This window comes from Actinoplanes sp. G11-F43 (assembly GCF_050589265.1).
Taxonomy (GTDB): Bacteria; Actinomycetota; Actinomycetes; order Mycobacteriales; family Micromonosporaceae; genus Actinoplanes.
Genome location: NZ_JBNZCE010000012.1, coordinates 192645 through 250315 on the forward strand (window position 1 = coordinate 192645; position 57671 = coordinate 250315).

Below are 57671 nucleotides of genomic sequence, written 5' to 3' on the forward strand. Positions count from 1 at the left end.
CGACGACGCGGTCAGCGGCGGGCGGTGGTGGTGACGCTGAGAGCCTCGGCAGCCTGGGACGGGGGCATCGGGCGGTGGAAGTGGTAGCCCTGGCCGATGCCGCAGCCCATCTCGGCCAGCGTGCGGGCCTGCTCGGCGGTCTCGATGCCCTCGGCCACCACGTGCAGGTCGAAGGCCAGCCCCAGCCGTACGATCGCGTCGGCGATCCGCCACGCCCGCTGGTCGTCGACCACGTCCCGAATGTAGGAGCGGTCGATCTTGAGAATGGTGACCGGCAGCTGCTGGAGGTAGCTGAGGGCCGAGTAGCCGGTGCCGAAGTCGTCGACGGCCAGCTGGATGCCCATGTCACGCAGGGCCTGGAGCCGGGCGATGGTGGCCTCGTCGGGTTCCAGCACCACCGACTCGGTGATCTCCAGGACCAGGTGGTCGGCGGCGAATCCGGTGTCGGCGAGGATGCCGGTGACCACGTCCACCAGGTCGGCCTGTTTCACCTGCAACGGTGACAGGTTGACGCTGAGCATCACCTGTTCGGCGCCGGCCACGGTGGAACGCCATTCGGCGACCTGCCGGCAGGCTTCGCGCAGCACCCACTGGCCGAGCGGCACCACCGCCCCGGTCTCCTCGGCGAGTTCGATGAACGCCCCGGGCATCAGCAGCCCGCGTTCCGGATGGTTCCAGCGGACCAGGGCTTCCACGCCGAGGATCTCCGGCCGGCCGTGCAGGGAGACGGCCGGCTGGTAGTGCAGGACGAGTTCGTCGTCGGCGATGGCCTGCCGGAGCCGGGCGTCGCGGGTGCCGGCGTCCAGGTCGGGGGTGTAGAGCTGGTAGCGGGAGCGGCCGGAGCGTTTCGCCGCGTACATCGCCAGGTCGGCCTGCCGCAGCAGGTGGTCGCCGTCGACCTCGCTGCTGTCCGGGCCGAGCACGGCCACCCCGATGCTGGCCTCGACCGACAGCACCAGGTCGCCGAGGACGACGGGGGTTCGCAGGGCTTCGACCAGCCGCTGGGCGACCCGTTCGGCGGCGACCACGTCGGGCAGGTCGCGCAGGATGACGGCGAACTCGTCGCCGCCGAGCCGTCCGGCGGTGTCACCGCCGCGGATCACCGACCGGAGCGCGACCCCGGCGGCTTGCAGGACGGCGTCGCCGGCTTCGTGGCCGTACGTGTCGTTGATGGGTTTGAACCGGTCCAGGTCGATCAGCAGCACGGCGCTCAGCCGGCCGGGGCGTACCGGCGCGGCGGTCAGATCGGCGACCCGGTCGTTGATACGGGTCCGGTTGGCGAGCCCGGTGAGCGGGTCGGTGACGGCCAGGTCGTGGTTCTCGCGGAGCACGTACATCTGCCGGGTGATCACCAGCGCGGTCAGCAGGATGGCCCCGAGGATCATCCCGCCGAGCGGGTAGATGCCCTGCTCCCGGGCCATGTAACCGAGGACTCCGTAGGCCAGGGCGATGGCGCCGTACGGCAGCCAGTTGACCGTGGCCCGCCGTTTGGCCGGGTCGGGCGGGTTGTAGTTCAGCCGGTACGTCCGGTGCGCGGCCAGCACCAGCAGGTATCCGCCACCGAGCCAGAACAGGTCGGGCCAGCGCCCACCGGAGAACCCGGAGTGCATCTGGATGTACCCGTACGCGATGTCGGCGATCACGAACAGGGTGACCGCCGCGACCAGCATGGTCAGCGCCTGGTCGACCACTCCGGAGCGGCGCATCAGCAGCATCGCCAGGGCGAGCACGAGCAGCAGGTCACCGACCGGCAGGGCGGCCGAATAGACGCTCTGGTAGAGCGGCACCCCGTCGTTGACGACGAGCGGCCCGAGCAGCAGATACCACAGCACGATGAAGGTGCCGACCGCGACGATCAGCGCGTCCAGGGTCAGTTTGATCCGGTCGATGCGGGAGCGCCGGTCGGCGGGCATCATCAGCAGGCCGACGAACATGAACGGGACGAAGGCGATGAACCAGTGGTCGGCGAAGGCCGGGAAGCGGGCCTCACGCAGGATCGAGTCCTCGATGAACCAGGAGATCTGGGCGATCAGCCGGCAGAAGAACGCCGCGGTGATGAACCCCCAGGCCCGGCTCATGCCGGCGGTCTGCCGGCCGCGGAGGACGATACTCAGACCGAGGAGTGTGTACGTCAGGGCGATCGGAATGTGCACCAGGTTGGTGAGGAACCGGCGTTCCTCCTCGCTGCCCCAATGCCCCAGGTAGAACACCAGGAACGCGGCGAGCAGCACGCCCGTCGCGCCCACCGCCGCGTCCGCGGTCCGGTCCGCGACCCTGTTCTCGGCCATCGCCCCCACATTCGGCACGACCGGGAACCGGCTTAGCCGAGTGGGGCGTACCAGTGGGCGCCGGTGACCAGGATCCGGGTGGCCTGCTTCCGGTTCCAGGTGACGCTCATGCCGTGCCCACGCAGCACCGGGAACACCACGTCGTCCAGCATCCGCTCCAGGTCGGCCTGGTAGGCGGCCTGCTTGTCGTTCTCGTCCAGCGCCTCGTAGGCGTCCTCGTCGAAGTCCTCCGGCGGGTAGACGCCGTACCCGAGATAGACCGACCCGTCCGGGCTGGAGATCAGCGACTCGGTGTCCTGCTGGTGGTACCAGAGATAGCCGAGCCAGTGCCGGGAGTCGTCGCGCTCGTCGTGGATCTCGGCCGAGGCGCAGGTGCCGCAGCAGGCGAAGTTCTCCCGGGCGAGCACCCCGAGCCGGTTCAGTTCGTCGAAGGCGAGGGTGAGGTTGCTGCGCACATGACCCCAGTCCCGCTGTTGGTCCCAGCGGACTTCGAGAGCTTTCCGGTACGCCGTGGCGAGCTCCTCGTCGGTGAGCCCGTGGCGCTCCTCCTCGTCGTCGAGGTAGTCGACGAACTCGTCCGGGTCGTCGTCGCCCCGAACGACCCAGGCCCAGATCTCGTCCTCGATCGCCGCCGTCGCGGTGTCGTCCCGCTCGGGCAGGAACCGCGCGCCGGCCGGCCGCTCGTTGTAACTCCACGTGTTCACGCGCGCGATCATGTCACGCCCCCGGCCCGCCCGCTCGCCCCGGCCCAGCCCGGCGACCACGCGATATTCTCCGCGAGCGATCTACTACACCGAGTGACGAAGATGGCTCACGGCCCAGTCCGCCAACGAGGTCACCGGGATTCCCCGCCCAAGCGTCCGCTTCCTTGCGGCCGAGAGGCCATCCGCCACCACAGCCCTGTCACCCCCGACCGATCTTGGCGGATTCACCACCAGAAAGAGCCCTCTTCTCGGCCGTCGGCCCACTCGCGGTCAATTCTCCGCGCGAGTGTCCGCCTTCCGGCCCCGCCTTGGCCGATCTTGGTGGATTTGACACCGTTTCCGGTGGTAAATCCGCCAAGATCTCGGCTGGACGGGTCACCCGCGCGAGGGATTGACCGCAAGTGATCAGGCAGCCGAGCACAAGGCTCGAAATGGTGGTAAAGCCGCCAAGATCTCCGCTTGACGAGTCGCTCGCGGGACGGATTGACCGCGAGTGATCAGGCGGTCGAGAAGAAGGCGGTTGAGTTTCCCTCTTGAAGGGCTGGGGGTTGCGCAGGTCCTCGGCCGGGGACTCGGCTCCGCCCCCGTGCGGGCGCACCGCGACCCGCCGAGCGGTATCCCGCGACCACCGCATCCGGCCCGGAACCCGCCGGACGGTCCGGACTCACACCGATCTCGCGCGGACGAAACGGAACGACCCGATTGCCGGGGACCCGACGGGCGTACCGAAAAGGATCACCGCGAAACCGGGACCGCCCGGACCGCCCGGAACCGGGGATGCACCAGCACGAACACCCAGACCGCCGCCATGATCACTGCCCCGGTGATCACCGGCAGCACCGGCCCCGCGCTGTACAAGGCGGTCCCCGCGGTAGGCGCCAGCACGAACGTCAACCCCGCCGTCGCCCCACTGAGCCCCGCCATCCCACCCTGCTCCTCCCGGCTGAGCAGCAGTGTAGGACCAGCGGTATACCCAGGCATGGCGGTCCCGAGTCCGAGACCGATCAGCCCGATGGCGACCACCAGCAGCACCATCCCGGCATTCGGAATCAACAGCACGAACCCACCGAGCGCCACCGCCCCACCAGCCCGCAGCAGGGTTGCCGGACTCCATCCACTGCGCGGCACGATCACCGCCTGGGCGAGCACCATTCCCACACCGGCCGTGAGCAGCGCACCCCCGGTGTACAGCCCGGTGCGCTCGGCACTGAGCCCGAGCCGGTCCTGAATCAGGAACCCGGTGACCACCTGGATGAACCCCAGTGCCGTGAACATCCCGAACCCGGCGACCAGAAACGGCCACACCCGGCTGTCGAACGGGCTGATCCGGGCCGGCTTCTCGATCAGCTCATGCCGCGACTCCCGCCGCAGCCGCACCGAGATCAACGCCAGCCCGGCAGCCAGCAGCACGGGCACGGCGACCAGCGGAACCAGCATGCCGAAAGCGGACAGCACCCCACCGACGATCGACCCACCGACCATCGCGATCCCCTGGGCCGCACCGACCCCCGCCATCCCCTTGACCCGGGTCTCCTCATCGGTGGTGACGTCCGCGATGTACGCCTGCGCGGTCGGGACGACCGCCGAGATGGCCGCACCGAACCCGATCCCCCGCAACACCACGAACAGCACGAACAGGGTGGTCCCGGTGACCACCCCGGCCATCCCCAGCGCGGCCAGCCCGGCGAACAACACCATGGTCACCGTGGCCAGCGCGAACGCCGCGACAAGCACCGGCTTTCGCCCCAGCGACTGCGACCGCCGCCCCCAGGACTGACTGGTCAGCACCACCATGATCGCCGCGACACTGATCGTCACACCGATCTGCCACTCCGCCAGACCGACCTCACGGGCGAGCGGGGCGATGATCGGGTTCAGAGTCATCTGTCCGAGATAGACCAGGAACACCGCGCCGAGAAGCAGCGATATCTGCGGTTTCACGATCAAGATCCTTCCGATTGCGTACGAGGGGAGAGCTCGCGATCGATTCCGGCCAGGACGACGCGTAGCTTGCCGCGGAACCAGTCCACCGGGTCGGCGCGGATGGCCCGCAGCATCTCGGCCCGGATCGAGCCGAGGTCGGGGTCACCGGCCGGTTCGGCCCATTGGGCGGCGATGTGCTCGCGCATGGCGGCCGATCCGGTCTCGGCGGCCAGGGCCAGGTCGTCGACACCGCGCCGGTTGTCGACGGCGAGGTCGAAGACCAGGTCGACGGCGAGGACGGCGTCGGCGGCCCGGAACCCGTTGCGGATCAGCATGGCGCCGAGCCGGTCGGAGAGTTCCAGCACCGTCGGCGGCACCACCCCGCGGGTCATCTCGGCGGCCGAGCCGGGGTGGCGCGCGTAGGCGTGCCAGGCGGCCATCGCCCACTGTTCGAGCACGTCGCCCCAGGGCCCGTCCAGGCCGGGCCAGTCGACCCGCCGGACGGCCAGGTCGAGTCCGAGCCGGACGAGTTCGTTGCGGTTGGCGGCGTGCCGGTAGAGGGTGGCCTGCCCGATCCGCAGGTGGGCGGCGACCGCGGTGAAGGTGAGGTCCCGGAACCCGATGTCGAGGACCGCCGCGGCGATCTCCGCGGTGTCCACCTGGGCGGGCCGGCCCGGTTTTCGCCCCTTGCGCTCTGTCACGAAGGGTACCCTAACAAAATTTTGAGAGTGCACTATCGTAATACGGTGAGTGTCACAGTGTTGTCATATGACCGGGGTGCGATCGCCACGCCCGCCGACCAGACTTCGCCGTCGACACCGCCGGCAGTTCGGAGACCAAACGTGTGGCCCCAGCCCTTCGACGACGCCTGGCAGGACCGCGCGCCCCGGCCCGCCGCCGCCCCCGACGTCCAGCTCACCTGTCAGGTCAACGAACGGATCCTCACCGACCCCCGGCTGACCCGGGAACGGATCACCGTCGAGGTGCAGAACCGGGTGGTCAACCTGATCGGCACGGTCGGCTCCCTGCACGCCCGGGTCACCGCGGCCGAGGTGGCCCGCTCCACCCCCGGCGTCACCGACATCTGCAACCGGCTCGAACTGTCCCGCGTCGCCGACGTCACCGCCACCCTGCCGGAGCTGCGGCCGGACCCGTTCGAGGAACTGATCGCCCACTGGGACGACACCCCGTCGCCCCGCCGCACCCCGCTGCTGAAGGGCATCGCGGTGCTGATCGCGACGGTCGCCGTGCTGCTCTGCCTGGCCCTGTGGCCTCACCTGGGCGGGCTCGGCGCGACCCTGGTCGCGGTGCCGTGGCTGGCGGTCGCCACCGCGCTCACCGTCCAGTCAGCTCTCTGAACAGCTGGTGTGGCACGGTGCGGCTCGATTCGAGCCGCACCGTGCCACACGTGTTCGTCAGCTCTCCAGCACCGCCGGGACCGGCGCGGCGGGCAGAGTGAACCAGATCGAGGTGCCCTCCTCGACATCGAGGTCCAGCCAGATCCGGCCACCGTGGTACTCGACGATCTTCTTGACGATGGCCAGGCCGATGCCGGTCCCCTCGTACGCGTCCCTCGGGTGCAACCGCTGGAAGATCACGAACACCTTGTCGGCGAACTCGCGCTCGATCCCGATACCGTTGTCCCGGACGTTGACTTTCCAGAAGTCGCCGTCCCGCTCGGTGCTCACCCGGATCACCGGCGGCACCTCCGGCCGGCGGAACTTCAGCGAGTTGCCGATCAGGTTCACGAACAGGGTGGTCAGCAGCGGCTCCTCACCCTCCACCGCGGGCAGCTCACCCCAGCCGATCTCGGCCTCCGCCCCGGCCCGGGCCTCCAGCTGCGACCTCACCTCGGGCAGCACCCGGTCCAGATCCACGGTCTTGAACCCGGAGGTGATCCGGCCGATCCGGGAGAACGCCAGCAGGTCGTTGATCAGCCGCTGCATCCGCTGGGCGCCGTCCACCGCGAAGTTGATGTACTGCTCGCCCCGGTCGTCGAGCTGGTTGCCGTACCGGCGCTGCAGCAGTTGACAGAAACTCGCCACCTTGCGCAGCGGCTCCTGCAGGTCGTGCGAGGCGACGTAGGCGAACTGCTCCAGATCCCGGTTGGACCGGGTCAGCTCCTCGGCCTTCGCCTCCAGCTCCCGGTTCACCGCCTCGACCTGCGCACGGGCGTCACGCACCACGGTCAGCTCGGCGGCGATCTGCCGGCGCATGCCGTCCACGTCGGCCGCCAGCACCCGCAACTCCGGCGACCCGGAACTGGTGATCTCCCGCTCGTAGTCGCCGGCCGCCACCTGCCGCACCTGCTTCGCCAGGTCGGTCACCGGCCGGTTGATCAGCCGGTCGATCAGCACCAGCAGCACCGCACCGGCCACCAGACTGATCACCGCCGCGACGATCTGCAACACCACCAGCACCGACCCGGTCTGCCGGGCCGCCGCGACCGCCTCGTTACGCAACGCCAGGATGTCGACCTGAAGATCGTTCACCGACACCCGCAGCGCGTCGAACTGCCCGGTGCCGATCGTCACATCGGACGGCTCCCCGGCCCGCACCGACGCGATCACCGGATCGGCGACCACCCGGCGCCACTCCGCCGCCCGCTCCCGCACCAGCCGCACGTCGTCGCGGATCGCGGCGTTGCCGCTGGTCGCGTTCAGGCTCTCGATCTGGGCGAGCAGGTCCCGCTCGGCCCGTTCACCCTCCCGGTACGGTTCCAGGTTCGCGGTCTCACCACTGAGCGCGTAGCCGCGGATCCCGGTCTCCTGGTCCAGGTAGGCGGCGTAGAGGTCCTGCCCGGCCAGCCGCATCGGCCCGGTCTTCTCAAGGATGACGTCGAGGTTCCGGTTGCTGTCCACAGCGGTCAGCGCGGCCAGCACACTGATCCCGGAGAGCAGGATCCCGGCGACGGCCAGCAGCACCGCCACCCGCCTGCGCAGCGTCCAGGAACTCAGCCGAACCCGGCTCATCAACTCTCCTCGCCTGACACCGACACCACCCCACCGACCGGCGGGACACCGAAGTATGTCGCACCCCTCGGACCAGGGCGACACACCCCACCGCCCCACCCGGCAAAGCGGCGCCGCACCACCCCACCCGGCAAAGCGGCGCCGCACCCCATTGCCGCACCCGGCAAGTAGCGCGGCACCCCACCGCCTCACCCCGCCGGCGGCGCCGCACCCGCGGCGGCTCAGCCCTCCAGAACCGTCCGCAACCGCCGGGCCTCGCGCACCAACCGGCTCCCGCCCGCTCTCCCGGCCACCTGGGCCAGCCCGGGAACATTACCTCGGGCACCGACCTGCGCGGCCGCCACTGTGGCGAGTTCCAGCAGATCGGGAAGCCCGCGCGGCACCTCCGGCAGAAGCACCGGCAGGGCCGCCGCCAGCACCTGCCACACCGCGCACCCGGCCCCGGCCCGCTGAGCACCGGCCAGTCCGGGCAGCACCCGGGACAGTTTCAGGGTGCCGTCCGCACAGAGGTCACCGATCACCGCCCCGAGCCCACCCGCGAACCACCCCTCCCCACGACAGTCCCCACGCCGCCGTGCCCCGCGACGCCCTCTCGCGCGGCCGGAACGGGAAACACCTCCACCGCCGCCAGCCGATCCGCGACGCCCTCTCGCGCGGCCGGAACGGGAAACACGTCCACCGCCGCCAGCCGATCCGCGACGTCCTCTCGCCCGGCCAGGATGAGGAACGCGTCCACCGCCGCCAGCCGATCCGCCTCGTCGCGTGCGCCCAGCACGTAGGCGAGGGCCAGTGCCATCGCCGGGCCGATCGGGCCGGACGCCTCGGCGAGCAACGGCAGCAACCGGCCCGCACCACGCTGATCCAGGTCGGCGAGAGCGGCCAGGGACGGCAGCGCCCAGGCCGCGACCACCTCCCGATGATGGGGCAGCGCCGCGACGGCGATGTCGGCCGGCCCGACGGACTCCCGCGAGTAGTAGCTCGCCACGTCTCCACACGCCAGCGTGAAAAGACCCTCCGCCAGCACCGACGACGACCACCCACCATCCCGCACGGCCTCATCGGTGGCCCCGGCAGCCGCACCGCCCACGGCAGACGCGGCGGCGATGGACGGGGCCGGATCGAGCCGCACCACCACCCGGCGCTGAAACCGGGCCGCTCCCCCATACCAAGGAGCGCCGCTTTGCTCCACCCGCGTGCTGACCGGCCCGGCCGCCCCGCCCTCTCGCAGCCACGCCGCGAACCGGCGCCCGCACTCCGACGTCAACTCCGCGGCCCGGCGGGTCACCTCGTGATCGGCAGCCGGTGACATCCGCAGCAGGGCCTGCTCGAAGTCGACCGGCCACGGTGTCCAGCCGTCGGCCTCGGCCCGGACCAGGCGTTCCAGCAGGTCCGCCGCGTCCAGGGTGCCGTCCACCCGGGTCGGCGTGGCGAGCAGCAGCGGAACCGGCCGCCGCCCGATCCGGTCGGTCAACTCACGCAGGCGGAACACCAGGGCACCCGCGGCGCCACCACGCAGCGGCGACTCGGCGCGGGTGTCGAACGACCATTCGTGACGCTCGGCCGGCAGGACGATCGCCTTGATCACGTCACCGAGCACGCCGGTTGCGGTGGACTGCCCGAACCGGTACCGGTAGCCGGGATCGTATTCGTACCGCTCCAGGATCGGCCCCAACGGCTCGGCGAGATCCGGCAGCGACACCAGACCAGCGATCACCCGCTCCCAGGTCACCGACGTCTCGCCGTGCATCAGGGCGGCGATCTCACCGGCCAGCTCGGCACCGCTCGTGATCGGCGGCGGCATCACGGCGGCCGGCGCGGGTGGGGCGAGCCGCGGCGTGGCGGCGGGTGCCTCGACCACCCCGAGCAGCTCGGCGGCCCGGATCGGCAGATCCCCGGCGAGGACCGAGGCGGCGTCGGCGATCCGGGCCACGGTCGCCGCGTCGAGATCACCGGCCCGCCGCCCGATCAGGCCGAGCGCCTGCTCCTGCACGTCCAGCGCCGGATGCCCGAACGCGACCGCGACCGTCTCCATGACCGCACCGACCCGCCCGGCGTCGCGCCGAGCCACCCGGTCCAGCCAGGACAGCTGCGCTTTGACCAGGCCTTTCTCGCCGCGTTGCAGGGCGGCCGCACCAGCGTCCACCAGCACGTCGAACTCCAGCAGCCCGGCGTCGTCGACGGCCCGCAACGCCCGCTGGGCCAGCGCGGCGACCGGCCCCGGCCCACCGGCGAGCAACGAGGAATAGTCACCGACGGCCGGCACCAGCTCGGCCACGGCCGGGGCCAGCCCCTCATGGATCGCGGTGAACGGCCGCAGCCAGGCCGGCCGGTCCCCGCGCACGAGGCGGTCCCGGACCGCGGCGAGGATCACCGCCCGGTCCAGGCGGCCTTCGGCGATCAGCAGCAGCACCGCCTCAGGGACGGCGGCCTGCGGGTTCCAGCTGGTGGTCCCCCAGTATCCGTCGTTGAGCGCAGCGCCGACCCCGTCGATCTCGAACACCGCGGGAAGCAGCACGTCCAGGAACGGGCTGGCCCGCGGATCGTCGACGAACGGGGTGCGGCGACCGCCCCGGTCGTACAGCGCGGAGATCCATGCCCGGACGAACCCCGCGGTGCGTGGGGCCAGCTCGGGAGTGGACTCCAGCATCGCGGCGACGAACCGCCAGTCCCGTGCCCGGGTCTGCCGGGGCAGTCCGGCGGGCCAGCTGCTCCACGGTGGCCCACGTGAGGTTCATGCCGGGACCCCGCTCAGCACGCCGAGCAGCCGCCGCGCCTCCCGGGCCACCCGTGACCCTCCCGGCCGGGCCGCCGCTTCGGCCAGGCCGGGCAGGCTGTCGTGCGCACCGGTGCGCCCGGCGGTCAGGGTGGCGAGTTCCAGCAGGTCGGGCAGCCCGCGCGGGGCGGCCGGCAGCAGGACCGGCAGGGCCGTCCGCAGCACCTGCCAGACCGCGGCGGAGGCGCCGACCCGGTGTGCTTCGGCCAGGCCGGGCAGCACCCGGGTCAGTTTGAGGGTGCCGTCGGCGCACAGGTCACCGATCTCGGCGCCGAGGGCGGGCGCGAACGGTTCCGGCCGGGCGGCCAGGATCAGGAACGCGTCGACGGCGGCGAGCCGGTCGGCGTCACCGCGGGCGCCGAGCCCGTAGGCCAGGGCCAGGGTCATCGCCGGGCCGGTCGGGCCGCTGCTCTCGGCGAGCAGGGGCAGCACCCGGCCGGTGCCGCGCTGGTCCAGGTCGGCGAGTGCGGCCACGGCCGGCAGGGCCCACGCGGCGGTCACTTCCCGGTGGTGGGGCAGGACGGCGGTGACCACGTCCGGCGCGGAGAGGGTGGCGGTGTGGTAACTGGCCGTCGCGCCCTGGACGAGCGTGAACAGCCCTTCGGCGAGGACGAGGTGATGGTCGACCGGGTCGAGCTGGACGACGACCCGGCGCTGGAACGGGGGTGTCCCGCCGTACCGGTAACGCCCGTCTCCTCCGCTCTGGACCCAGCGGCTGCTGACCGGGTCGGGCATGCCACCGTCCTTGAGCCAGGTGGCGAACCGGCGGCCGGCGGGCGATGTCAGCTCGGCGGCACGCCTGGTCACGTCGACGTCGGTGTCGCGGGGCAGCCGCAGCAGTGCCTGCTCCAGGTCGACCGGCCAGGGGGTCCAGCCCTCGGTCTCGGCCCGGAGCAGCCGCTCCAGCAGGGTCGCGGCGTCCAGGCTGCCGTCCACCCGGGTCGGGGTGGCCAGCAGCAGCGGGACCGGCTCGGTGGTGATCCGCCCGGCCATCTCCCGCAGGCGCAGCACGAGGACGCCGGTGGGGCCGCCGGTCAGCCCCCGGTTCTTGCGCCAGCTGTCGTACTCGGACGGGTCGACGATCGTCTTGATCACGTAGTAGAGGTCGGAGCGCCTGCCGATCCAGCTCTCCCGGGTGAGCAGGGGCGCCAGGGTCTCGGTGAGATCGGGCACCGTGACCAGGGCGGCCATCACCCGCTCCCACGCGACGGCGGTCTCATGGTGCAGCAGGGCGACGATCTCGCCGGCCAGCTCGGCGGCGCCGGTGATCGGCGGTGGCATGGCGGCGGGCGGCACGGGTGGGACGAGCTCCGGCGGGCAGGACGGCGCCTCGACCGCGCCGAACAGCTCGGCGGCCCGTGCGGGCAGATCTCCGGCGAGGGCACCGGCGGCGTCGGCGATCCGGGCGACGGTGGCCGGGTCCAGGCCGGCGACCCGTTTGCCGATCAGGGTGAGCGCCCGCTCCTGCACGTCGAGCCCGGGATGCCCGAACGCCACCGCGATCGTCTCCATGACCTCGCCGGCCCGGCCGGGCTCCCGCCTGGCCACCTTGTCCAGCCAGGTCAACTGCGCTTTGACCAGACCCTTCTCGGTACGTTGCAGTGCCGCGACACTGGCGTCCATCAACGTGCCGAACTCCAGCAGACCCGCGTCGTCGATCGCGCGCAGCGCCCGCTGGGCCAGCCCGGCGACCGGCCCCGGCCCACCGGACAGCAGCGAGCAGTAGTCACCGGTGGCCGGAGTCAGCTCGGCAAGGGCCGGGGCCAGCCCTTCGTGCATCTCGGTGAACGGCCGCAGCCAGGCCGGACGGTCCCCGCGCACGAGTCGGTCGCGGACCGCGGCGAGGATCACCGCCCGGTCCAGGCGGCCCTCGGTGACCAGCTGGACGACGGCCGGCGCGAAACCGTCAGCCGGATCCCAGCCCTCCGGCCCGAGATGGCCGACAGGCAGGGCGCCGCCGAGCCCGTCGATCTCGAACACCGCCGGGAGCAGCACGTCCAGGAACGGACTGGCCCGCAGGTTGTCGGCGAACGGCCGGTTTCGCGAATCGGCGTCGGCGAGCCGGTCGAGCCAGCCGCGGACGAACCCCTCGGTGCGCGGCGCCGCCTCCGGGATGTGCCGCAGCATGGTGGCGACGAACTGCCAGTCACGCGCCCAGGTGTCCCGGGCGGGCAGCCGGGCGGCGAGGCGGACCCCCAGGTCGGTCTGCCAGGTCAGCTCGCGCTCCGCGACGATCCGCGCCCACCAGTGCTCCGGCACGGCGCCCCACCCGTCGCGCATCCCGCTGCGGGTGAGCAGGGCGGCGGCCCGGGCCGCGGACGGCATGCAGGCGATCACGGCGAGGGCGAAGGCGGGCGCCGGGTCCCGGCCGCGGCCCCACCAGTCCTCGCCGCGGGTGGCGCGGACGCCTTGCTCCACGTCGGCGCCGAAGGCCAGCCGCTCCGGCTCGGACATCGCCAGCAGCCGCTCGGTGAGCGGCCCCAGCGACTGCTGACGTGCCAGCCGGTCGACCTCGGCCCAGGTGAGACTCATGGGCGAGAATCTAGGGGCTGGGTACGACATTTTCGCTCGACGATCCGACCAGATAGTCGTCGGCCGTCTGGTTCCATTCCAGCCCGACCGCGCCGACCGCCGCCGCGGCCTTGCAGAACTGCAGGAAGCTGCGGTAGCCGAGCTTCTTCTCGCTGAACCCGGGCGCCACCTTGCGCAGCTGGTTCTTCAGCCCGGACAGCGCCACCGGCCCGTCCTGGACCACCGAGGCGAGCAGGGCGAAGGCGGTCTCCCGGTCACCGCGCTCGGGCAGGGTGATCTCCGGGTCGCCCTTGGCCGCCCGGTCGGCCAGCTCGATCACCGACTTGCCGGCCAGGTGGCGCAGCAGCTCGCCGAACGCGCGGAAGCCGAAGTCGGCCTCGTTGAACGTCGGGTCCTTGCGCAGCAGGGTGCGCTTGAGCACCGAGGCGGTGACCGTGCCGCTGCTCTGCTGCAGGCCGGCGACGGTCTGCGCGACCAGCGTCTCCAGGTCGCGGGGAGCGGGCTGCGGCGCCGGTTCCGGGGTCTCCGGCTCGGGCCGGGCCGCCGGGGCGGACGGGATCTCCACCCCTTCCAGGCGGTCGTAGAACAGGAACTCGTCGCAGGCCGGCGGCAGCAGCGCCGAGGTGGTCCGTTCGACGCCGACCCCGATCACCTTCTTGTTGAGTTCGCGCAACTTGTGCACGAGTGGGGTGAAGTCGCTATCGCCGGTGCACAGCACGAACGTGGTGACGTACTCCCGCTCGAAGGCCAGCACCAGCGCGTCGACGGCCATCTTGATGTCGGCGGCGTTCTTGCGGGAGGCGCCCATCTTCTGCGGGATGTCGATCAGCTCGACGTGCGACCGGGTGAGCATGCGGCGGTCCTCGTCGAAGTAGGACCAGTCGGCGTACGCCCGGCGTACCACCACCCGGCCCCGCTCGGCCAGGGCGTCGGTGACCGGGCGCAGGTCGAACCGCATGCCACCGAGATGGTCGCGGGCGCCAATCGCCAGGTTCTCGTAGTCCAGGAACAGGGCGATGCGTTCTTCGAGATCCACGACGCCACGGTACGCCCGATCTACTTGATCATGGGCCGCCGGAGTGCCGCTTCCGCCACTTCGGGGTGCGGATGGCGGCGCAGGTGGTTCATCTCCTCGACCCACGGCCCGGTCCAGCGGCTGTACTTTCCACCGGCGGCGACCAGGCCGAGCGCGAGCAGGCCGCCGGCCAGGTCACCCCGGTCGGCCAGCTGCCGGGCGGCGGCGGGGGCGGTGTCCGGCTGCCTGCCGGTGATCCCCGCGGCGACCTCGGTGGTCAGTACCGGATGGCCGGACAGCAGGTCGGCGACCTCGGCGGTCGGCCCGTCCAGCGCGATCAGCAGTGTGGCGGCGTCGCCCCGGAAGCCGGGGTGGGTGGTGAGGTGCCGGGCCAGCCGGCGGGCCGGCTCCCGGTCGGCGTCCGGATGCGCGCGGGCCCACAGGGCGACGGCGCCGAGGATCTCGCTCATCCGGCGCCGGGCCAGGCGGTCCCGTTCACCGGTGGACGGTCCGGTGTCCGCGGCGTCCCGGGCCGCGTACTCGTCCAGCAATGGTTCCAGCATCCCGGCTCCGGGACCGTCCAGCAGCGCCCCGACCAGGGACAGTGGAAGCCCGTACAGGCCGCGGGGTTCCGGGTCGGCGAGCGCCGCGACCGCGAGGCCGGGGGCCTCCGGCGACCACCGCAGCCACGTCCCGAGCCGGTCGTGTGCCCGCCGGCGGACCTCGGCGTCCGGGTCGGCGCACGCCGCCGTCACGAGTGCCGCGATCCGCCGCCGGCCGGGCTCGTCGATGTCGTCCCGCTCGCCGGCGTACAGCAGATCGAGCAGGGCCAGGGTCTCCGCGGGCGTTCCGGGCCCGGCGGCCTCCGGGTAGATCTCCCACGCCGCCGGGGACAGCCGGGGCATGGCCGCGACGACGCCGGCCCGCACGTCCGGAGGGGTGCCGGGGGTCCGCCACAGTTCGGTGAGGGTGCGCGGGAACTCCGCCGGACCGTACCGGGCGAGCAGCCGCACCGCGGCCTTCCGGCTGGTCACCTTGGCCGCCGGGTCGAACAGCACCCCGCGCAACTGGGCGAGCAGGTCGGCGGGCCCGACGAAACGCACCGCCCGGGCCGCGGCGGGCAGCGCCACCCGGGCCCGGTCGCCGCCGGCGTACCCGAGCAGCACCGGCAGTGCCCCGGCGGGCCGGTCGGTCCAGGACAGCGCGATCAGCGCGGCCTCCACCAGCGGCACCTCGGGCACGTCGAGGAACCGGGTGAGCAGCTCCCGGCCGGTCACCGGCACCCGGGCGAGATGTTTCACCGCCACGGTACGGGCCCGCCGCGTCCGCCGGTCGTCGGCGGCCACCGCGGCGACCGTCTCGGCGTAGACGCGCTGCTGCCGGGGCGTCCACCGCCGGACGTGCGACGGCGGCCCGCCCAGGGACGGGTCGAGCAGGGTGGTGCTGTAGCCGGTGACCTCGCGCCACACCGGGGCGAGCAGCCCGGCCGCCGGATCCTCCCGGAGCAGCACGGCGGCCCGTTCGGCGCGGGTCGCCGGATCGTCGAGCCACATCGTGGCGGCCTTCTCCCGCACGTCGGCCGGGGTGGTCGGCGAGGTGGCCCGGCGCAGCAGCTCCTGGATCTGCGGCACGTGCCGGGCCCGGGTCTCCAGCAGCTCGGCGAGGGCGAACAGCTCCTGCACGTCGGCGCTGATCCGGGCGGACAGCGCCGCGGTGACCAGGTGTTCCTGCCCGGCGCGCAGTCGGGTCTCCAGGAACCACGGGAAGGGCAGCCGGGCGATCATGCCGAGCGCCCAGCCGGTCAGATCCCGGCCGCGCACCACGGCCAGGGCCTTCCAGGCCAGCTCGGCCAGATGACGCTGATTGTCGGATGAGATGTCCGGGACGTCGATCGCCGCGTCGGTGATCGCGGTCAGCGTGGGCACGATCTCCGGGGTGAGGTGCGGGATCAGTCCGTGCAGCTCCTCCAGCATCCGCTCGCGGACCTTCTCGCGCTCGTTGCGGGTCCGCAGCAGCCGGTCCAGCACGTCCGGAAGCACGGCCGGCTCCCGGACGGCCACGTCGACCATCGCCGCGTACGCGCGACCGCGTGTGGACGGATCCCGGTCGCGGGCCTTCTCGTCGATCGCCGGCAGCGCCTCGGCGGCCGGGAGGCACCGGCGCCACAGCTCGGTGGCCTGTTCGTCACCGGCGACCAGGGCCAGCACCCGGCGTACCTCCCGGGTCCGCAGCGGCTCGGGCAGCAGCGCGACATGCCCCTCCCAGGGGATGTCCCCGGCGGGCGCGGCCAGATAGACCTCGGCGCGCCGCTCCGGCGGCAGCAGCTCCAGGAACTCGAAGTTCAGCTTGTGCAGCCCCACCAGCCGGTCCGTGCCCAGACCGGTCAGGTGCCGCAGCACCGGGAGGCCACGCTGGTGGAAGCTGGTGCCGTCCTCACCGCGAGAGATCAGCAGCGCCGCCACCCGATCCGGGAACCGTCTCGCCGCCGGCTGCGGATCGATGTCCGGCAGGACCTTCGGCGCGTGCCGTTCCAGCAGGTCGAGGACCAGGCCCGGCTGGGCGCCGGCGCATGCCTGGACGGCGGCCAGCACCCGGGACCAGTCCTCGCCGGCGGTCAGCCGGTCGTCCGCCCAGGCCAGGATCACGCCACTGTGCCCGCGGGCGAGACCTTTCCAGGCGACGACCCGATCGAGGTACGGCAGCAGGCGCGCCACCGTGGCCGCGGTGCACGCCGGAAGCAGTGCCGCCGCCTCCTGATCGCCATGGCGCTCGCGGACGGCGTCGATCAGCGGGTCACCGGAACCGGGCCGCCGCCGCACCTCCCGCACGATCAGCCGGCGCAGCACCGGCGCCGCGTCCACGAGCAGCTCACCGGCATCTGCCCAGCCCCGGCGCAGAGCCTGCCGGACGGCCTCCGACCGTACCGAATGATCGGCGTCCCGCAGTGCCTCGACCACGACGTGCGGCGACCCGGACGCGGCCGCCGCGACCACCGCCAGATAGCGGTCGTAGGGCCCGCCCGCTGCCATCTCGGCGATCCGCCCGGCCGGGTCGTCCTGTGCCCGCAGCAGGTTCAGCAGCGTGGGGATCCGGTCCGGATAGGGCACATGATCGAGTTCGTCGGACAGCATCCGGGCATTCTGCCGCACCGTCAGTCGTAGTAGCGGTCCAGGTCGTCGACGGGCGCCGCCGGCTTCTCCGGGTAGTCGACCGCGAACTCGGCGAACCAGACGTGCGCCAGCAGTTCGGCGTGATGGAAGTGGACCGCCTCCGATCGGGGTGTCGCGAAGGTGCGGTCCTCGGCCAGGTGCCTGCGGGCCTGGGCCAGATAGCGCAGCGCCCGCTTCTCGTGGTCCGGGAACCGTTCCAGGCGGCTCACGTCGGTGGCGGCGACCGTCCTCACGGCACGACCGACACGATCCCGGACCCCTTGCACGTACGCGGTGAGGTCGGGCCGCTCCTCGCCGGCTTCACCGCCGGCCACCCCAGAGCTCTCCAGCATCCGGGCGGCCGCGTTGACGGCGGTCACCGTGCCGTCCCGTCCCACCGTGAACAGGCACACCCCGATCTCCGCGGCGGTCTCGGTCGCGGCCCGGGTGTAGCCGGACGTGGCGTAGAACAGGTGGTGGGCGGCGAGCGGGCGGGCACCCCGCAGCTGTTGGACGGCCGGGCCGCCGACCGGCAGGGCCAGCATCTTCACCTGGGCCACACCGGACGCCGCGGGCACGTCGATGCCGCTGTCCCGGCCGCCGCCGGTCAGCCGGGCGTCGGGGAAACCGATGGCCCGCATGTGCTCCCGGGCGATCTCCTCGACGGTCCGCCAGTCCGCGGGCAGGACGACGTTCCCGGTGGTCGTCTCGGACCGGGGCCGAGCGCCGACATCGGGCAGCGGCGGAACCGCTGCGGATTCCGGGAGCCGCCTGATGTACGGCCCGGCGCCCTCGGTGATCAGCCGGATGTCGTCGTTGCCGTGGGATACGCCGTCGATCACACCGCTGTCGTCGAGGAACAGCCGCACGCCGAGGTCCCGGCCGTCCTCGGTGAGCAGCCGGGTGGCCACCCCCGAGTCCGGCCACGGATCGGTCGCCGGGTCGGTGGGGACGATCCCCCGGCTGCCCGGCCCCGGCACGGTGGTGACCGTCGCGGTGCCGCGGTCGATGAAGTACCAGCCGGACAGGGTCCGCACGGCCACGGCCGGCGCGCCCGCCCGCCGCCGGATGTTGTTCATGAACACGGCACTGCGCCCCGGCTCGATCGCGGCGTCGAAGATCGCCTCCACGTGCCGGTCGCCGATCAGGTCGAGGATCCGCGCCGCGATGCCGTCGTCGATCGCACCGGGGTCACGCTGGGAGGTGAATCTCCGGTACGCCCACAGCGTCCGCGAGTCCCGGCCGAGCGGCGACAAGTTCGTGGTCATCGCGGGATTCTGCATGATCGGCAGATATTCAAGATCATTTTGGGTGTGGGTGGCTCCTCCGACAAATGGCTATAGTTCCGGGCATGTTCGACTTCGAGGGTGAGACCCGGGAGAACGACCCGCCATCCTCACCCTGGGCCAGGATCGCCGCCGCCTCCGGCACGTTCATGGCGATGATCGGCCTGGCGGTGGTGGCCCTGGGCGCCGCCGGCTTCGCCATCGTCTGGCTGGTCGGCACCATCCGAAGCTGACCTCACCCCGGCAGGTTCCGGCCCGGCGCTGCCCGGCTCCGGGCTGCGGCCACCGGCCCTCGGCGAACGCGTGCGGTGTCACCCCCATGACCCGGCGAAAATCGGCGGTCATGTGCGACTGATCGAAATACCCGACCTCGACGGCCGACTCCGGCAGACGGCGACCGCGCCCACCCGGCTCCGGCAGACGGCGACCGGAACCAGCCGACTCGGGCGAACGAGTACCGGAGTCAGCTGACTCCGGCGAACGGCTACCGGAACCAGCCGACACCGGCGAACGGTGATCGAGCCCGGCCAGCACCCGCCGAACCCGGTCGATCCGGACGAAATGACTGGATGGCAGCCCGAGGACTTCGGTGAAGACGTTCCGCAGATGCCGTTCACTGACGCCGAGCCGGTCCGCCACCGCCCTCACCCGCGAGCGCCGCAACAGGACCGCCGCCCTCGCCACCAGGGGATCGCCCGTCACATCCGGTAGCGCCCGAGCCAGCGCAGCACTCCCCCGGGCCGGACTGCCCTGCGCCGGACTGCCCCGCGCCGGACTGCCGGACGAACTCCCGGAATCGTGGACTCTCCAGATCCGCGGCCCGCATCGCCCGCCCGGTGACCGGCATCCCCGGGAGATCGGCGGCCCGACCGAAACCGCAGCTGAAGACAACCCGGCCCGGGACGATACCGGGCGGCATCGCCGCCGTCGCCGTAGCCGCCCTGACCGATCCCGTTCACTCCGGCCGGACGTACACGGTGACCGGCCCGGAGCTGTTGAGCGTCCCCGATCAGGCGCACATCCTGCCCGGGGTGCTGAACCGCGAGATCCGCGCCGTCGACACTCCACCGCCGCCGGGCGTCCCGGCAGCCGTTGTGGCGTGGGCGAGGGCGGGCCACAACGAGGTGGTCACCGAGGACGTGCGCCGCGTCCTGTCCCGGCCCCCGGCGAGTTTTCCGCACCTGGGCGCTGCGCAACCGCGAGGCGTTCGGCACGGCGCGGAGTGCCTCACCCCGGTAGGCACACATCCCGCACAGCCGACCGTGCGTTCGGCGCCGAGACCGGCGCGCGGGGTGGTGCGCCCGCCCCACCCCGCGACATCGGGCATCCCTTGACCGAGTCACGCCACGACCGGGTCGCGGTCAGGTGAGGTCCCGGCGCATCGGCAGGACCACCGCGATCGCCGCCGCCGCCAGCGCGTAGCCGATCAGCACCAGCGCCCCGGCCAGCGGTGGCAGCAGGGTGATCGGGGCGCTTCCGATCTCCTGTGACATGGCGTCGGCGAGGTAGGTGAAATCGGTCAGTGCCGCGGTGGCGCCGCCCGGAAGGACCGGGTAGAGCGCGTTGACTCCGGGAATCAGCATGAGCAGGGTCTCGCCCATGTACAGATATCCGATCACCACGCACAGGGCGGTCACCTGATTGCGGAGCAACGCGCCCACCCCCGCACCGATCAAGAGGTAGACGACCATGGCGAGACCGATCCGGGCGATCAGCATGAGCACGGTGCCGTCCGGTAGGCCCAGGGTGATCCCGCGCAGGGCGGTGACCGTGAACAGGGCCGCGGCGGCGGTGCCGGCGAGGATCAGCCCGTAGGCCAGGCCGGCGACGGCGTAGGTGGCCAGTTTCGCCGCCAGCACCCGGCCACGGCGCGGCGCGAACAGAAACGTGACGGCAGCCGTGCCGTGCCGGTACTCGGACGTGACCGCCAGGGCCCCGGCCGCCGCGGGCAGGAACGCGGTGTAACCCAGCAGTCCCAGCAGGGCGCGGACGCCGGCCTCGGTGTCCAGTCCGGGCATGGGTGGATCGAAGTTCTCCGGACCGGCGAGCGTCAGCATGCCGGTCAGGCCGCCGCCGATCACCGCCGCCGCCAGCAGCAGCCCGACCCACATCCGGGTGGCGGCCAGACGGCGGAACTCGGCTCTGATCAGGTCTCTCATGGCCTGTCCGCCTTGTCCGCCCGATCGGCGCCGTCGGTGTCGTCCGTGGTCAGACGCAGGAAGAGGTCCTCGAGGCTGGAGGCTTCGGTGACCAGTTCGTACACCCGGAGCCGGTGCGCGGTGGCGAGGTCGGCGACCTCCGGCGCGCTGACGCCGGTCACCCGCAGCCGGCCGTCGCCGATGACGTCCACCCGCACGTGATCACGAGGCGACCGGCCACCGTCGACGGGGCCGGCTGGACGGGCCGGGCCGACGCCATCGACCGGGTGGCCGCTGCCGGCTGGCGCGGCGGTCCGCAGGACCTCGGCCAGGCGGGTGGCGTCCGGGGAGGACACCAGCACCGCGGGTGGGCCGGACAGCCGGGACCACGGGCCGGCCGCCATCAGTGCGCCCCGCCGGATCACCACCACGTCGTCGACCAGCTGCTGGATCTCGCTGAGCACGTGGCTGGAGATCAGGACGGTGCGGCCCTCCCCGGCCAGGTGGCGAAGGAAGCCGCGTAACCAGCGCATGCCCTCCGGGTCGAGGCCGTTGCTCGGTTCGTCCAGCATCAGCACCCGGGGATCGCCGAGCAGGGCGGTCGCCAGGGTGAGCCGCTGACGCATGCCGGTGGAGAACTCCCTGGTCCGCCGGTCGGCGGCCTCGGTCAACCCGAGCATGTCGAGCACCTCGCCGGTGCGGTGGTCGGGGTGGCCGCCCATCGCCGCGTAGACCCTCAGGTGGTTGCGGGCGGTGTGGCCGGGATGGAACGCGCCGGCGTCGAACACCGCACCGACCGTCCGGGACGGGTGCGGGAGATCGCGGTACGCCCGGCCGCCGATCGTGGCGGTGCCCGATGTCGGCGACACCAGGCCGGTCAGCATGCGCATGGTGGTGGTCTTGCCGGCGCCGTTCGGGCCCAGGAAGCCGGTGACCACTCCGGGTCCGACGGTGAAACTCAGGTCGTGGACGGCGGTGACCGGGCCGAACCGCTTCGTCAGGTTCTGCACCTCGACAACGGTCATGTGGAGATCACGATCTCGTCGAACTCGCCGCCGGTGACCGTGCGGTCCAGGATCAGGTGCACGCCGGGCTCACCCCGGCGGGCGGCGACCAGCTGGCGGGGGCCACCGAACAGGCCCCAGACGCCGATCTTGAGGAAGCCGGACACGGCGATCCCGCGCCGGGCGCCGCGGGCCAGCCGCAGCGGTTCGGCCACCTCGGACATCCGCCGCACCCCGGCGGCCGGAACGGTCAGGTGGTCCCGGCCGGTCCAGAACCGCTCCCAGCCGGTGAACCGGATGTCGACGACATCATCGGTGCGGGTGATCGTTGCCATCACTCACTTCCTTCCTCCGCGCCGGGCACGTCGACCGGCAGCAGGATGGTGGCCATCAGACGGGGCACCCGGTCCGCGCGGGGCGCGTGGCCGAGCAGTGGTGCGATCAGACGGTTGAGATCGGTGGCGAACGCCGCCAGCTCGGCGTCGCTCAGGTGCAGCAGGATCTGCTGGTAGCCGGCGCCGTCGGCGGCGAAGTCGACGTGGTCACGGGCGATATAACGGGAGAAGTCGGACAGCAGGCTGGACACGAACGCGGTGAAGTATCGCGAGTGGTCCTCGGGTGTCGCGGCGGCCAGCGCCTCCGGCGACAGGGTCGCGCCGTGGGCGGGCAGCCGGTAGACCCGCTCGACCGCGCCGCGCACCCGGCGCTCCTCGGCCACCTCGATCAGACCGGCTTTGACCAGGGTGGCGACCTGCCGGTAGAGCGTGGCGTGCGGCACGTCCGGCAGCAGGGCCACCAGGTCGTGCGTGGTCAGCCGGGAGCCCGCCACGGCTCGCAGGATCCGGAAGCGCACCGGATGCAGCGCCAGTTCGGCCCAGCGGTCACTCGTCATGTCCACATCGGAACTGTATCACTATCGATAGTGATACAGGTAGGCCAAAAACGTGTGCCGACTTGCGGCTCGATTCGAGCCGCAAGTCGGCACACGAAATGACGGTGACCGTCGCATTCGCCCGGCGGTCGCCGGGCGGCCCGGCGGGGACGCCCAGCTCGCGTGGACGACATCCAGCGACCCGATCTCCGTGGAGCCGACGGGCGTACCGGCAGAAGGGTTTGATCTATGCCAGTTGGGTGGCGGCCAGGCCGGCGGTGATCAGCAGGCCCAGGCCGTTGGTGGCCCAGTGCAGGCCGACGGCGGCCAGGAGGCTGCCGCTGCGGCGGCGCAACTCGCAGAGCAGGAGGCCGGCGAGCGCGGTGAAGGCGACGGCGGCGGTGACCGCCAGGATCTGGCCGGTCAGGCCGGTGCCGACGGTGGCGCCGACCGCACCGTTGACGCGGTTCAGGCGCAGTGACGGGAGGATGTGCCAGAGGCCGAACAGGACCGAGGACGTGATGCTCGCCCAGACCGCGCCGCGATGACGGTTGACCAGGCCCATCAGGACGCCGCGGAACGCCACCTCCTCCAGCAGCACGGTGCCCAGCGGAACCACCACGAACGCGGTGGTCAGCGCGGCGCCCAGATGCAGGTGGTAACGGACGTCCTGGAAGGCGGGGCGGGTGAACGGCAACGCCGCGCCGATCGCGTAGACGACGGCTACCAGCAGCACCGCGCCGAGCGCGTATCGCAGGCCGGGGACCAGTGTGCGGCGGGACAGGCCCAGGTCGTGCCAGGTCAGGCCGGAGCGGCGGCCGATCAGGACCAGGACCAGTGCGACCAGTGGACCGGCGACCAGGCCGGTGCCGGGCGGGCCGTATTTGTTGGCGACGTTGACCGCGACCAGGATCACGACGACGGCACCGAACACCAGGGCCAGACGGGAGCGGGAGAGGGGCACGAGGAAGAGACTTTATCCTTCCCTGGACGGACAAATCGGGTTTACGTGACAGCGTGTGACGTACAACTCGTTACCCTACGAAACGTGTGTGTCGCTCGGAGTTTGGTGAACCGTTCGGCGGGCCGGCGACGTTGAACCAGGCATGGGGATTCATGCCAGTCCGCAGTGGTGGTGGCGACTGTCGATCGTGGTGGCCGGAGTGTCCGGGCTCTACACCGCGGACTACGGCATCGTCGCCTACACCACGCAGAGTTCGATCGCGGTGATCGTCTACTACGCCGGGGTCCTCTACTGGATGCACCGGCGCGTCACCGTCGAGGCGGCGGCACCCCGGCTGCGGGCGGCGGTGCTGTCCTGGGTGCTGCTCAGCGGTGTGGTGCTGCACTTCGTGCTGGCCGGTGGGCGCAGTCCGCTACCGGGCGTGTTCGCCGGGGACGCCGGGGAGATCTCCTCGTTCCTGGTGCACTATGTGCTGCCGGCGATGGTGCTGGCCGACTGGGCGGTGTTCCGGCCGTTCGGGACGACCCGCTGGCCGGACCTGTTCGCGTGGACACTGTTCCCTCTGGGGTACGCGGCGATCGCTCTGCTACGGGGAGCGCTCGGATTCCGCTACCCGTACCGGTTCCTGGATCCCACGTACCAGGGCTGGTCCGGGGTGGGTCTGTGGATCCTGCTGCTGGCGGCCGGGTTCCTGCTGATCGGGGCGCTGCTGATCGGGGTCGACAGGTCCCGGCGACGCTCGGTCATCATTTCGTCGCCCGATTGAACCCTCCACTCACCGTGTCCGTATCTTGCACGGGGAATGACAACGAGCGGGTCAGCGGGAGTCTGGTGTGGCGGAGCGCAACGGCGCCGACGGTGAGCGCCCACGGCTGCGGATAGCGGGATACGTGCCGGGGCATGCGGAACCGGTGGCCGGGTCGGAACCGGATACCGGCGGTGGCGGTGCCCCGGCCGGGCTGCCGAACATCGCCGACTACTGGCCGGACGCCCCCAGCCGACGGCGGGTCACCGGCGCGCCGCCGCCTCCGCTGCTGCCGCCCGCCGAGTTCGAGCCGCCGCCGGAGCCGCCCGGTCGCCGAGGCCGGCCGGCGATCCTGGTGGGGCTGCTCGCCGGGGCCGTCGCCGTCGGAACACTGTTCGTGTTCCGTCCGCAGGACGATCCGCCGGCACCGCAGGAGGCGGCCGAGGCCCCTCCGAGTGCGGCCGCGCCCAGTACGGCAGCGCCCAGTGCCGCGACCCCCAGTGCCGCGCCCACCACCCCGCCCGCTCCCCCGCTGACCGTCGGCGCGTTCGACCTGGTCAACGGTGTCACCGAACTGACCGTCCGGACCGCCGACCTGGACGGAGAGAACTTCCAGGTCACCACTCCGAAGAACTCCGGACTGGACGTCGACACCAGATTCGACGACGGCTCCCTCAAGGTCCGTGCCAGACCGGACGGTTCCGACAAAGGCTCCGGCCGGGTCGACGTCGTCCTCAGCAAGGACGTGGTGTGGCGGCTGCGGATGACCGGCGGCGTGCGGAAGGCCTCGTTCGACATGGGCGCCGGCACGGTCAGCGACATCGACCTGATCGGCGGAGCGCAACGCATCGACATCACCCTCGGCAACCTGGACGGCACCCTGCCGATCCTGATGGCCGGCGGGGTCGCCGAATGGAGGATCAACACGGCCGGTGAGGTGCCGGTGCTGATCGCGTTCACCAGCGGGGCCGGAGACGTCAGCGTCTACGGCGAGGAGAAGGGCGGCGTCGGCGAGGGCCGGGCGATCACCTTCGGCGATCTCAGCGACCGGCCCGGACTCGACATCGACGCCGAAGCCGGCCTGGGCACGATGGCGATCACCCGCGAATGACCCGGCATCTGGACTGGGACGGCTGCCACAACGTCCGTGACCTGGGCGGACTGCCGACCACGGGTGGGCGGCACACCAGGTTCGGCGCGGTGGTCCGGGCCGGCAGTCTGGACCGGCTGACGCCGGAGGGATGGGCCAGACTGATCGCGTACGGGGTGAGAACGGTCATCGACCTGCGCGAGGACGACGAACGTTCGCCCGATGCGGTGCGCCCCGACGGCATCGAGGTCGTGTCCGTGCCCCTGGACGACAACGCCGACAGCGCCTTCTGGGACCGGATCATCGACGACGACGTGGACGGCACCCCGCTCTACTACCGGCCGTTCCTCGATCACAAGGCGGACCGGTGTGTGACCGCGCTGCGGGCGGTCGCCTCGGCCGGGCCGGGTGGCGTGGTGGTGCACTGCGGGATCGGGCGGGACCGCACCGGCCTGCTGTCGCTGCTGTTCCTGGCCCTTGCCGGGGTCGGCCCGGAGGCGGTGGCCGAGGACTACGCGCTCAGTGGTGAACGCCTGAAACTCCACTTCGGCGACGACCGCGACCCGGTGGCCGAACGGCTTGGCCTCCAGGGGACGACTGTGGCGGCTGTGATGACCGAGCTGTTCGCGTCCGGCCTGGTGGAACGCCTGCGACAGGCCGGCCTGACCGACGCCGAGCAGGAATCGCTGCGGGCCCGCCTGATTGGGACCGGGGACGACGGGTACTGACACGTACAGATGAGACGTGGAGGTGTCTGATGTCGTTCGACGACAAGCTGGACAACAAGACCGAAGAGGTCGGCGGCAAGGTCAAGGAGGGCGTGGGCAAGGCCACCGACGACGAGCGCCTGGAGGCCGAGGGCAAGACCGACCAGCGCTCCGCGAACCTCAAGCAGGCCGGCGAGAAGATCAAGGACGTCTTCCGTTCCTGATCCTTCTGGTACGCCGTATGGCGCTCACCCGGTTCGGGTGAGCGCCATACGTGTCTTCGGGCGGTGGGCTTCACTACCCGGTCACCACGATCGGGATACGCGTCGACAACCCACTTCCTCACCAATAACCGAAATGTTCTCGCCTGGTCTGCAAACATCATCCTCATGGAGACCGAGGCGGAGCTGCCGGCCGCCGAGGAGCGGAAACGCGAACACCATTTCTGGGTACGGGCCCTGGTGCTCGCCGTCCTCGGGGTGAGTGTGGTGGCGCTGCTCGGCGCGACGCTGCTCAGCATCTCGCACGCGCCGGCTCCGCATCGGATCCCGCTCGGCTACGTCGGCCCGGACAGCACCCGCGAGACCCTCGCCGCGCGGGCCGGCGACGCGCTGGAGTTCACCACGTACGACAGCCGGGAGTCCGCACTGACCGCGATCGGTCGCCTGGACGTCTACGGCACCCTGATCGTCACCGGCACGGGCGTCGAACTGATCAAGTCGACGGCCGCCTCGCCGCAGGTGGCGGCCACCCTCACCGGGCTGGTCACCCAGGCGTTCGCGGGCACCACGACACCGGCGGTCACCGAGGCCACTCCCCTGCCGTCCGGGGATTCGGCAGGTGGTGGACTGGGTGTGATGCTGCAGGTGGTGATCCTGGGCGGCACGATCGGGTCGATGGGGCTGGGCCGGCTGGTGCCGCGCTATCGCGCGAACTGGGGGCGCGGCGAGCTGCCGTTGCTGTTCCTCGTCCTGTACGCGCTGTGCGTGGGCGCCGGAGTAGCCGGCCTGGCCCGCGCCTTCGGGGTCGGGTCACATGTCGACTTCGTCCACCTCACCCTCGGCCTCGCGTTGATCAACCTGGCCGCGACCGCGTCGACGAGCGCGCTGGTGTCCCTGGTCGGGGCGGCCGGCGGCGCGGTGGGCGGCCTGCTGTACTTCCTGATCGGCGCCCCGATCAGCGGGGCCGCCACCGCTCTGCCGCTGATGCCGGTGTTCTGGCACGACTTCGGCCAGGCACTTCCACCGGGCGCCGGGGCCACGCTGCTGAGGCGGGTGCTGTACTTCCCGGACGCGCCACTCGGGACCCCACTGCTGACCCTGACCCTGTACGCGACGATCGGCGCGACGGTCCTGGGCGTGGTCAACCTGGTGGCCGGCGCACGCCAGCGCAAGAGCCTGTCCGGCCTACCCTGATCCGGCCCTGATTTGACGTCCGTCACGTTTGGCGGGTCCACCCGTTCGGGAACCCGGACCTCAGGTTCAACCCTTGAGGAGCAGACGTGGAAGTCACCGGATTCTTCACCGCCATCCTGTTCGGCCTGGTCATCGGCGCGCTGGGCCGTCTGGTGGTCCCCGGCAAGCAGAAGATCCCGATCTGGGTGACCCTGCTGATCGGTGTGGTGGCGGCGGTCATCGGCACGTTCATCGCCGCCCTCCTGGGCGTCGACGACACCAGGGGCATCGACTGGATCGAGATCGCCCTGCAGATCGGCCTGGCCGCGCTGGGTGTCGGCATCGTCGCCGGCACGTGGCGCCGCAAGCACTGATCCCGCACGGTCCCTCCTCAAGACCTCCTCGTGGTTCAGCCCCCGGTCAAACCTGATCGGGGGCTTTTCCTCATGTCGGGTGACGATCGGCGCTTTCTTGGACAAACCGGACCAATCGCGCCTACGGTGGCGGCATGAGTAAACGAATCGCAGCCGTTCTGTCGATCGCGTTGACCATGCCGACCATCGCATTGACCGCATTGACGGGATCGCCCGCGTCCGCCGCCCCGACGGTGGATCAACTGGAGAGGGCTCTTCTCGCCCCGGCGCAGGCCCCGGCCGGGTTCTCCTTCCACAGCCGCCGGGTTCTGGCCCGCACCGTCACCCCGCCGCCCACGGCCGACCCGTGCAAGCCCACCACCGCGGCGTTCACCGACGCGCCCGGCGGTTCGGTGAGCGTCTCCTTCCAGAAGGGAGGCAAGGACGGCAACCTCATCACCGAGTCGATCAACGCGATCGGCGCGAAGGCCGCCGCCGACCACATCAAGCGCCAGCAGACCATCCTGGACCGCTGCCCGACCATGACCAAGAACGTGACCTACTCCAAGTGGCAGGCCCCCGCAGCGGCCGGCGCGACCTCGATCGGTTTCATGACGACCGTCCAGGAGCCCAAGGAGCCCGCGGTCAAGGCCGTCACGGTGGCGGTGGCGCACGGTGAGGTGCTGGCCACCTTCACCGCCGAGGCAACCGACACCGCCGCCCTGAACACCCTGGTCACCACGGGCGTTGCCAAGATCAAGCAGACCGTCCGCTGACCCTCTGTCCATAGCATTTAAGAATTACTAACAGCGACTCAAATCGCCCATAGTCGCTCATATTTTCTCACAGTTGCTCATAGTCGCTCATAGTCGCTCGGGGAGCCGTCACCACGGCTCCCCGAGTAGCCCGGCCCGAATAAGCCCACTCTCATACGCGTACACCACCGCCTGCACCCGGTCCCGCAGAGCGAGCTTGCCCAGCACCCGGCTGACATGGGTCTTGACGGTGCCCTCGGACAGGTAGAGCCGCCCCGCGATCTCCGAGTTGGACAGCCCCCGAGCCATCAGCCCGAGCACCTCACGCTCCCGCTCGGTGAGCGCTTCCATCTCCGCCCCAGCCCCGACCGCCCCCGGTCCCGCCGAACCCCATCCGGCCGAACCCACCCCTGCCGAACCCACCCCTGCCGAACCCACCCCGGCTGGCCCCAGCCCCACTGGTCCCGGTCCGGCTGGCCCCAGTCCGGCTGATCCCAGTCCGGCTGGCCCCAGTCCGGCTGATCCCAGTCCGGCTGGTCTCAGTCCGGCTGATCCCGCCCCGGCTGGCCCCGATCCGGCATCACCCGACACTCCGGATACTCCGGACCCGGCCGATCTCGGCCCTGGCCCGGCCCCTGACCCCCGAACCCCCGGAACCACTCCACCCGGCCGCTCCCCCACGGGCACATACCGGTCCAACAGCCGTCGTGTCACGCTCGGTGCCACCACCGCCTCACCACGGACCACCACCCGGATGGCCGACAGCAGATCCGGTGCGAGCGTGTCCTTCAGCAGGAATCCACTGGCCCCCGCCCGAAGCGCCGCATACACATACTCATCCAAATCGAACGTGGTCAGAATCAGCACCCGGATCCGCCCGTCACCGTCACCCGCACAGATCCGCCGGGTGGCCTCGACCCCGTCGACCTCCGGCATCCGAACATCCATCAGCACCACATCCGGCCCGGTCTCCAGGGCGGCCCGGGCGGCTTGCTCCCCATCCGCCGCCTCACCGACCACCCGCATGTCCGGCGCGTTCTCCAGAATCATCCGAAACCCGGTCCGAACCAGCGCCTGATCATCAGCCAGCAACACCTTGATCATGACCGCGACTCCCCAGAAGACTCGACACCGGACGCCTCGACACCAAGCGGCTCGACACCAAGCGGCTCGACACCAAGCGGCTCGACACCAAGCGGCTCGACACCAAGCGGCTCGACGCCGGACGGCTCGGCACCAAACGGCTCGGCATCATCAAGCGGCTCGATAACGGACGGCTCGACATCGAGCGACTCGCTACCGGCCGGCTCGGATCGGCCGGTGACCGGAAGCTCGGCCCGCACCACGAACCCGCCCCGCACCCCTGGCCCGGCGTCGCACCGCCCGCCGAGCAGTCTCACCCGTTCGCGCATCCCACGCAGCCCCGCCCCGTTTCCGTCGCCGGGCCCACCACCCGACCCGTCGTCGCGGACCATGATGCGGAGTGTCGCGCCGGTGTGGACCACGGTCACCTCGGCGCCCGCTCCGGGACCCGCGTGTTTCATGGTGTTGGTCAGGGCCTCCTGGACGATCCGGTACGCGGTCAGATCCACCGCGGACGGCGACTCCACCGGGATGCCCTCGACACGCAGCCGAACCGGTGTCCCCGCCTCCCGCACCTGGTCGAGCAGTCCCGGCAGCATCGCCAGGCCGGGCTGTGGATGCCAGGTGTCGTCGACCTCGCCGACGGTGGCCAGCACCCGCCGCATGTCGGCGAGTGAGGCCCGCCCGGTCTTGATGATCGCTTCCAGGGCCGCCCGGGTGTCGTCCGGCCGGTTGTCCAGCGCCGCGGCCCCACCCTGCGCCTGGATCACCATGACGGACAGCCCGTGGGCGACGACGTCGTGGAGCTCCCGGCTGATCCGGCCGCGCTCGGCGGCCACCGCCAGCACCGCCTGCTGCTCCCGCTCCCGCTCCCGGTCCACGGCTCGCGCGCGAAGCTCGGCCAGGTGGGCACGCCGGCTGCGGGTCCAGGCCCCCAGCGCCCAGGCGGCGATCAGCGTCAGCACCAGCCCCGGCAGATCGTTCCAGGCGATGACCCAGCTCTCCCCGGCGAGTTCGCCCGGAAACCCGCCGGGCTGCGGCCCGGGCGGCGGAGCATCCATCGGCCCGGCCCCCGGAATCCCGCCTCCGGGAAGTCCGAAGCCCGAATTCCGGCCATCCGGAAGCCCAACGCCCGGCCCCTCACCATCCGGAAGCCCAACGCCCCGTCCCACTCGGTCCGGAAGCCCAACGTCCGGCCCCTCACCATCCGGAAGCCCGGCACCCGGGCCCACACCACCCGGAAGCCCGACGCCCGGATTCGAGCCATCCGGGACCTCTGCCGCGTCTCCACCCGGCCCGGCCGGTTGCTCTTCCCTTCCGGGACCGGCAGGAACGGCGGAACCGGTGGGAACCGGCGACACCGGACGATCCGGATCTGGCCGGAACTCCGCTCCGGACCCCACCGCCGGCCGAGCCTTGAGCACCGCGAACGAGCTGGACCCCACCGCGAGAACGAGCAGAACGGCGAGCACCCCCAGCGAGCGGGCCCAGCCATATCGCACAGCCACCGTATACAGCAGGATCGGCACACTCAGGTCGATGACCGTGAGCGGCATCGAGTCGGTGAGATGGATGATCGCCGCACCGCAGCAGACGGCCAGCATCACGGCCGGCCACCGCCGCCGGAGGGCGACCGCGAGGGTGGCCGCCACCGTCCCCACCCACCACAGCGCCCCGAGCGTCCCGGCCAGACTCTCGTCGCTGCCGTTGACCAGCGCGCAGAGCAGCAGCAGGGCGACCGCCAGACCGGCGTCCCGCACGGCCGGCCGCCGCGCCCACTCCCGGGCTCTGTCCACAAGATGCGCTGCCATGATCCCGTGAGCGTACGACCCGCACACCGTCCCCCGAATCCGTCGCGAGAGGTATCCCCGACGCCCGCCGGATACCTCTCACGGCAGACGCGGGCATCGCCCCGTACGCCACAGGATGACCCCATGAATCGATCCGCACCGATAGCAATGGCGGTGGTGATGACGGCACTGGCCGCCGCCACGCCCGTTCAGGCAGCGCCCCGGACGTCCTCGGCGATCACCTGGCAGCCGTGCCCCGACTACTCCGACGATGCCCTGTCGATGATGGTGCCGCCCGATCGCCGGGACCGGTTCGAGCAGCTCCTGCACCGTCTGGAGTGCGGAACCATCGGTGTCCCGCTGGACCACGGCAAGCCCCGGGGCCGGCAGATCACCGTCGCGCTGACCCGTCTCCCGGCCACCGACCGGGCACACCGGCTGGGCGGTATCGCCCTGAACCCGGGCGGTCCGGGCGGCAGTGGTTACCTGATGCCGGTCCAGCTCATGACGATGGGCACCGCCGACGGGCTGAACGACCGTTACGACCTGATCGGCTTCGATCCGCGCGGTGTCGGTTACAGCACCAGCGTGAATTGCCCGGACGGCCCGGACGCCCCGGACACGCTGGGCCCGGTCACGAAGGAGGCGGCCCGGCAGCGGTACGCCGCACAGGTGCGGGACACCAACGCCTGCGGCCGGTCGGATCCGGCCTTCCTGTCCCGGCTCACCACCGCCGACGTGGCCCGTGACCTGGATCGGATCCGTGCCGGCCTGGGCGAGCGGAAGCTCAACCTCCTCGGCGTCTCCTGGGGCACGTGGCTGGGGGTGGTGCACCGCGACCTGTTCCCCGGCACGGTCGGCCGGATGTTCCTGGACAGTGTGGCGATCCCGGATTTCAGCGTCGTCGCGTTCCAGGACGGCCGGGCGGCGGCCGCCGAACGCAACGCCCGGCGGATGACGGCCTGGATCGCCGAACGCGACGACCGGTTCGGCCTGGGTGACACACCGGAGCGGGTCCAGGCGACGATCATCACGCTGAGCACCGATTACGACACGAACCCGCGCCGTTTCACCGATCTGCCGATCGCCCTGGACGGCTCGTTCATCGCGGTGGCCATGATCCAGGACGCCTCGATCTGGCCGGTGGCCGCCCAGGTGCTGAAGGAGTCGCGGGAGGCGACCGGCCCGGCCGCACCGCCCACCGTCAAGGAGGTGGTCAGCCCACCGGACTCGCCCGAACCGCCGGCCGAGCCCCCGGCCGACCTGCCGGAGCAGAGCAACCGGACGATGAACCGGGCCGCTTTCTGCAACGAGGACCCGAGCCGCCTCGGTTTCGACGCGGCTTGGAAGGCCTTCCAGCGGCGTCTGAAGGTCAACCCGCTGACCGGCCGGGCGCAGGACTTCAACGCCGGTTGTGCCGGCTGGCCACTTCCGGTCCAGACGGTGCGGTTGCGCCCCGGGAAGAGCTCGCTGGTCCTGTCCGGACACCGATTCGAGACCCCTTCGCCGTACGAGTGGACCCTCGACACGAAGGCGGCGGTCGGCGGTCACGTCTACACCGTCGACGACGATGTCCACGGCTCGGTCCTGCAGGTCCCGGCCTGCTCGGACGACGTGATCACCTACTTCCACACCGGCACCGTCGACGACGGTTGCGCCGGCGTCCCGGTGCCCACCGAATCCGGACCGGGCACCGAGGCGCGGGGAGAGGACCTGAACGGGACAGGGACGGTCCCGGGTGGGTTCCGTTATCCCCGGTCCTGAGCGCCACTCGCCTCGTTCGCCCGGGACTCGCCCCGGGCGAACGAGGCGGGCCACGGTCAGACATCGCGCTGCCGCGGGAGGACGGCCGACCCACCGGGCAGGAGCAGGCTGTAGGCCACGGCCAGCGCCACCGTCGGCCACGCGCCCGGCCCGTCCTGCGGCGCGACACCGGCGAGTCTCTGCAGGGCGGCGCCCGGAGTGACCCCGATCAGCCGGGCGGCGTTGTCACCGATGAGCGGCCCGATCAGCAACAAACCCAGCAGAATCGCGGTGACCAGGGTGACCGCCGCACCGGTGTGGCGCACCGCGTTGCCACAGTTCGTGATCCTGCTGTTCGAGCGGTCACCGGCGGCCGGGTCGAGGTCCGCCCCCTGGTGACGATCCGACGGCCCCGGATCCGGACGCCACCCGCGAGGACGGGGCCGGACACCATGCCCGGCGCGTGGAGGCCGGCAGGTAGCCTTTCCGGCCGAAGGGTTCGAAAGGAGCGATACCGATGACCGACCAGGCACCCGGACCAGGGCGCCCCGCCGGCACCGTCTACGGCCGCGGCGGTGTGGACGCCGGCCCGCCCCCACCCGCCTCCGGCCTGCCCCGGGCCGTGCCGGTCATCGTCGGGGCCGGCGGTGTCGCCGTGCTCCTGCTGGCATGGGTCGCGTGGAGCAGCATCAGCGGGGACAAGACACCGGCCGTCGCGGCGACCGCCACGGGCGGGCCGACCACCCCGGCCGCCGCCGGGCCCTCCGCGACCGAGCCGGCCCGCCCGCAGCTGGCCACCGGGCAGTGGCTGCTGTCGCCGCTCGACGACGAGAACACCTATCTGACGGTCAGCGAGGACTTCGCCAAGATGTCCCCGGCCGATCCGGCGCCGCTGACCGTGGTGGCCGGGCTCGACGACGAGGCGTGCTTCTCCTTCCAGCTGTCCGACGGGCGGTTCCTGCGGCACTTCGACTACCGGCTGCGTTTCGACGCCTCCGACGAGTCCGACCTGTTCCGGGCCGACGCCACCTTCTGTCAGGAGTCCGGCACCGAGGCGGGCACGATCCGGCTGCGGTCCAAGAACTATCCGGACTTCCGGGTCCATCACCGTGGCGATGATTCGCTCTTCATCGACAAGCCCGAGGGGGACTCGTTCGACGGCGAGAGCACCTTCATGGTGCAGTCGCCGTAAGATCTCGGCGTGACCGATCAGACGTCCTGGCTGCCGGAACGCGTCGCCGCCGCGGAACGTGAGGTCGGGGGCGGCTTCGACCTGACCGCGTGTGTGCAGGAGCCCATCCACCTGCTGGGCGGGGTCCAGTCGTACGGGGCCCTGATCGCCGTCCGGTCCGGCCGGATCGCGGTGATCAGCGAGAACGCCGAGCGGATGCTGGGCATGACCGGCCTGTCCGGTGTCCCGGTGTCCCGGTTGATCGACGACGCCCAGATGTCCGCGCTGGAGGAGCTGACCGGCGCGGACACCGGGCCGACCGCGATGATGCCGGTGCGGACCACGTCCGGTGACCTGTTCGACGTGACGGTGCACCGGTCCGGCGGCATGCTGGTGCTGGAGTTCGAGCCGCCCGGTTCGGCGCAGGACTTCACCGCGATCTTCACCCCGGTCCGGCAGGCGCTGATGCGCCTGCAGATGGCCGGCACCGTGTTGCAGGCCTGCCAGGCGGCGGTGCGGGAGATCCGGGCGATCACCGGGTACGACCGGGTGGTCGCCTACCGGTTCGAGAGCCACGCCGGGCCCGGCGAGGTGATCGCCGAGGACGTCGCGGACGGCTGGGAGCCGTGGCTGGGCCTGTGGTTCCCGTCCACCGACATCCCGCCGCAGGCACGGCTGCTCTACGAGCGCAACTGGATCCGGGTGATCGCCGACGTCGACGACGAGACGGCCCGGCTGTCGCCACCGGTGCTGCCGGAGACCGGCGAACCTCTCGACCTGTCGATGTCGGTGTTGCGGACGGTGTCGCCGTTCCATATCGAGTACCTGCGCAACATCGGCGTCAAGTCGTCGATGTCGGTGTCGCTGCTGTCCGGCGGCCGGCTGTGGGGCTTGATCGCCTGCCACGGCCGGGAGGTCACCACGCTGGGCCCGCAGGTCCGGGCCGCCTGCGAGTTCTTCGGGGTGGCGCTGTCGCTGCACCTGGCGGCGCTGCGCGAACGTGACGACTCGGGTGCCCGGGACCGCTCCCGAGGGGTGATCTCCCGGCTGTTGGAGGGCTACACCGAGGGTCCGGCCGGTTCCTGGCCGATGGACCCGGACGGGCTGCTCGGCCTGATCCCGTGTGACACGGTGGTGGTCCGCGGCGGTGACGACGTAGTGGTGCACGGCGCCGATCCGGGCCGGGAGCAGGTGGCCGCGCTGCTGGCCGCGCTGCCGGTGCCCTCGCTCGGCGAGGTGTGGCACACCGACCGGCTGGCCGAGGACGTCCCCGGCATGGCGGCCGCCGTCCCCTCGGTGGCCGGGGTGCTGGTGCTGCCGACCGGTGCCGACGGCGACTGCATCGTGTGGCTGCGCGGTGAGCGGTCGGTGTCGCGACGCTGGGCCACCGACCCGGAGGAGCCGGTCAAGCTGGGCCCGCACGGCAGCCGGCTGACCCCGCGCGGTTCGACCGCGGTGTTCCTGGCGTCGGTGCGGGGCCGGGCGATGCCCTGGTCGGCGACGGATCTGGCGATGGCGATCGAACTCGGCCGTACGGTCGTCGGGATCGCCGTCGCCCACGCCCGCCGGCTGTCCGCGCTGAACGTCGAGTTGAGCCGCAGCAACGTCGACCTGGACTCGTTCGCGCACGCGGCCGCGCACGATCTGAAGGAGCCGCTGCGCGGGATCGCGAACACCGCCACGTTCATCGCCGAGGACGCCGCCGACGGCATGGACCCGGTGACGGCCCGCCGGCTGGCCTCCATCCAGCGGCTGGCCGAGCGGATGGACGAGCTGCTCAACTCACTGCTCTACTACTCCCGGCTGGGCCGGACCGAGTTGCACCGGGCCGACCTGGATCTGCGCGAGGCGGTGCTGCGGGCGATGGTGGTGGCCGGGCCGCGGCTGCGTGAGGCCGGGGTGTCCGTGCAACTGCCGGAGCGCGACCTGACGGTCTCCGCCGATCCGGTGCTGTTCGACCAGGTGCTGGTGAACCTGCTGGTCAACGCGGCGAAGTACGCGCGAGCCGACGGCCCGCGCCGGGTCACCGTGAGCGGCGGCCCGGACCTGATGGTCCAGGACAACGGGGTCGGCATACCGGCACATCTGCGGGAGCAGGCGTTCCAGCTGTTCCGGCGGCTGCACCCGGCCGGCAACGGCTACGAGGGCGCCGGCGCCGGGCTGGCCATCGTGCGCCGGGTGGTGGAACGGCACGGTGGTCAGGTGTGGGCGGAGGAGTCCCCCGGCGGCGGCACCACGATCCGGGCGTCGTTCCCGGCCGGCCGCGACCTCCAGTAGTCCAGGGTCTGGCTGAGCACGCTCTGGAACAGCGCGAAGTTGATCGGTTTGTAGATGTAGGAGTCGGCGCCGGCGGCATAGCAGGCGTCCGCCTCGCCCTGGTCCTCCGACGAGGTGAACACCACCACCGTCAGAGCGTCCAGGGCCCGGTCGGCGCGGATCGCCCGGACCACGTCCAGGCCGCTCTCCCCGGGCATGTTCAGATCGACGAGCGCCAGCCAGGGCAGCTCCCGCTCCTCGGCCAGCCGGGACAGCACGGCACCACCGGACCGGAAGAACTCCAGGCGTACGTCCGGATGTGATCGGCTGATCGCCCGCTCGATCGCCTCCACGTCCTCGTCGGAGTCCTCCACCACGAAGACCAGATCGGTGGCCCGGAGGCTCATGGGTGTTTCTCCTCGGCATGGATCGCCAGAACGGCGATGTCGTCGGCGCCGGAACCCGAATAGGAGGCGGCCGCCCTGCTCAGCTCGTGGGCCAGCACGTCCACCGGCAGACCTCGGAGCCGTTCCAGGGTTTGCCCCAGAGCGACCTCCTCGAACATGGTTCCGGCGGAGTCCCGGCTCTCGGTGAGCCCGTCGGTGAAGATGAACAGCGTGTCGCCGGGCGCCAGGAACGTCTCGGAGCGGGCGATCCGCGGGTCGGCCAGGATGCCGAGCGCGGTGCCGCCACCGGCGACCCGTTCCACCGGGCCGTCCCGTCGCAGCAGCACCGGCGCCGGATGCCCGGCCGACGTCCATTCCACCGCCAGGCCGCCGTCGTGCCGCTGCAACCGGGCCACCCCACCGGTGACGAACCGCCACGAACCGTCCAGCCGCAGCCGGGTGTTCAGCCGGCTCATCGCCCGTGCCGGCGACGCGCCCTCCTGCAGCAGGGCGGCGATGGTGTGCCGGGCCATGCCGGTCAGGGCGGCCGCGTCCACCCCGCGCCCGCAGACGTCCCCGATGATCGCGGCCACGCTGCCGTCGTCACAGAGCACCAGGTCGTAGAAGTCGCCGCCGACCTCCAGGATCCGGTCGCCGACCAGGTAGGAGGCGGCCACCGACAGGCCGTCGACGTCCGGCAGCCGGGTCGGCAGCAGATGCTGCTGCATGGTGACCACGTCGCGGCGGCGCCGCTCGTACCGGGTGCTGTTGTCGATCGCCAGGGCCGCCCGGGACGCCAGGTCCCGCAGGAACGACACCGGCGGGACCGACGAGTCGTCCCGGTCGAAGAGGAAGACCAGGGTTCCGACCACCTCACCGCGGGCCTTCAGGACCTGGAGATTGACGGTACGGGTGGCGAGCAGCCCGGTGTCGGCCGCCGGGATGTCCGCGCCCTGGACGGCATGGTTCACCAGGTGGGCCAGATGGTCGCGCACCTCCGGATCGCGGAGCAGGCCGTTGAGCCGGCGCATGTCGACGTGCACCGAGCTGCGCAGCACCGGTTTGCCGTCCTCGCAGACGTAGACCAGGCAGCCCTCGGCGATCGCCGGGACCGCCATCCGGGGCACCCGCTGCATGGTCTGCTTGGTGTCCAGGACCGCGTCCATCTGCAGTGACGCCTCGGCGAGCAGGGCGTCGCGGGTCTGCTGCGCGCGTTCGGCGCGCCGCACCCCGAGCAGCCGGATCGCCTCCCGGGTGACCTCGATGACCTGCCCGAGGCAGACGCTCACCCAGCCGATGTCGGCGTCGTCCCCGACCGCCACCATGATCGTCCCGGCGGCCTCGCCGGACAGATCGAACCTGGCCTGTACGACGGCGGTGGCCCCGATCCGGTCGAACCCGAACCCGAACCCGTCCGCCGCGATGGTGCGCGGCTCCGGTGAGGCGCCGGCCGCCCATCGGTGGGCCAGGTCGCGGTGGTCGCCCTCCAGGGGGATGCCGGTCCACCGGTACTCCAGGACGGTGTCGTCGACCGGGTGGTGCCGCAGCCCCCACACCGCGATCACGCCGGGGAGCGCCTGCAACGGCGGGAGGATCAGCCCGGCCAGGTCGTCGCGGGCGCTGATCCGCCCCACCGAGGTCCACATCCGGTGCAGCGTCGCCGCCCACCCCGAATCCGAACCCTCCACCGGCCGTCACTCCCTGAAGTCATCCGGCGCCCGTCGCCGACCGGTAAGTATCCACGAGACCGTTGCCGCTAAACAAATGATCACACCTTGCCGGGCGCCGGCCTGTGATCAGCGTAAACAAACACACCGGCCGGCTCGACCGCATCGAGCCACCGAACGGCACCCGGTCTGCCGCTGACCGCGGTCAGCGGGTGGCGGGGCTCGCCGTCGCCGGTGGTCGCCCGCCCGGGAGTGGACGCAGTATCAGCGAGTAGTCGTGATTCCTGGTCGCTGACATCCGGTACGGGGCGAGCACCCAGTTCGGCGTCTCCCCCAGCCCGGACTCGCCGGTGGCCGCGTGCAGGGTGATCCATCCGTCGTTGCGGACGAACGGGAGCTGATGCGCGTACTCGGCGCGGGCCAGCTCGTCGTACCGGCTCACGCTCACGTCCAGCGATTCACCGTCCGGGGCTCCGACCAGCAGCCCGGCCCGGTCACCGTCGGTGAGGGCGGCCCACCGGGTTCCGGTGTGGTTGCCGTTGGCCTGAGGACGGGCGTACGGCACATATTGATCGTCAACACCGCTGCTCCACACGTCCACGGTTGATCCGCTCTGCCGGTCGCTGTAGGTCTCGTGCGGCCCGGTGCCGTACCAGGTGAACTCGTCGAGTGCGTCAGGCACCCTCATCCGCACCCCGACCCGGGGCAGGAACGGCAGGTCACCGGCCCGGCTCCCGCGCGGCCGGACCTGGTGGTCGAGGGTGAGGGTCCCCCGGTTGTCGATGCGGTAGCGCAGGGTCTGCCCGACCGCGAACACGTCGGCCAGCCCCGGCGCGGCAGCGGTACTACGCACAGTGATCACCGCCTGCCGTCCCTCCGTGCCGGCCCGCACGTCGTCGACGGTGGTCACCAGCCGGTCGAGCCCGACCTCGTGCCAGATCATCCGGTCGGGGGTTCCCCAGTGATACGTCTCGTTGCTGATCGGCGCCCGGTGGACGTCGAGTTCCGGCCCGGCCGTCAGCAGCTCCCGCCCGTCGGCCGACATCGAGGTGAGCGCCCCGCCGGCGAAGCGGTAACTCCATCCACGGCCACTGACAGTGACGACATCGCCGTCGGTCCGGACCGTGGGCGCGCCACCGGACGCCGGGCCGGGCCGGATACCCGGGACCACCCGGCCGCCGATCGGGAACTGCTCCCGGGCGAACACCCAGCCGCTCTCCGCCCAGGGCAGGTCCTCGACGGTGGTGACGTCGACATCGAGCCACCGTTCCCGGTTCCGCGGATTGGCCGGTGCCGCGCCGACGTCGACCGGCAGGGTCTGCCCCGGCGCCAGGGTGAGCGCCCTGCTGCCGCTGCGGAGGGTCTGCCCGATCTCGGTCATCGACCAGTTCAGCCGCAGGCGCAGGGTTCCGGCGGTCTGCTCGTTGCTCACCGTGATGCGGCCCTTCTTCGCGTCGGCCGCCCGGAACCGGACCGGCGAATGCGCCCACGCCACCTCCTCGGTCTCCGGCTGGAGCACCCGGTCCGAACTGACCATGCCGTCGGTGCCGGACAGGCTCAGACCGAGGCTGAGGAAGTCCCCGGACCGGTCGAAACGGTCGAAATCAAGAGCCAGGACCGCTTGCCGGTACGGGTCACCGGCGAGCTGTTCCGCGGACAGCGCCTGCCCGTAGATCCGCACGTCGTCGACCAGGGCACGTCCCGTCCGTACCGTCACGTTGTCCTGCTGGGTCTCGGCGTTGCGGCCGATGTTGACCTCGTAGAGTCCGGGATCGATCGGTCCGGTGCGCTTCTTCGCCGCGACCTCGGTGCCGTCGACGTACAACCGCAGGTGCGTGCCGTCGTAGGTTCCGCTCACCCGGTGCCAGTCGCGGTAGAAGTCGCCGGGCACGTCGACGGCGACCGCACCGGACCTGCCGGCGCCGACCCGGAACTCCAGCGTGTTCCGGTCACGCATCTGCAGCGCGTACGCCTGACCCTTGGTGACGATCGGCAGACTGCCCGCCCACTGTCCCGGCCTGACCCAGGCGTCCACGGTGACGGCCGTGGTCAGGTCGAGCCGTTCGTCGCGATACACGTCGACGAAGTCGTCAAGACTGGACAGGCTGACCGCCGTGCCACGCCGGCCGTCGACCGTCGACGGCTTGCCGACCAGGAACGCCTGGATCCGGTTGTCCGACGAGTCCGGTGTGGTGATCAACGGTTGACGCGGGTCCTGTTCGGCCCAGTCCCAGATGAACCCGCCCTGCATCGACGGCTCCCGGCGCGCGATCGCCCAGAACTGGTCGAAGTTGCCCATGCTGTTGCCCATGGCGTGCGCGTACTCGCCCATGATGATCGGTTTCGTCCCGGCCCGGACCTTCTTCTCCAGATCGGCCGGGGTCGGATAGCGCGGCCCGCTGACATCGGCGAACGGCGCGTCCCCGTCCGGCCGGTTCGGCTGGTGGTAGAGCGGACGGGTCGGCTCGTTGGCGCGCGCCCACTCGGCCAGCGCGTAATGGGTGGCCCCCAGTCCCGCCTCGTTGCCGGTGTCCCAGAGCAGGACGCTGGGATGGTTCTTGTCCCGGGCGATCATCGCCTGGAATCGGTCGGCGAACGCGTCCCGCCACTCCGGCTTGGCGGCCAGGCACTCCTTTGGGCACTCCTGCCGGGAGTGGGTCTCGATGTCGACCTCGTCGTCGATCCACAGGCCGTACCTGTTCGCCAGGTCGTAGAAGTGGGGATCGTAGGGATAGTGACTGGCCCGTACCGCGTTGATGTGCAGTCTCTTCATCAGGAAGACGTCGTCGCGCTGGGCCTGGCGGCTCACGTGCCGACCGGTGTCCGGGTCGGTCTCCGCCCGGTTCACCCCCTTGACCAGGATCCGTTTCCCGTTGACCAGCAGCTGCCGGTCCCGGATCTCGATCTCCCGGAAGCCGGCCGGCTGGGCGGTGACGTGCGCGGCCCGGCCGTCCGGGGTGATCAGTTCGAGGGCGAGCGAGTAGAGGTTCGGATCGTCGGCCGTCCACTTCGCCGGATTCCGGACCACCGTCCGCAAGGTGACCCGGCCCTGCTCGGCGACGGTCTCGCCGACCACGGCCACGGTCTTCCCGGCGTCGTCCCGCAGCGTGCCCCGCACGGTGTACCCGGCCCCCGCGCCACCGATGTCGACCCGGGCGGTCAAGGTGGCGTCCCGATAGCCCTCATCGAGATCAGTGGTGATGTAGGCGTCACGGAGATACACATGTTCGGTCCGGTACATCCACACGCCCCGGAAGATGCCGCTGTACCGCCACTGATCGAAATCCTCCAGGTAGGACCCGGAACCCCACCGATGCACCTGTACGGCGATCGTGTTGCGCCCTGTGTTCAGCTCGGTGGTGACGTCGAACTCGGCCGGGGTGTAGCCGCCCTGGTCGTACCCGACGTAAACCCCGTTGATCCAGACGAAGTATCCGCTTGTCACACCCTCGAACCGGAGCACGATCCGGCCGCCGTCCCAGGACTGCGGGACCTCGAACGACCGTACGTAGGCGCCGGTGGGGTTGATGTCCTTGGGCACGAACGGGGGCTCGTCCGGCCAGATCTCCTCCGGAATGTTGCGGAACATCGGATGATCGATGAAATCGGACTGCCAGGTGTGCGGCACCGAGACCACCGGCCATCCGGACGTGTCGACGTCCCCACTGCCGAACCCGGACGGAACCTCCTCCGGCTTGTCGAACAACTCCATCCGCCAGTCCCCGTCGAGCCCGAGAACGAACGGCGACGGGGCGGAGTGATCGGTGACGTCCCGGACAGCGGTGGCCACATCCCCATAGGGGCGCAGGTCCACATGCGGCGCCTCCTGACCCTCACCGGTCATCCGGGGATCCTCGAGGTGGCGGTAGACGTCACTGACGACCGGACCCGCCGAACCCGGAACCACCAGCAGAGCCGCCACCAGCAGAATCGCCCCCGCCACCCTGCGCTTGACCGACACCGTCGCTCGTCCCCCATCCACCGACACCTCAGCGGCCGGCCGCCGGCCACTCACCGTCCACGCCCCGAGAACCCGGTTCCGAGGCCCGGCTCCGAAGCACCGGTTCCGGCCGCACACCGTCGCCCGCCCAAGATCGAACGCCGGCACGCATTCTCACACTCGGCCGCACTCCCCCGGCCAGCCGGGACTCCACACCAGGCACCACTCCCCAGCCGGCCAGAATGCCCGCCTCCACACACCGGGCCTCGACCGCCACACCACCGTTTCGAGTCCTGCTCGCGGCTTAGGGCCCGCTCGCGGTCAATCCCTCGCGGGGACGCCCCCACCTCCCGAGATCTTGGAGGATTCACCACCGCGAAAGAGTCTTCCTCTGCGCTGCCGGCCCACTCGCGGTCAATTTCCCCGCGCGAATGCCCGCTCTCCAGCCCCACCCTGGCCGATCTTGGCGGATTTACCACCGTTTCGAGACTTCTTCTCGGCCGCTGGCCCGCTCGCGGTCAATTCCCCACACGAAAGTCCGCCTTCCAGCCCCGCCCCGGCCGATCTTGGTGGATTTACCACCGTTTCCGGTGGTAAATCCACCAAGATCTCGGCTGGACGGGTCGCTCGCGCGAGGGATTGACCGCAAGAGATCAGGCAGCCGAGAACAAGAGTCTTCTTCTTGGTGAAGGGCCGGGTGTTACGCAAGTCCTCGGCCTGATGGCTCGGCTCCGTCCCGGTGCGGGCACACCGTGGCCGGTCGTGCGCGGGCACGGACGCCCTGGGCCCGGTGGGCATCACGGCCCGTCGGTCGTGTTCCCGCGCCGGTGCGATCACTCTGACCAGCGCATACGAACCGCGAAAGTGTGCGCCGACCGGACACGGGCCGGCGCCGGCAGCAGGCGGCCAGCGGCTGGCAGCAGGCGGCCAGCGGCTGGCAGCAGACAGCAGGCGGCTGGCAGCAGGCGGCCAGCGGCTGGCAGCAGACAGCAGACAGCAGGCGGCTGGCAGCAGGCGGCTGGCGGCTGGCGGCTGGCGGCTGGCGGCTGGCGGCTGGCGGCTCATGATCGATTCGCTGGCCCGACCCTCGCCGCAGTCCGGCGGGGATGCCTCGTTGTGACCGGACCGATCTGTCCGCGATCAGGCGGTCGTCGAGCGGCGCCGCCACCGAAAGCGGGACCGAACGGTCCCATGATTCGCTACATCAACCTTGATGTCGGGTCGGCGAATGCTGATTCGATGCACCAGCCACAGCGCCGTCGAATACGTTGATCACGTCGAACGCCGGCGAAAGGGGCGCCCGGCCGGCGCGGCGTTGCTGACGAAGGGTGGCTGCTCCCCAGACCACGCCGGCAAGGAAATGGCGTATCCCTGGGTGCAGACCCGGATCACGGTAGATTTCGGCCGCGGCGGATCGGCATTCCGCGACGGCCGGGGCGTGGCATTCCGGAACAGGCGGGCGTGGCATTCCGGGACGAGCGACGATAGCCAGAACACCGGGCTGCCCGGCGGACGACGTTCGCGAAACCCGGAACGCCTGCCGGTGTAATGACATCATGAGGAAAGGCATCGGCGGAACTCCGCGGGGCCGCATCCGCGAACACGGAGAGATCACACCGGCCAACGCGGACGGCACCCCACCGGAGGGCCGTCATGATGGCAGAAAACGGAATCCCGGGACTCGGCGGGAGTCATCTCCTTCGGCGATTACCGCGCCTTCGTCTGTTCTTTCGGGCGCCGGCCAGCAGTAACGCCACGAAACCGATGGCTGCGGCGGGGATGGCCGCCAGCAGGACCGGTGAATACGAGGAGACCGGGTCGGCGGACGGGGGTGTGGCCCCGGCCGGACCGGACTCGCCGCTCTCGGAAGCCTTCGGCGGGGCGGGCGGCTCGGCCGACGGGGACGGCAGCTTGTCGTTCTTGATGATCGAGCGGATCCACGAGGCCATCGCGTCCACCCTGGTGGCCGTGTCCGGGCCGGTGTGGGGGCAGGACGGGCCCCGGCTCACCACGCCGATCACCACCGCTGTGCCGTCGTCGTCCTCGACGAAGTACGGGCCGCCGGAGTCCCGTTCGCACGGGCTGGTGTTCGCCTTCGGGGCGATCCCGGACAGGCCCATCTCGGTGGACGCCACCGACGTCACCTCGAAACGGCCGGTTCGTGCCCGGTTGGGGGTCTTGGTGGCGCCGGCCGCGGTGAACCCGTACCCGACGAGACGGGCTTTCTGCCCCTGCCTCGGTTTCTCCCGGTTGAGTTTCAGCGGGGTGATGTCGACGACCGGCCGGTCCAGGCGGGCCAGTGCCACGTCGGCCTTGCCGTGCTGCTTCACCTGCACGATCTTCGCGACCACGCCGCCGGAGCCGTTGAGGTTGGCGCGCCCGACGGTGGCGGTGGTCTTGTCGGCGACGGTGCGGGACACCCGTTTGCCGTCGACGTCGCGGAAGCAGTGCGCGGCCGTGATGATCCACCGGGGTGAGATCAGCCCGCCGGAGCAGGAGCTGTCGCGTTTGCCACCCTCAGGCGTCGGGATCCCGGTCGCGGTGATCTTCACCGCGAAGGGGTAACGCCCATCCGGTACGAGATCTCCGTTGGCGATGGACGGAACGAGCGCTGTCACACCCGCCTGAGCTGGGGAACCAGTGAGCGCCCCGACGGCGAGCACCGTCAGGAACGCGAGGATCTTGCACATGGTCTTCAACGGCTGTGGAGCGTAGACGATGGTGGCAACTCCGATTCACCTCCCTGGGCAGACGCTCGCGGATGGTCCCCGGGTTGCATCACGCGCCGCACGGCGAAATGGATCACACGGGCGCCGAAAGCTCATTCCGGCGAGCCGCGCCACCTCCGCCACCCGGAACGGCCGGTGGTAGTTCGCCCGGCCGAGCACCGGGATGTCGGCCGGCTGGTGATGGGTGACCGGTTCCCGCAGCTCGACATCGCCCTGGAGTGGCTGGCGGAGCTGGGCGCCGTGGTGGTCTCGGTGGAGTACCGGCTGGCGCCCGAGGCGACCGGAACCTACCTGGTCGAGGGCTGTCATCGCGGATTGCGATGGGTCGCCGCGAACGCCGCGGATCTCGGCGTCGATCCGGCCCGGATCGTCGTGGCGGGTGGCGGCGCCGGGGGTGGCCTGGCGGCGGGCGTGACGTTGCCGGCCTGCGATCGCGGATCGGTATCAATCGCCGGTCAGGTGCTGATCGGCCCGATGCCGGACCACCGGACCGAGTCGGCACGGGACTTCGTGGTGTGGACGCCCGCGATGAACTCGTTCGGCTGGCGGTCGGTGCTCCACGGCGGCCAGGTGACGCCGTACCTCTCCCCGCTCTTGTTGTTGCTCTCGACGGGCTGCCCCCGGCTTTCGTCGATGTCGGGAGCGCCGAGTTGTTCCGGGACGAGGCGGTCGCCTACGCCAGCCGTCTGGAGAACGCCGAATCACACGTCCGGGCCGGCGGTTTCCACGGTTTCGACGCCCTGTTCCCGAAGGCCGCGCTCTCGGTGACGGCCCGCCGCATCCGCACCGGCTGGCTGGCCCGGCGGGGAGAACGGCGACCGAGGGTGAGGGGAACTGACCGGTCTCCGGAGGTTACCACCGGTAGAGGCGGGTACCCGGAGGGTATGGACATCACGATCTGGACGATCAGTGGGATCGGGATCCTCGTGGCCATCGTCCTGGCGGTGGTGGAGAGCCGCAACTACCTGCACAGACACCGTAAACAGTGAGAACGGGGATCCCGCAACCGGGATCCCCGTTCCACGACTTCAGCGCACCGGTGGAAGACCCGGGCTGTACGGCATACCGGAGAGATAGCCCCCCGGCGCCCCCGGCACCCGCCCGTAATGGGCGTAGATGTCCTCATAGTAGGCGCGCTGATCGGCGAGATCCGGGTCGTACCCCGGACCGCCGGCGATGTGATCCTTGGACGAGTCGACGCGCACTTCGTCCTCGGTGACCTCGATGATCGCCTCGACCGGGACGAACGAGGACTGTGCGCCGAAGCCGAGGATCCCGCCGTGTTCGACGCGGAGGAACCGCACATGGTTGGTGACGGTGTCGACCAGCAGGTCAGCGACCGTGCCGATCTTCTCCCCCGCGCTGTCGACGACAGCGCGGCTCCGGACGTCGTCGTTAGGGTCCGCGATCATCTGCCCGCTGCGGCTCAGCGGCGTCAGTGTGCCGTCAGGTTCTGCCATCTCCACCACCTCCTGTCCTGTCCGGATACCCCGGAACCCGGCGAATATGCCCCCGGAGCTGCCGGAAAAGCCGACAATCAGGGCGTGAAGGTGATGGCAGGACTGGTGGTGGCGGCGACGACCGCGGCGGTGCTGGTGGGTGCGCCCGCGTGGGCGGTGAACTCGTGCAGTGAGTACCAGTCGTTCGAGTTCGACACTCCCGGCTATGACACGGATCTACGGGTGCGGCTGTGCCTGACGCACGGTTCGCCGACCCGTGGGGCGTACGCGCAGGTGTCCTGGGAGAACGGCGGGGACAACGCGGCCGACGGGCGGCGCAAGTTCGACGAGCTGGCGATCGACTACCGGCTGCTGGCGATGAACAAGCCGGTGACCACCGGTTCGTGCGACCTGGCCGGGATGGTGAACCTGAACGAGACCGGGCTGTTCATGTGCCCGGCCGAGTATCACCGTTCGACGGATCGGGGCGCGTGGGGCGTGGACGGGTCGCTGCGGTTCAACGTCGACCGGGACGGCGCGGGCAGCCGCACGCTCACTCTGACGCCGACTCCGATAGTGGAGAACTGAGCGACCCGGCCCGGCGCCGGGCCCGGTCGCCGGGCACCACCATCGGGGTGCCGGTCTCCGGGTCCGGGATGACCCGGCACGGCACCCCGAACACGTCCTCGACCAGCTCCGGCGTCATGACCCGCTCGGGCGGCCCCTGGGCGACCACGGCGCCGGCCTTCATCACGATCAGGTCGGTGGCGTACCGGCAGGCGTGGTTGAGGTCGTGCAGCACTGCGACCACGGTGCGGCCCTGCTCGTGCAGGTCGGCGCAGATGTCCAGGACGTCGAACTGGTGGGCCAGGTCGAGGAAGGTGGTCGGCTCGTCGAGCAGCAGGATGCCGGTCTGCTGGGCGAGGACCATGGCCAGCCAGACCCGCTGGCGCTGACCGCCGGAGAGTTCCTCGGCGAACCGGTCGGCGAGTTCACCGACCTCGGTCAGCCGCATCGCCTCGGTGACCGCCTCCTGGTCGGCGGCCGACCACTGGCGCAGCATCCGCTGGTGGGCGTAGCGGCCGCGGGCGACCAGGTCCTCCACCACGATGCTGTTCGGCACCACCGGCTGCTGGGGCAGCATGCCGAGGCGGCGGGCCACTTCCTTCGAGGGGTACGTGGTGATCCCGGCCCCGTCGAGCAGGACGGTCCCGGTGACCGGTTTCAGCACCCGGGCGAGCGCTTTGAGCAGTGTCGACTTGCCGCACGCGTTGGGCCCGACGATGACCGTGAAGGATCCGTCGGCGACGGTCACGCTGAGGTCCTCGGCGACCGTGCGTTGCTCGTACGCCAATGTCAGATTCTGACCTTGCAGTCGACCGTTCATCAGCCTCTCCGTCCCCGCCGCCATTCGCCCACCAGCAACCACGTCAAGTACGCGCCACCGACGGCGGCGGTCACCACCCCGACCGGCACGTCCTGGTCGGGCAGGATCCGCTGCGCCACCCAGTCGCTGCCGGCCATCAGCAGCGCGCCCATCGCCGCGGCGGGCAGCACCCCGGCCCCGCTGCCCCGGGTGAGGCGGGCGGCCAGGTGCGGCGCGGCCAGGGCGACGAAGGCGACCGGCCCGGCGGCGGCGGTGGACGCGGCGGCCAGCACCACGGCGGCCAGCGCGAGCAGTGCCCGGCTGCGTTCGACGGGCACGCCCTGGAGGGTGGCGGTCTCGTCGCCGAGCCGCATCATGGTCAGGTTGCGGCTCAGGCGCAGGATCAGCGGCAGCACGATCGCCAGGGGCACGCCGACCATGGCCACGTGCAGCAGGTCCCGGCCGCCGACGCTGCCGATCTGCCACACCTGGGCCTCGACCGCGTCCTCGATCCGGGCGCGCAGGATCAGGAACGAGTTGAACGCCTCCAGCAGCGCGGACACCCCGATGCCCATCAGGATCAAGCGGAACGGCTGCACCCCGTCGCGGAAGGCGAGCAGATAGATCAATACGGACGTGATCATGCAGCCGACGATCGCGCTGACCGCCACCGGCAGGCCGCTCGCGTCGAAGACCAGGATGGCCAGCAGCGCCCCGGTGGCCGCGCCGACGGTCAGGCCGACGAAGTCCGGGCTGCCCAGCGGGTTGCGGGTCAGGCTCTGGAAGACGGCGCCGCTGACCCCGAGGGCGGCGCCGGCGAGCAGCCCGACCGCCACCCGGGGCAGCCGCAGGTCCAGCACGATGAATGCGGCGCCCGGGTCACCGAGGCCGGCCAGGGTGCGCAGCACGTCGGCGAACGGCAGCGGGATGTCGCCGGACGACAGGTTGACCAGGCCCATGGCCAGGGCGAGAAGAGCCAGGAGCAGACCCACGACCAGCGGGCGTACGGCTACCCGTACCGCGATCGGCCCGCGCCGGACGACGATCCGTGTGGTGGTCACAGCGTCCCCAGTCGTCGGCGGCGGCACAGGGCCAGGAAGATCGGCGCGCCGGCGAACGCGGTGACCACGCCGACCTGGAGTTCGGACGGGGCGACCGCGACCCGGCCGATAACGTCCGCGAGCAGCAGCACCGACGGCCCGACCAGCAGCGAGTAGGTCAGCACCCAGCGGTTGTCCGGGCCGGTGAGCAGGCGGGCGATGTACGGAACGGCCAGTCCGAGGAACCAGATCGGCCCGACCGCGGCGGTGGCCGCCCCGCAGAGCAGGGTGATCGCGACGATGCCGAGGATCCGGGTGCGGGCCGGGTGGGCGCCGAGCGCGACGGCCGCCTCGTCACCCAGGCCGAGCATGTTGAGGCGACGGCCGAGCGACAGCGCCAGCACCACGCCGGCCAGCAGGAACGGGGTGATCTGGGTGACCGTGGCGGAGTCCCGGTCGGCGAGGGAGCCGACGTCCCAGAACCGGTAGCGGTCGAAGGTCTCCGGTCGGGTGACCAGCACCGCCCAGATGAAGGCGCCCATCACCGCGGTCAGCGACACGCCGGCCAGGACCTGTCGTTCCGGGATGGCGTCGCGCCCGGATCCGCCGACGGCGAAGACCGCGGCGGCGGTGACGGCGGCGCCGGCGAACGCGAACCAGACGTATCCGCTGGTGGTGGTGACGCCGAGGAAGCCGATGGCGATGACGACCGCGGTGGAGGCGCCCAGGTTGACGCCGAGCAGGCCGGGTTCGGCGAGCGGGTTGCGGGTGAGCGCCTGCATCAGTGCCCCGGCCAGGCCGAGCGCGGAACCGACCTCGATGCCGAGCAGGGTCCGCGGAACGCGCAGTCCGAGAACGACGTCGGTGGCCACGGTGTCGTCCGGGGTCCACAGCACCCGCCACACGTCGGCGAGCGGGACCGGGCGGGTGCCGATGGCGAGGCTGAGGGCGACCGCGACGGCGAGCACGGCGATGGTGACGCCGAGGGCGCTGAGCCTCTGCCGGCGCACTGTTTCCGTACTCATCGGGGCCCTTCATCGCGATTAAGGTGCTCACCAACACCGACGGCTACCAGTTCGAGAAGATCGCGGCCCAGCGCCCCGACCTGATCATCGGGCTGTACTCCGGCATCACCCAGGCCGACTACGACACCCTGTCCAAGATCGCGCCGACGATCGCGCAGCCCAAGGGCGGGATCGACTGGGGCATCAGCTGGCAGGACAATATCCGTACGGTCGGCAAGGCGGTGGGCCGCAGCGCCGCCGCCGAGAAGGTCGTCACCGACGTCGAGGGCAAGGTGGCCGCGGCGAAGGCCGCCAACCCGCGGTTCGCCGGGCAGACCGCGGTGGTCGCCGCCCAGTACGAGGGCTACTACGTCTACGGCAGCCAGGACCCGCGCGGCCGGCTGCTCACCGACCTCGGTTTCAGCCTGCCGCCCGGCATCGACGAGCTGACCGGCAAGGAGTTCGGGGTGAGCCTCAGCAAGGAGCGCACCGACCTGCTCGACGTCGGCGCGATCGTGTGGCTGGTCGACAAGTACGACACCGAGAAGGCCAAGATCCACGGCGATCCGCTGTACGCCAAACTGAAGGTCAAGACCGAGGGCCGGGACATCTTCCTGGAGACCGGTGAACAGCTCAGTGGGGCGACCTCGTTCATCTCCGCGCTGAGCCTGCCCTACCTGGTCGACAACCTGGTGCCGCAGCTGGCCGCGGCGGCCGACGGCGACCCGGCCACCGTGGTCGAGCGCGCCCCGAACCCGGCCCCGTCGGCGTCCTGACCCACCGCCGGTTGCCGGCCCCGGGATGACGGTCCCGGGGCCGGCAACCGGATGGCGACCAGCACGCTCCGGGTCTGCGATCCAGTCGCCCGGACCGCCGCCGAAGACACAGGTGAGCCCGCACCGCAGCGGGATCACACTTCGGAAGGACATCTTCTTGCGCCAGCTTCTTCGCCGCCTCGCCGTGACCGCCCTCCTCGCCCCGGTCGCCGCTCTCGGCGCCGCCACGATGACCGCGACCTCGGCCCAGGCTGCGACGAGCCCGGAGCTGGCCCTCCAGAACGAGATCAACGACCTGGTCAACGTCGAGCGCGTCAACGGTGGCTGCGCGCCGCTGAAGGTGAACGCGCAGATCACCGAGGCGGCCCGGGAGCACAGCGAGTACATGGCGCGGACCGGCAGCTTCTCGCACACCGGCAAGGGCGGCTCGCGCTTCATCGCCCGGGTCAAGGCCACCGGCTACGGTCAGCCGTCCGCCGAGAACATCGCCTGGGGTTACCGGGACGCCGCCGCCGTGGTGGACGGCTGGATGAACAGCCCGGGCCACCGCGCCAACATCCTCAACTGCGCGTCCAAGAGCGTCGGCGTCGGCGCGGTCTTCGCCGCCAACGGCACCCCGTACTACACCCAGGATTTCGGTTTCTGATTCTCCCCCCCGAGTGTGATGCCCCAGCCGATCCCCCTGCGGCTGGGGCATCACCATGTCACCGGGCCGGTTGCAGTGTCGACACCGCGCGCAGGATGTCCTCGACCCGGTCCTTGGCGTCACCGAACAGCATCGCGGTGTTGTCCCGGAAGAACAGCGGATTCTGCACGCCGGCATAGCCCGACGCCATCGACCGTTTGAAGACGATCACCTGGTCGGCCTCCCACACGGTGAGCACCGGCATGCCCGCGATCGGGCTGGCCGGATCGTCCATCGCCGCCGGGTTGACCGTGTCGTTCGCGCCGATCACCAGGACCACCGAGGTCCCGGCGAAATCATCGTTGATCTCGTCCATCTCCAGGACGATGTCGTACGGCACCCGAGCCTCGGCGAGCAGCACGTTCATGTGCCCGGGCAGCCGGCCGGCGACCGGGTGGATGCCGAACCGGACGGTCACTCCGCGCTCGCGCAGCACCCGGGTCAGCTCGGCCACCCCGTGCTGAGCCTGGGCCACCGCCATGCCGTACCCCGGGGTGATGATCACGGTGTCGGCGGCGTCCAGCAACTCGGCCGCCCCTTCGGCGTCGATCTCCCGGTGCTCGCCGTGCGCGGTGGTCTCCGACGGCGGCGCCTCGATCCCGAAACCGCCGGCGATCACCGACAGGAAGGACCGGTTCATCGCCTTGCACATGATGTACGACAGGTAGGCGCCGGACGATCCGACCAGCGCACCGGTGACGATCAGCAGGTCGTTCTCCAGCAGGAAGCCGGCCGCGGCGGCCGCCCAGCCGGAGTAGCTGTTCAGCATCGACACCACCACCGGCATGTCCCCGCCGCCGATCGAGGCGACCAGGTGCCAGCCGAGTGCGAGGGCGATCACCGTGACGACGATCAGCAGCCACAGTTGCGGGTCGATCACGAACCAGGCGGTGAGCAGCACGAACGCCACCAGGGCGCCGATGTTGAGCAGGTTCTTGCCGGGCAGCGTCAACGGACTCGACTTGATCCTGGCGGACAGCTTCAGGTACGCCACGATCGACCCGGTGAAGGTGACCGCGCCGATGAACACCCCGATGAACACCTCGGCGCTGTGGATCCCGAGCATGTCCTGACTCTTCAGCAGCGCCGCCTCGGCGCCGTCCAGGTGCGCCTCGACGTGCAGGTAGCCGTTCCAGCCGACCAGCACCGCGGCCAGGCCGACGAAACTGTGCAGCAGGGCGATCAGCTCCGGCATGCCGGTCATCTCCACCCGCGCCGCCCGGTACAGGCCGATCGCGGCGCCCACCGCCGTCGCGGCCAGCAGCAGGGCCAGATTCCGGCCGCTGATCGCGCCGTCGATCGCCAGGCCGACGGTGGCCAGCAGGGCCAGGGCCATGCCGGCGATGCCGTAGGTGTTGCCGGACCGGGCGGTCTCGTGCCGGGACAGCCCGGCCAGAGCCAGGATGAAGAGCAGAGCGGCGACGATGTACGCGGCCTGCGCCGCGGTCGTGATGGTCATCGGTCAGCTCCTCGAGAACATGGCGAGCATGCGGCGGGTGACCGCGAATCCACCGAAGATGTTGATGCTGGCCAGCAGGATCGCGATGCCGGACAGCACGGTGATCAGGTCCTGGCCGCCGCCGAGCTGGAGCACGGCGCCGACCACGATGATGCCGCTGATGGCGTTGGTGACCGACATCAGTGGGGTGTGCAGGGCGTGGTGCACCTTGCCGATCACGTAGTAGCCGATGACGATGGCCAGCGCGAAGACGGTGAGGTGGCCACGCAGCGCGTCCGGCGCGAACGCGGTGAGCACGAAGAGCCCGGCCGCGCCCGCCCCCACCACGGTGAGCGGGCTGACCCGCCGCCGCTCCCCGCTCGCAGCCTCGGCCACCCTCTTGCCCGGTTTTTCGCTTTTTCTCGTGATATCCGAGGCTGAAGGGGCGAGGGCGTTCGCGGCGGAGCCGCCGGAGGTGGACGCCGTGCCAGCCGGCGCCGCGGAGACCGCGATCGCGGGCGGGGGCCACGTCGACTCCCCGTCGCGCACCACCGTGATCCCCCGCTGCACGACGTCGTCGAAGTCCAGGACGAGCTGCCCGTCCTTGCCCGGCGTCATCAGCTTCATCAGGTTCACCAGGTTGGTGCCGTACAACTGGGAGGCCTGTGCCGGCAGCCGCCCGGCCAGATCGGTGTATCCGATGATCGTCACGCCGTTGGCGGTGACCACCACCTCGCCCGGCACCGTGCCCTCGACGTTGCCGCCGTTGGCCGCCGCCATGTCCACGATGACGCTGCCCGGTTTCATCGAGGCGACCATCCCGGCGGTGATCAGGCGGGGCGCCGGCCTCCCCGGGATCAGCGCGGTGGTGATGATGATGTCGACCTCGCCGGCCTGCACCGCGTACAGCCGGGCGGCCCGCTCGTTGTAGTCGTCGGACATCTCCTTGGCGTAGCCGGTGGCCGACACCTCCACGTCGGCCGCATCGATCGACAGGTACTCCCCGCCGAGCGACCGCACCTGGTCGGCGACCTCGGGCCGGGGGTCGGTGGCCCGGACCACCGCGCCCAGGCTGCCGGCCGTGCCGATCGCGGCCAGCCCGGCCACCCCGGCGCCGGCCACCAGCACTTTCGCCGGGGGCACCTTGCCGGCCGCGGTGACCTGCCCGGTGAAGAACCGGCCGAAGGCGTGCGCGGCCTCGACCACCGCCCGGTATCCGGCGATGTTGGCCATCGAGGAGAGCACGTCGAGCGACTGGGCCCGGGAGATCCGGGGCACCGCGTCCATGGCGAGGGCGGTGATCGGGCGGCCGGCCAGATCCTCGACGAGGTCCGGGTCGAGGCGCGGGCCGAGCATCCCGACGAGGGTCGCGCCCGCGGCGATCCTGTCACGCTGCGCCACCGGCGGCGGGTTGATCACGAACACGATGTCGGCCGTGAACGGATCGCCGACGGTGGCGCCGGCGTTCGCGTAGGCCTCGTCGGAGAACGACGCCGCGGCACCCGCCCCGCTTTCGACGACCACCTGATATCCCAGCTTGACGAGCTGGGTGACGGTCGCGGGGGTGGCCGCGACCCGGCGCTCCCCCGGGTCCGGGTCCTTCGGTACACCGATGATCATCGTCGACTCCTCGGTAGATGGTGACCATGAGAACGGCCGACGCAGGTCGCCGATTCACAACATCGAGTGATTGTTACTTACCGGTAAGTAGTTGGCTAGAGCACTGCGTCCCCTCAATCATGTCCTCCGGCCCGGCAACCTTTCCGGTCGCAACGCCCACTGAGAGGTAGCGCGACACCTCTTGCGACATTCACCCCAGTCGCTCTACCCTGCACCTCAGGAAAGCGCTTTCCTGCATCTGAGGCACACCACGGCGGGCATCCCCACACGTACCGCCGACCATCCCCCATGCGCGCATCCCCATGCGCGGGAACAGGTGAAGCACAAGATGAGAAGATCTGTCGCATTGCGACTCTCCGCCGTCCTCGGCACCGTCGGCGCAGCCGGGGCACTCGCTCTCGGCGCTCCAACACCGCACGCGGAAGCGGCCGCCGCCGCGGCCGGTGACGGGTTCGCCAGCCAGAACGGCGGCACCACCGGCGGCGCGGGCGGCGCCACCGTCCGGGCCACCACCGGCACCCAGATCCACAGTGCGCTGTGCACCCGGGCCAGCAGCTCGACGCCGATCATCATCCAGGTCGAGGGCACCATCAACCACGGCAACACGACGAAGGTCTCCGGCAACAGCTGCAACACCGCGGCCGACAAGATCGAGCTGAAGGAGATCAGCAACGTCACCATCGTCGGTGTCGGCAGTGGCGCGACCTTCGACCAGCTGGGCATCCACATCCGGGACTCCAGCAACATCATCATCCAGAACGTGACCGTCAAGAACGTCAAGAAGTCGGGCTCACCGACCTCCAACGGCGGCGACGCGATCGGCATGGAGAGCACCGTCCGCAACGTCTGGGTGGACCACACCACCCTCGAAGCCTCCGGCGGTGAGTCGGCGGGTTACGACGGCCTGTTCGACCTCAAGGACGACGTGGAGTACGTCACCCTGTCGTACAGCATCCTGCGCAACTCCGGCCGCGGCGGCCTGGTCGGCTCCAGCGAGTCCGACACCGGCAACACCAACATCACCTACCACCACAACAAATACCAGAACATCGATTCCCGTACGCCGTTGCTGCGCGGCGGGGTGGCACACATCTACAACAACCACTACGTGCAGATCAAGGAGTCGGGCATCAACTCGCGGGCCGGGGCGCGGGCCCGGGTCGACAACAACTACTTCCAGAACTCGAAGGACGTGCTCGGCACCTTCTACACCGACCAGCTCGGGTCCTGGCAGGTCAACGGCAACATCTTCGACGCCGTCACCTGGTCGTCGCCGGGCACCGACAACCGCCCGGCCGGCCCGAACGTCACCTCGAACACGACGGTGAGCATCCCGTACTCGTTCTCCGCCGACAGCGCCTCGTGCGTCCCGTCGGTGGTGGCGTCCACGGCCGGCGCGAACACCGGCCTGAAGGTGTCCAACGGCAGCTGCAGCGTCACCCAGCAGCCGTCCAGCCCGCCCACCTCGCAGCCGCCGTCCAGCCCGACCCCGGGCAACCCGCCGACCAGCACCCCGCCGCCGAGCGGCACCAACCTGAGCATCGGCGCGGGTTCGGACGGCTCCTCCAAGGCCAGCGGCACCAGCTACGGCGACGTCCGGGACGGCAACCTGACCACCTACTGGTCCCCGAACGGCGCCACCGGCGACATCTCCATCAAGTGGGGCTCGGCGACCACGGTGTCGCGCATCAACATCCGTGAGGCGTCCGGCTCGTCGATCGGCAACTTCCAGATCCTGAACGGCGCCACCGGAGCGGTCCTGGCCTCCGGCACCGGCGGCGGCGTGAAGACCTTCGCGGCCACCTCCACCACGAAGATCACCTTCAAGATCACCAGCTCCTCCGGTACGCCGCGAGTGGCCGAGTTCGAGACCTACGCCAGCTGATCCATCCGTGAGACCGGAGGGGCGCCCGATCGGGCGTCCCTCCGATCCGTGTCAGGAGTGGGTGTCGGCCAGGGGTGGGCAGCTCAGCGTGGTGGCCAGCCACCCGCGGGTGATGCCGGCGGCCCGCTCCCAGGTCATCCCGGGCCGGCCCAGCGCTATCTGGATGCCCAGGCCGTCGGCGAGCGCGCAGGCACCCTGGGCGACCGCGTCGATGTCGGCGGGGGCGGGCAGGGCGCCGGCGTCGACTGCGGCCTGGATGGCGTCGCGGACCAGGCCGGCCCAGCCCTCGTAGGTGTCTATCGACTCGACGGCCAGTTCGTCGTCGCGCAGGGCGGTGCGCCAGTACTCCACCCAGAGCATCCATTCGGCGCGGGCCGCCTCCGGGGAGCCGTCGGTGGCGGCCAGGTGGCCGGCCACCCAGCGCAGGCGGACTATCGGGTCCGGGATCGCCTCGGCGGCCAGGCGCGCCTCGGCCAGCAGGTGCGCGGTGCGGGCCCGCAGCGCCTGGACGACCAGGTCCTCGCGGTTGCCGAAGAGGTACTGCAGGGTGCTGATGGACGCGCCGGTCCGCCCGGCCACGTCGGTGAACCGGGTGTTCTCGAAACCGCGCTCGGCCACCACCTCGGCGGCTTTCATGAGCAGTTCGGCGCGGTTCCGCGAGGCACGCCGCATTCCCAAGATCCACACCCCTCCGGTACGGTCCACTGGTATCCGCATACCATAAGGCGCTACCAGCGGAGGTCCCCGTGGACGTCATTATCATCGGAGCCGGGCTCGCCGGTCTCGTGGCGGCCCGGGATCTGCGCGCCGGCGGCCTCAGCGTCCGCGTCCTGGAGGCCCGCGATCGGGTCGGCGGCCGGGTGTGGACGGACCCGCTGCCCGGCGCCGGGACCGATGTGGAGCTGGGCGCCGAGTGGTTCTCCCCCGGCCCGCACGCCGCCGTCGCCGCCGAGCTGGCCCGCTACGGCCTGTCCCCGGCCGAGGCGGTCC

48 protein-coding genes and 2 pseudogenes (1 of these 50 only partly in view) are annotated in these 57671 nt (G+C 71.1%); 19 read left to right on the forward strand and 31 right to left on the reverse strand.

Annotation, left to right across the window (positions count from 1 at the left end):
• Positions 1-11: 11 nt before the first annotated feature.
• From ACQ0O7_RS13935 to ACQ0O7_RS13950, 4 genes are all read right to left on the reverse strand, one after another.
• Positions 12-2288, reverse strand: coding sequence for a putative bifunctional diguanylate cyclase/phosphodiesterase (locus ACQ0O7_RS13935; RefSeq protein WP_430782454.1), 2277 nt, complete (start codon positions 2286-2288; stop codon positions 12-14).
• Positions 2289-2320: 32 nt separating this feature from the next.
• Positions 2321-2992 (reverse strand): DUF6891 domain-containing protein, encoded by a 672-nt coding sequence (locus ACQ0O7_RS13940; protein WP_430782455.1) that lies wholly within the window; start codon positions 2990-2992, stop codon positions 2321-2323.
• A gap of 735 nt (positions 2993-3727) precedes the next feature.
• The gene (locus ACQ0O7_RS13945) at positions 3728-4942 is read right to left on the reverse strand and encodes an MFS transporter (RefSeq protein ID WP_430782532.1); all 1215 of its coding nucleotides are present in this window, start codon (positions 4940-4942) and stop codon (positions 3728-3730) included.
• Complete coding sequence (locus ACQ0O7_RS13950; RefSeq protein WP_430782456.1) at positions 4936-5616, reverse strand: hypothetical protein; 681 nt, start codon at positions 5614-5616, stop codon at positions 4936-4938. The genes ACQ0O7_RS13945 and ACQ0O7_RS13950 overlap by 7 nt, the downstream gene beginning before the upstream one ends.
• Before the next feature lie 141 nt (positions 5617-5757).
• Between ACQ0O7_RS13950 and ACQ0O7_RS13955 the strand changes: the two genes are divergently transcribed.
• Entirely contained in the window at positions 5758-6273 is a 516-nt protein-coding gene (locus ACQ0O7_RS13955) for a BON domain-containing protein (protein WP_430782457.1), read from the forward strand.
• A 57-nt stretch (positions 6274-6330) separates the two neighbouring features.
• On the opposite strand, the gene ACQ0O7_RS13960 is transcribed toward ACQ0O7_RS13955, so the two are convergent.
• From ACQ0O7_RS13960 to ACQ0O7_RS13990, 7 genes are all read right to left on the reverse strand, one after another.
• Positions 6331-7887, reverse strand: a complete 1557-nt coding sequence (locus ACQ0O7_RS13960; protein WP_430782458.1) for a sensor histidine kinase — start codon at positions 7885-7887, stop codon at positions 6331-6333.
• A 221-nt stretch (positions 7888-8108) separates the two neighbouring features.
• Positions 8109-8408 carry a hypothetical protein gene (locus ACQ0O7_RS13965; protein ID WP_430782459.1) on the reverse strand — a complete coding sequence of 100 codons (300 nt, stop codon included), beginning with the start codon at positions 8406-8408 and terminating at the stop codon, positions 8109-8111.
• Positions 8405-10534 (reverse strand): hypothetical protein, encoded by a 2130-nt coding sequence (locus ACQ0O7_RS13970; RefSeq protein ID WP_430782460.1) that lies wholly within the window; start codon positions 10532-10534, stop codon positions 8405-8407. The genes ACQ0O7_RS13965 and ACQ0O7_RS13970 overlap by 4 nt, the downstream gene beginning before the upstream one ends.
• 84 nt (positions 10535-10618) lie before the next feature.
• A complete protein-coding gene (locus ACQ0O7_RS13975) occupies positions 10619-13192 on the reverse strand; it encodes a DUF6493 family protein (protein WP_430782461.1) in 2574 nt (857 codons plus the stop codon).
• A 10-nt stretch (positions 13193-13202) separates the two neighbouring features.
• Entirely contained in the window at positions 13203-14228 is a 1026-nt protein-coding gene (locus ACQ0O7_RS13980; RefSeq protein ID WP_430782462.1) for an NYN domain-containing protein, read from the reverse strand.
• Between the two features lie 20 nt (positions 14229-14248).
• Positions 14249-17338 carry a hypothetical protein gene (locus tag ACQ0O7_RS13985; RefSeq protein WP_430782463.1) on the reverse strand — a complete coding sequence of 1030 codons (3090 nt, stop codon included), beginning with the start codon at positions 17336-17338 and terminating at the stop codon, positions 14249-14251.
• Positions 17339-17358: 20 nt separating this feature from the next.
• Positions 17359-18624, reverse strand: a complete 1266-nt coding sequence (locus ACQ0O7_RS13990) for a restriction endonuclease (protein WP_430782464.1) — start codon at positions 18622-18624, stop codon at positions 17359-17361.
• 83 nt (positions 18625-18707) lie between these two features.
• Between ACQ0O7_RS13990 and ACQ0O7_RS13995 the strand changes: the two genes are divergently transcribed.
• Positions 18708-18875: a hypothetical protein gene (locus tag ACQ0O7_RS13995; RefSeq protein WP_430782465.1), complete on the forward strand. Its 168-nt coding sequence runs from the start codon at positions 18708-18710 to the stop codon at positions 18873-18875.
• Positions 18876-20003: 1128 nt separating this feature from the next.
• Here the strand turns inward: ACQ0O7_RS13995 and ACQ0O7_RS14000 are convergent.
• From ACQ0O7_RS14000 to ACQ0O7_RS14020, 5 genes are all read right to left on the reverse strand, one after another.
• Complete coding sequence (locus tag ACQ0O7_RS14000) at positions 20004-20801, reverse strand: ABC transporter permease (protein ID WP_430782466.1); 798 nt, start codon at positions 20799-20801, stop codon at positions 20004-20006.
• Positions 20798-21805 (reverse strand): ABC transporter ATP-binding protein, encoded by a 1008-nt coding sequence (locus tag ACQ0O7_RS14005; protein WP_430782467.1) that lies wholly within the window; start codon positions 21803-21805, stop codon positions 20798-20800. The genes ACQ0O7_RS14000 and ACQ0O7_RS14005 overlap by 4 nt, the downstream gene beginning before the upstream one ends.
• Positions 21802-22119 carry a hypothetical protein gene (locus ACQ0O7_RS14010; RefSeq protein ID WP_430782468.1) on the reverse strand — a complete coding sequence of 106 codons (318 nt, stop codon included), beginning with the start codon at positions 22117-22119 and terminating at the stop codon, positions 21802-21804. Before ACQ0O7_RS14010 ends, ACQ0O7_RS14005 begins: the two co-directional genes overlap by 4 nt.
• The gene (locus ACQ0O7_RS14015) at positions 22119-22676 is read right to left on the reverse strand and encodes a helix-turn-helix domain-containing protein (RefSeq protein ID WP_430782469.1); all 558 of its coding nucleotides are present in this window, start codon (positions 22674-22676) and stop codon (positions 22119-22121) included. Before ACQ0O7_RS14015 ends, ACQ0O7_RS14010 begins: the two co-directional genes overlap by 1 nt.
• Positions 22677-22902: 226 nt before the next feature.
• Positions 22903-23619, reverse strand: coding sequence for a lysostaphin resistance A-like protein (locus ACQ0O7_RS14020; protein WP_430782470.1), 717 nt, complete (start codon positions 23617-23619; stop codon positions 22903-22905).
• Between the two features lie 142 nt (positions 23620-23761).
• Here ACQ0O7_RS14020 and ACQ0O7_RS14025 point away from each other — a divergent pair, with 142 nt between their 5' ends.
• The 7 genes from ACQ0O7_RS14025 to ACQ0O7_RS14055 all read left to right on the forward strand — a co-directional run bounded on the left by ACQ0O7_RS14025 (position 23762) and on the right by ACQ0O7_RS14055 (position 28684).
• On the forward strand, positions 23762-24385 hold the full coding sequence (locus ACQ0O7_RS14025) for a Pr6Pr family membrane protein (protein WP_430782471.1): 624 nt from the start codon (positions 23762-23764) through the stop codon (positions 24383-24385).
• Positions 24386-24452: 67 nt separating this feature from the next.
• A complete protein-coding gene (locus ACQ0O7_RS14030) occupies positions 24453-25475 on the forward strand; it encodes a hypothetical protein (RefSeq protein ID WP_430782472.1) in 1023 nt (340 codons plus the stop codon).
• Complete coding sequence (locus ACQ0O7_RS14035; protein WP_430782473.1) at positions 25472-26182, forward strand: tyrosine-protein phosphatase; 711 nt, start codon at positions 25472-25474, stop codon at positions 26180-26182. Before ACQ0O7_RS14030 ends, ACQ0O7_RS14035 begins: the two co-directional genes overlap by 4 nt.
• 29 nt (positions 26183-26211) lie before the next feature.
• Positions 26212-26385, forward strand: a complete 174-nt coding sequence (locus ACQ0O7_RS14040; RefSeq protein WP_430782474.1) for a CsbD family protein — start codon at positions 26212-26214, stop codon at positions 26383-26385.
• Between the two features lie 165 nt (positions 26386-26550).
• Complete coding sequence (locus ACQ0O7_RS14045) at positions 26551-27576, forward strand: hypothetical protein (RefSeq protein ID WP_430782475.1); 1026 nt, start codon at positions 26551-26553, stop codon at positions 27574-27576.
• An 86-nt stretch (positions 27577-27662) separates the two neighbouring features.
• A complete protein-coding gene (locus ACQ0O7_RS14050) occupies positions 27663-27929 on the forward strand; it encodes a GlsB/YeaQ/YmgE family stress response membrane protein (RefSeq protein WP_430782476.1) in 267 nt (88 codons plus the stop codon).
• 134 nt (positions 27930-28063) lie between these two features.
• Positions 28064-28684, forward strand: coding sequence for a hypothetical protein (locus ACQ0O7_RS14055; protein WP_430782477.1), 621 nt, complete (start codon positions 28064-28066; stop codon positions 28682-28684).
• 108 nt (positions 28685-28792) lie between these two features.
• On the opposite strand, the pseudogene ACQ0O7_RS14060 reads toward ACQ0O7_RS14055, so the two are convergent.
• The 3 genes and pseudogenes from ACQ0O7_RS14060 to ACQ0O7_RS14070 form a co-directional block, all read right to left on the reverse strand.
• A pseudogene (locus ACQ0O7_RS14060) lies at positions 28793-29008 on the reverse strand (response regulator transcription factor); the annotation flags it as partial.
• A gap of 321 nt (positions 29009-29329) precedes the next feature.
• A pseudogene (locus ACQ0O7_RS14065) lies at positions 29330-29767 on the reverse strand (response regulator); the annotation flags it as partial.
• Entirely contained in the window at positions 29764-31557 is a 1794-nt protein-coding gene (locus ACQ0O7_RS14070; RefSeq protein WP_430782478.1) for a sensor histidine kinase, read from the reverse strand. The gene ACQ0O7_RS14070 and the pseudogene ACQ0O7_RS14065, both read right to left, overlap by 4 nt.
• Before the next feature lie 123 nt (positions 31558-31680).
• Here ACQ0O7_RS14070 and ACQ0O7_RS14075 point away from each other — a divergent pair, with 123 nt between their 5' ends.
• A complete protein-coding gene (locus ACQ0O7_RS14075) occupies positions 31681-33300 on the forward strand; it encodes an alpha/beta fold hydrolase (protein ID WP_430782479.1) in 1620 nt (539 codons plus the stop codon).
• Between the two features lie 56 nt (positions 33301-33356).
• On the opposite strand, the gene ACQ0O7_RS14080 is transcribed toward ACQ0O7_RS14075, so the two are convergent.
• The gene (locus tag ACQ0O7_RS14080) at positions 33357-33605 is read right to left on the reverse strand and encodes a hypothetical protein (RefSeq protein ID WP_430782480.1); all 249 of its coding nucleotides are present in this window, start codon (positions 33603-33605) and stop codon (positions 33357-33359) included.
• 191 nt (positions 33606-33796) lie between these two features.
• On the opposite strand from ACQ0O7_RS14080, the gene ACQ0O7_RS14085 reads away from it, so the two are divergent.
• Positions 33797-34471 (forward strand): AbfB domain-containing protein, encoded by a 675-nt coding sequence (locus tag ACQ0O7_RS14085; RefSeq protein ID WP_430782481.1) that lies wholly within the window; start codon positions 33797-33799, stop codon positions 34469-34471.
• 9 nt (positions 34472-34480) lie between these two features.
• The gene (locus ACQ0O7_RS14090; protein ID WP_430782482.1) at positions 34481-36727 is read left to right on the forward strand and encodes an ATP-binding protein; all 2247 of its coding nucleotides are present in this window, start codon (positions 34481-34483) and stop codon (positions 36725-36727) included.
• Here ACQ0O7_RS14090 and ACQ0O7_RS14095 read toward each other — a convergent pair.
• From ACQ0O7_RS14095 to ACQ0O7_RS14105, 3 genes are all read right to left on the reverse strand, one after another.
• Positions 36649-37113, reverse strand: a complete 465-nt coding sequence (locus tag ACQ0O7_RS14095) for a response regulator (protein ID WP_430782483.1) — start codon at positions 37111-37113, stop codon at positions 36649-36651. The genes ACQ0O7_RS14090 and ACQ0O7_RS14095 overlap by 79 nt on opposite strands.
• On the reverse strand, positions 37110-38780 hold the full coding sequence (locus ACQ0O7_RS14100) for a PP2C family protein-serine/threonine phosphatase (protein WP_430782484.1): 1671 nt from the start codon (positions 38778-38780) through the stop codon (positions 37110-37112). The genes ACQ0O7_RS14095 and ACQ0O7_RS14100 overlap by 4 nt, the downstream gene beginning before the upstream one ends.
• Before the next feature lie 184 nt (positions 38781-38964).
• Entirely contained in the window at positions 38965-42741 is a 3777-nt protein-coding gene (locus ACQ0O7_RS14105) for a glycoside hydrolase family 2 TIM barrel-domain containing protein (protein ID WP_430782485.1), read from the reverse strand.
• Between the two features lie 824 nt (positions 42742-43565).
• Between ACQ0O7_RS14105 and ACQ0O7_RS14110 the strand changes: the two genes are divergently transcribed.
• Positions 43566-43766, forward strand: coding sequence for a hypothetical protein (locus tag ACQ0O7_RS14110; protein ID WP_430782486.1), 201 nt, complete (start codon positions 43566-43568; stop codon positions 43764-43766).
• Between the two features lie 624 nt (positions 43767-44390).
• On the opposite strand, the gene ACQ0O7_RS14115 is transcribed toward ACQ0O7_RS14110, so the two are convergent.
• On the reverse strand, positions 44391-45389 hold the full coding sequence (locus ACQ0O7_RS14115) for a S1 family peptidase (RefSeq protein WP_430782533.1): 999 nt from the start codon (positions 45387-45389) through the stop codon (positions 44391-44393).
• A 174-nt stretch (positions 45390-45563) separates the two neighbouring features.
• On the opposite strand from ACQ0O7_RS14115, the gene ACQ0O7_RS14120 reads away from it, so the two are divergent.
• Positions 45564-46196: an alpha/beta hydrolase fold domain-containing protein gene (locus ACQ0O7_RS14120; RefSeq protein ID WP_430782487.1), complete on the forward strand. Its 633-nt coding sequence runs from the start codon at positions 45564-45566 to the stop codon at positions 46194-46196.
• A gap of 260 nt (positions 46197-46456) precedes the next feature.
• On the opposite strand, the gene ACQ0O7_RS14125 is transcribed toward ACQ0O7_RS14120, so the two are convergent.
• Positions 46457-46888: a PRC-barrel domain-containing protein gene (locus ACQ0O7_RS14125; protein WP_430782488.1), complete on the reverse strand. Its 432-nt coding sequence runs from the start codon at positions 46886-46888 to the stop codon at positions 46457-46459.
• 84 nt (positions 46889-46972) lie between these two features.
• On the opposite strand from ACQ0O7_RS14125, the gene ACQ0O7_RS14130 reads away from it, so the two are divergent.
• The gene (locus tag ACQ0O7_RS14130; protein ID WP_430782489.1) at positions 46973-47455 is read left to right on the forward strand and encodes a hypothetical protein; all 483 of its coding nucleotides are present in this window, start codon (positions 46973-46975) and stop codon (positions 47453-47455) included.
• Here the strand turns inward: ACQ0O7_RS14130 and ACQ0O7_RS14135 are convergent.
• From ACQ0O7_RS14135 to ACQ0O7_RS14145, 3 genes are read right to left on the reverse strand one after another with little or no spacing between them, the layout of a single operon-like run.
• Positions 47421-48254 (reverse strand): ABC transporter ATP-binding protein, encoded by an 834-nt coding sequence (locus tag ACQ0O7_RS14135; protein ID WP_430782490.1) that lies wholly within the window; start codon positions 48252-48254, stop codon positions 47421-47423. The genes ACQ0O7_RS14130 and ACQ0O7_RS14135 overlap by 35 nt on opposite strands.
• Entirely contained in the window at positions 48254-49294 is a 1041-nt protein-coding gene (locus ACQ0O7_RS14140; protein ID WP_430782491.1) for a FecCD family ABC transporter permease, read from the reverse strand. The genes ACQ0O7_RS14135 and ACQ0O7_RS14140 overlap by 1 nt, the downstream gene beginning before the upstream one ends.
• On the reverse strand, positions 49291-50298 hold the full coding sequence (locus ACQ0O7_RS14145; protein WP_430782492.1) for a FecCD family ABC transporter permease: 1008 nt from the start codon (positions 50296-50298) through the stop codon (positions 49291-49293). Before ACQ0O7_RS14145 ends, ACQ0O7_RS14140 begins: the two co-directional genes overlap by 4 nt.
• 23 nt (positions 50299-50321) lie before the next feature.
• On the opposite strand from ACQ0O7_RS14145, the gene ACQ0O7_RS14150 reads away from it, so the two are divergent.
• Positions 50322-51053, forward strand: a complete 732-nt coding sequence (locus ACQ0O7_RS14150; protein WP_430782493.1) for an ABC transporter substrate-binding protein — start codon at positions 50322-50324, stop codon at positions 51051-51053.
• 157 nt (positions 51054-51210) lie between these two features.
• Positions 51211-51699, forward strand: coding sequence for a CAP domain-containing protein (locus ACQ0O7_RS14155; RefSeq protein WP_430782494.1), 489 nt, complete (start codon positions 51211-51213; stop codon positions 51697-51699).
• Positions 51700-51757: 58 nt separating this feature from the next.
• Here the strand turns inward: ACQ0O7_RS14155 and pntB are convergent, their stop codons facing one another.
• Entirely contained in the window at positions 51758-53197 is a 1440-nt protein-coding gene (gene pntB / locus ACQ0O7_RS14160) for a Re/Si-specific NAD(P)(+) transhydrogenase subunit beta (RefSeq protein WP_430782495.1), read from the reverse strand.
• A 3-nt stretch (positions 53198-53200) separates the two neighbouring features.
• Positions 53201-54796: a Re/Si-specific NAD(P)(+) transhydrogenase subunit alpha gene (locus ACQ0O7_RS14165; RefSeq protein WP_430782496.1), complete on the reverse strand. Its 1596-nt coding sequence runs from the start codon at positions 54794-54796 to the stop codon at positions 53201-53203.
• A gap of 328 nt (positions 54797-55124) precedes the next feature.
• On the opposite strand from ACQ0O7_RS14165, the gene ACQ0O7_RS14170 reads away from it, so the two are divergent.
• Positions 55125-56681 carry a pectate lyase family protein gene (locus tag ACQ0O7_RS14170; protein WP_430782497.1) on the forward strand — a complete coding sequence of 519 codons (1557 nt, stop codon included), beginning with the start codon at positions 55125-55127 and terminating at the stop codon, positions 56679-56681.
• 51 nt (positions 56682-56732) lie between these two features.
• Here ACQ0O7_RS14170 and ACQ0O7_RS14175 read toward each other — a convergent pair whose 3' ends face one another.
• The gene (locus ACQ0O7_RS14175) at positions 56733-57353 is read right to left on the reverse strand and encodes a TetR family transcriptional regulator C-terminal domain-containing protein (protein ID WP_430782498.1); all 621 of its coding nucleotides are present in this window, start codon (positions 57351-57353) and stop codon (positions 56733-56735) included.
• 74 nt (positions 57354-57427) lie between these two features.
• Between ACQ0O7_RS14175 and ACQ0O7_RS14180 the strand changes: the two genes are divergently transcribed.
• Positions 57428-57671, forward strand: partial view of a flavin monoamine oxidase family protein gene (locus tag ACQ0O7_RS14180; RefSeq protein WP_430782499.1) — the 5' portion only. It continues 968 nt past the right edge of the window; 244 of the gene's 1212 nt are visible here — the first part of the coding sequence; the start codon lies at positions 57428-57430; its stop codon lies beyond the right edge, outside the window.

What these genes read in the sequence shown, in the direction of transcription:
- ACQ0O7_RS13935 (WP_430782454.1), bottom strand. Translation starts at nt 2,288, where the DNA reads ATGGCCGAGAACAGGGTCGCGGACCGGACCGCGGACGCGGCGGTGGGC.
- ACQ0O7_RS13960 (WP_430782458.1), bottom strand. Translation starts at nt 7,887, where the DNA reads ATGAGCCGGGTTCGGCTGAGTTCCTGGACGCTGCGCAGGCGGGTGGCG.
- ACQ0O7_RS13970 (WP_430782460.1), bottom strand. Translation starts at nt 10,534, where the DNA reads ATGCTGGAGTCCACTCCCGAGCTGGCCCCACGCACCGCGGGGTTCGTC.
- ACQ0O7_RS13975 (WP_430782461.1), bottom strand. Translation starts at nt 13,192, where the DNA reads ATGAGTCTCACCTGGGCCGAGGTCGACCGGCTGGCACGTCAGCAGTCG.
- ACQ0O7_RS13985 (WP_430782463.1), bottom strand. Translation starts at nt 17,338, where the DNA reads ATGCTGTCCGACGAACTCGATCATGTGCCCTATCCGGACCGGATCCCC.
- ACQ0O7_RS13990 (WP_430782464.1), bottom strand. Translation starts at nt 18,624, where the DNA reads ATGACCACGAACTTGTCGCCGCTCGGCCGGGACTCGCGGACGCTGTGG.
- ACQ0O7_RS13995 (WP_430782465.1), top strand. Translation starts at nt 18,708, where the DNA reads ATGTTCGACTTCGAGGGTGAGACCCGGGAGAACGACCCGCCATCCTCA.
- ACQ0O7_RS14000 (WP_430782466.1), bottom strand. Translation starts at nt 20,801, where the DNA reads ATGAGAGACCTGATCAGAGCCGAGTTCCGCCGTCTGGCCGCCACCCGG.
- ACQ0O7_RS14005 (WP_430782467.1), bottom strand. Translation starts at nt 21,805, where the DNA reads ATGACCGTTGTCGAGGTGCAGAACCTGACGAAGCGGTTCGGCCCGGTC.
- ACQ0O7_RS14010 (WP_430782468.1), bottom strand. Translation starts at nt 22,119, where the DNA reads ATGGCAACGATCACCCGCACCGATGATGTCGTCGACATCCGGTTCACC.
- ACQ0O7_RS14015 (WP_430782469.1), bottom strand. Translation starts at nt 22,676, where the DNA reads ATGACGAGTGACCGCTGGGCCGAACTGGCGCTGCATCCGGTGCGCTTC.
- ACQ0O7_RS14025 (WP_430782471.1), top strand. Translation starts at nt 23,762, where the DNA reads ATGGGGATTCATGCCAGTCCGCAGTGGTGGTGGCGACTGTCGATCGTG.
- ACQ0O7_RS14035 (WP_430782473.1), top strand. Translation starts at nt 25,472, where the DNA reads ATGACCCGGCATCTGGACTGGGACGGCTGCCACAACGTCCGTGACCTG.
- ACQ0O7_RS14040 (WP_430782474.1), top strand. Translation starts at nt 26,212, where the DNA reads ATGTCGTTCGACGACAAGCTGGACAACAAGACCGAAGAGGTCGGCGGC.
- ACQ0O7_RS14045 (WP_430782475.1), top strand. Translation starts at nt 26,551, where the DNA reads ATGGAGACCGAGGCGGAGCTGCCGGCCGCCGAGGAGCGGAAACGCGAA.
- ACQ0O7_RS14055 (WP_430782477.1), top strand. Translation starts at nt 28,064, where the DNA reads ATGAGTAAACGAATCGCAGCCGTTCTGTCGATCGCGTTGACCATGCCG.
- ACQ0O7_RS14070 (WP_430782478.1), bottom strand. Translation starts at nt 31,557, where the DNA reads ATGGCAGCGCATCTTGTGGACAGAGCCCGGGAGTGGGCGCGGCGGCCG.
- ACQ0O7_RS14075 (WP_430782479.1), top strand. Translation starts at nt 31,681, where the DNA reads ATGAATCGATCCGCACCGATAGCAATGGCGGTGGTGATGACGGCACTG.
- ACQ0O7_RS14085 (WP_430782481.1), top strand. Translation starts at nt 33,797, where the DNA reads ATGACCGACCAGGCACCCGGACCAGGGCGCCCCGCCGGCACCGTCTAC.
- ACQ0O7_RS14095 (WP_430782483.1), bottom strand. Translation starts at nt 37,113, where the DNA reads ATGAGCCTCCGGGCCACCGATCTGGTCTTCGTGGTGGAGGACTCCGAC.
- ACQ0O7_RS14115 (WP_430782533.1), bottom strand. Translation starts at nt 45,389, where the DNA reads ATGTGCAAGATCCTCGCGTTCCTGACGGTGCTCGCCGTCGGGGCGCTC.
- ACQ0O7_RS14125 (WP_430782488.1), bottom strand. Translation starts at nt 46,888, where the DNA reads ATGGCAGAACCTGACGGCACACTGACGCCGCTGAGCCGCAGCGGGCAG.
- ACQ0O7_RS14135 (WP_430782490.1), bottom strand. Translation starts at nt 48,254, where the DNA reads ATGAACGGTCGACTGCAAGGTCAGAATCTGACATTGGCGTACGAGCAA.
- ACQ0O7_RS14145 (WP_430782492.1), bottom strand. Translation starts at nt 50,298, where the DNA reads ATGAGTACGGAAACAGTGCGCCGGCAGAGGCTCAGCGCCCTCGGCGTC.
- pntB (WP_430782495.1), bottom strand. Translation starts at nt 53,197, where the DNA reads ATGACCATCACGACCGCGGCGCAGGCCGCGTACATCGTCGCCGCTCTG.
- ACQ0O7_RS14165 (WP_430782496.1), bottom strand. Translation starts at nt 54,796, where the DNA reads ATGATCATCGGTGTACCGAAGGACCCGGACCCGGGGGAGCGCCGGGTC.
- ACQ0O7_RS14170 (WP_430782497.1), top strand. Translation starts at nt 55,125, where the DNA reads ATGAGAAGATCTGTCGCATTGCGACTCTCCGCCGTCCTCGGCACCGTC.
- ACQ0O7_RS14175 (WP_430782498.1), bottom strand. Translation starts at nt 57,353, where the DNA reads ATGCGGCGTGCCTCGCGGAACCGCGCCGAACTGCTCATGAAAGCCGCC.